The following is a 57,671-nucleotide window of genomic DNA, read 5'->3' on the forward strand; positions in this document are numbered from 1 at the left end:
TGCACGCCACCGGGGGTGGGTCCGACCACGCGGATCTCGGTCGCGGGTGCTTGCTGATCGTCGTATACCGGATGGGGAGCCACGCTGGCGTGGGCGGCAGCCATTTGCGCGGCGCAGATCGTACCGATTCGCTTTACCGCCGCGCCGTCGACGAACGAGTCGATCGTGTCGAGCGTGACCGGATGTCCGGCGACGAGCGCAGCCGCGAGGGAAACCGCGCCGGTCGGTTCCACGCCGACAACTCGGACGTTCGCGTCAGACTGTCGCAGATAGGCCGTAGTCCCGGTCAGACACCCACCCCCGCCGACCGGACTGATCATCAGGTCGGGCACTTTGCCGAGCTGTTCGACAATTTCGACGGCGATGGTTCCCTGACCGGCGATGGTGCGTCGGTCGTCGAAGGCGTGGATCCAGGTTGCGCCGGTTGCCAGAACGTCGGCCTGAGCCGCCGCCGCGGCCGCATCGAAAGTCTCCCCTACTCGGATCAGTTCGACGAATTCGCCGCCGTGCCAACGGATTCGGTCGCATTTTTGCTTGGGGGTGGTAGTCGGCACAAAGATCCGGCCGCGGATTCCCATCGCGCGGCACGCGAATGCCACACCTTGCGCATGGTTTCCCGCACTCGCCGCGACCACGCCGTGGCGACGTTCAGCGTCGGTGAGTTGAGCCATCACATTGTATGCGCCACGAATCTTGTAGGAGCGCACCGACTGTAGGTCTTCGCGCTTCAAATACACCTGTGCGCCAACACGTTCGGACAGTCGGGGCGAGAATTCCAGCGGGGTACGCGTGACGGCGTCAGCGATACGGGCGCCGGCGGCGATGATCTCGTCAATCGAGATCGGTTCTCCGGCCTGTCCGCTTGCCTGTTCTGACGTCGTCGTTTGCGCGTGATTCACTCTGTAATCGTCTCATCTGCACCGCTCACGAGTACAAGCGGGCGAACCTGCCGTCCTATGTACATCGCGCACGTTGCAAGCGTAGGGTGACCCAAGTCATGCCACGTCCGCACACTGACCGGCTTTCGGAGGCACCATGCGCGTCACTCGAACACTACGATTACTCACCGCTAGCGCTGCCGCATTGGGCAGCGCACTCGCCCTGACCACGGGGTTCTCCCCGAGTGCGAGTGCTGCCGTGTGCGCCGGAGCCGGACAGCCCGCGCGCTTGGTCGGCGTGGTGCCGGGTGCGGCGCTGGAAGGTTTGACCGTCGATAAAGCCGGTCGCCTCTACACGACGGACCTGTTGTCGGGCAACGTGTTTCGTATTAGCCGTCCAGGAGGGCGGGCTGTCCCAATCGCCCGAGTTCCCGGCGGCTCCGGCGCGGGTGCATTGACCTGGACACCGGACGGCACACTGTTGGTCGGGTACGGTGCCGACGCACGAGTCATCGTCGGCGATTCATTGCGGCACGCCTCGATCGCGCGATTGAATATCCGCACCGGCGCACTACGACCGTGGGTTACCGGGCTGTCCGCAGCCAACGGGATGGCGACCGCCCGCAATGGGATCGTGTACGCCACCAACGACTTCGGCAATCTGATCGGCAAGGTGTATCCGAACGGTGCGGTACGCGGGGCGTGGGGGTCACTGCCGAGTGCGAATGGCGCGGTACTGGGACGCGGCGACCGATTCCTTTACGTGTCAAGGACTTTCGCCAATCCTGGGGTAAGCCGCATTTCGACGAGCAATCCCCGGTTCGTGCAATCGTTGGTCACGTTCGGCGGCGGCGACGCGACGTCGGCACCTGACGGCCTTACTCTCGATTCACGTGATCGGCCCATCGTGCCGCTCAATACCGGTGGACGCATTATCCGAGTCACCTCACCCGGACGTTACTGCACGCTGGCGTCGGGGCTACCGCTGAGCAGCGTCGTGAGCTACGGTCAGGGCAAGCAAGGATTCTCCGCCGGACACCTCTATCGAGCCGGCTTCGACGGTCGGATCTACGAGATTCCCGGTGGCTACGATTCGCGAGCGGTAACCGCGGCGCCGTAGTGCATGCGGGTCGCGACGAAAGCACCGATGCCGACGAGTAAGCCAACCCAGCTGGCGACCTCGCCAGATCCGGTAACGAGAAGCGTCGCAATGATCGCGGCAACTGCCGCGACGACGAGTGCGATCTTGTCATAGGGCCAAGCGACGCCGGCAAGAGAAACCGAAGGGACGCTAACGCGAGTGCGCTGAGACTGGGTCGGAACCAGAGTCACCATCGTCGAACACTCTCCTAAGGCTGTGCGGTGACCACAGTTTAGCAGAGGACCCACTAAAGTTTTCGGCCCCCCGAACTCTCGGCGTGGTGACCCCGAACGAATCGATGGTCGAGTGCCGGCCCACCCCTGATGGTCGAGTGCTGGCCCACCCCGACGGGTCGAGTGCTGGTCCACCCCGAAGGTCGAGTGCCGGCCCACCCCGATGGTCGAGTGCCGGCCGGCGAGCTTGCGAGGCGGCTGGTGTATCGAGACCGCGCAAGACAAAAGCACGAACCCAGCAACCGCGAGTCACCCAGTCTCGATACACCTCGTCGCTAACGGTCCTCGGCACTCGACCAGCAGATGTCACACGCCGACGAAAGATCTATCCACCCATACAAGTGGGGCCCAATAGGGCTTTCAGATCCCCCATCAACGCCGAGCTCGGTGTGACTCGCAGCGATTCGGTCAGCCGCAGCACGGTCGACTTTCGCTCGCTGACCAGGGTCACGTGGACGTCGGCGCTACCGGGGTGCCGTCGCAGGACCTGTTTAAGCGCACCGACCCGGTCGGGGGTACACAGGCGGGCGGACAGGGTGAGGCTGATGGGCTTGTCTTTGCCGACGTGGGCAAGATCAGGGACGGCGAGGTCGTTGGCGCTGATCATCATGGAGTCGTCGCGCATGTTGACGCGCGCCTTCACCAGTACGATGTTATCGGCGACGATATCCATGCCGAAGGCCGAGAAGGAGCGCGGGAAGAAATACACTTCCACGCCACCGACGAGGTCTTCGAGGGTAACGACCGCGTAGGGTTCACCCTTCTTGTTCACCCGCCGGGCGACTGCGGAAATAATGCCGCCGATGGTGATCTGCGCCCCGTCAGCGACGTCGCCCTCAAGCAGTGAGGTGATTGACGTGTCCGTCTGAGCCGCAATCGCCTGCTCAAGACCGCCGAGCGGATGGCCGGAAACGTAGAGGCCCAACATCTCTCGTTCGAGCGCCAGTTTGTGTTTGGAATCCCATTCCTCGTCGGGAATCTTCACCGCGAACACATCGGCAAGCGAGTCATCCGCACCGCCGCCGATGTCACCGAATAGATCGAATTGCCCGATCGCCTCCGCCTTCTTGGTGCCCAGAACCGATTCGACCGATTCGGCATGGACGAGGAATAGGCCCTTGCGGGGATGCGACAGTGAGTCGAACGCACCGGCTTTGATCAGCGACTCGGTGACCTTCTTGTTGCAGGCGGTGACATCGATTTTGCCCAGGTAGTCGGAGAAGTTGGTGAACTTCCCCTTTTCCTCTCGGGCGGCGATGATCGACGACACCACACCCGTGCCGACGTTGCGCACCGCGGCGAGGCCGAAGCGAATATCGCTGCCGACGGCGGCGAAGTTGTTCTGCGACTCGTTGACGTCGGGCGGTAGGACGGTAATCCCCATCTTGCGGCAGTCGGCCAGGTAGATCGCGGCTTTGTCCTTGTCGTCGCCGACCGAGGTCAACAGGCCGGCCATATACTCGGCCGGGTAGTTCGCCTTGAGGTAGGCGGTCCAATAAGACACGAGACCGTACGCGGCGGCGTGAGACTTGTTGAACGCATAGCCGGCGAACGGGAGAATGGTGTCCCATAGCGCGGTAATCGCGGCCTGCGAGTAGCCGTTGTCGAGCATTCCCTTCTGGAAACCCTCGTACGCGTCATCGAGGATTTCTTTCTTCTTCTTACCCATCGCGCGACGCAGCAAGTCGGCTTGGCCGAGCGAGTAGCCGGCGACCTTCTGCGCGATCTGCATGATCTGCTCTTGGTAGACGATCAAACCGAATGTGTCACCGAGGATTTCGCGAAGCGGCTCTTCGAGTTCGGGGTGAATCGGCTTGACTTGCTGACGGTTGTTCTTCCGGTCGGCGTAATCGTTATGCGCGTTCATGCCCATCGGGCCGGGCCGGTACAGCGCACCGACGGCGACGATGTCCTCGAATTTGGTCGGTTGCATACGCTTGAGCAGTTCGCGCATCGGCCCGCCGTCGAGCTGGAAGACGCCGAGGGTCTGACCGCGGGCCAGCATCTCGTAGGTCGTCTCGTCATCGATGGGCAGCGCGTCCATGTCGATTTCGAGGCCGCGGTTGAGCCGAATATTCTCCAGCGCGTCATTGATGACGGTGAGGTTGCGCAGCCCCAGGAAGTCCATCTTCAGCAGGCCGATGGCCTCGCAGGACGGGTAATCCCAGCCGGTGATGATGGCGCCGTCCTGGGCACGTTTCCACACGGGGATGGCATCGGTCAGCGGCTCGCTCGACATGATGACCGCACACGCGTGGACACCGGCGTTGCGGATCAGCCCCTCCAGGCCGAGCGCGGTGTCGTAGATGCGCTTGACGTCGGGATCGGTCTCGATCAGCGTGCGTACTTCGGCGGCTTCGCCGTAGCGCTCATGGCTGGTATCGGTGATACCCGACACGGAGATGTCCTTGGCCATGATCGGCGGCGGCAGTGCCTTGGTGATCCGGTCGGCAATCGCGAAACCCGGCTGACCGAACTGAACTCGGGCCGAATCCTTCAGTGCCGCTTTGGTTTTAATAGTTCCGAAGGTGATGACCTGCGCGACCTTGTCGCTACCCCATTTGTCGCTGGCGTAACGGACCATCTCGCCGCGACGGCGATCATCGAAGTCGATATCGATATCGGGCATCGATACGCGCTCGGGATTGAGGAATCGCTCGAACAGCAGTCCGTGCGGAATCGGGTCGATGTTGGTGATGCCGAGTGACCAGGCGACGAGGGATCCCGCTGCCGAACCACGTCCGGGGCCGACTCGGATGCCGACGTCGTGCGCGTGGCGGATGAGGTCGGCGACAACGAGGAAGTACGCCGGGAAGCCCATCTGAATGATGACGTCGAGTTCGTAATTCGCGCGTGCCGAGTACTCCTCGGGAACCGGTTCGGGTGCGAATCGATCGGCTAGTCCAGCCAGGACCTCCTTGCGCAGGAAGGTCTGCTGCGTCTCCGGTTCGGGGACCGGGAAGACCGGCATCCGGTCGCGGTGGGTGAAAACCTCTTCGTAGGACTCGACACGCTCACCAATTTCCAACGTGTTGTCGCACGCACCGGGCACCTCGCGGTCCCACAGTTCGCGCATCTCGACCGCTGATTTGAGGTAGTAACCGTCGCCGTCGAATTTGAAACGTGTTGGGTCAGAAAGGGTTTTGCCGGTTTGCACACACAGCAGCGCTTCGTGGCTGGAGGCGTGTTCGCGGGTGACGTAGTGGCAGTCGTTGGTGACGAGTGGCTTGATGCCGAGTTTGCGGCCGATCTCCAGCAGGCCCTGGCGGACCCGGGACTCGATCTCGAGGCCATGCTCCATCAGTTCGAGATAGAAGTTGTCCTTGCCGAAGATGTCCTGCCATTTGGCAGCCGCGGCGAGGGCTTCTTCCTCGTGCCCGAGCCGTAGGCGGGTCTGCACTTCGCCGGACGGGCAGCCCGTCGTCGCGATGATGCCTTCGGCGTGCTGAGCGATGATCTCGGCGTCCATGCGGGACCATTTGCCGAGTTGACCTTCTATCGATGCCAGTGACGACAGTTTGAAAAGGTTGCGTAGCCCGGTCGCATTTTCGGCGACCATCGTCATATGCGTATACGCACCGCTACCGGAGACGTCGTCGGACTTCTGGTCGCGATTACCCCAGAGCACGCGCTTGGTGTTGAAGCGCGACTCCGGCGCGATATACGCCTCGATGCCGATGATGGGTTTGATGTCGTGTTTGCGGGCGACGTTGTAGAACTCGCTGGCGCCAAACATGTTGCCGTGGTCGGTCATACCGATCGACGTCATGCCGAGTCGCTTGGCCTCGGCGAACAGTGGTGCGACCTTGGCCGCGCCGTCCAGCATCGAATACTCAGTGTGGTTGTGCAGGTGTACGAATGCTCCGGTATCAGACGAGTCAGACACTGGTTAACCTCTCACCGATTTCACACCCTGCACTAGCTACACCACTCTAGAGGGGACGTACGACACTTCCGTCCACAGCGCGCCGAGGGGTGACCAATGAGACAGGTGTGGTTACCGTCCCTCAGTTGAAAATCGTCCGAATAGTGGGTCACCGAGGGCAATATGCCCTCGGTGACCCACTATTCGGACGATTTTCCCGGGACGCGGCACGTGGGATGGGGCTCAACCGTCGCGGAGCAGATCCAGCGCGTGTTGCAGGTCGGCCGGATATTCGCTGGTGTAGGTCACCTCGCGGCCATCGGCGGGATGCGCGAACGACAGCGCGCGCGCATGCAACCACTGCCGGTCGAGTCCCAGCCGGGCAGCCAGAACCGGGTCCGCGCCGTAAGTCGGGTCACCGCAGCACGGGTGGTGCAGGGCGGAGAAATGGACGCGGATCTGGTGGGTCCGGCCGGTCTCCAGATGTACGTCGAGCAGCGATGCTGACGCGAACATCTCAAGCGTGTCGTAGTGGGTGACGCTGGGTTTACCGTTCGCGGTGACCGCGAATCGCCAGTCATTGCCCGGATGTCGGCCGATGGCCGCGTCGATCGTGCCGCTCGGCGGATCGAGATGCCCCTGCACCAGCGCGTGGTACCGCTTGTCGACGGTGCGCTGTTTAAACGCCCGTTTAAGCAATGTGTACGCCCGCTCCGACGCCGCGACGACCATCACCCCCGACGTTCCGGCATCGAGTCGGTGCACAATTCCCTGCCGCTCATGCGCCCCCGACGTCGAGATCCGAAAACCGGCGGCGGCCAAGGCGCCGATAACCGTCGGACCGGTCCAGCCAACCGACGGATGGGCCGCGACGCCGACCGGCTTGTCGACGACGACGATGTCGGAGTCGTGGTAGATGACTTCCAGATCGTCCACCGGCGTCGGCTCGATACGCAGGGGCTCATCGGGTTCGGGCAGCACGACGTCGAGCCACGACCCGGCGATGAGTTTGTGCGACTTGCCGACGGTCACCCCGTCGACGGTGATGTCGCCCGCCTCAGCGAGCGCCGCGGTCACGGTGCGCGACAGTCCCAGAATCCGGGCAGCACCGGCGTCGACCCGCATCCCCGCGACGCCGTCGGGCACCGGCATGGCCCGCGAGTCACGCATCCTTGGACTCCCGATCCGCGTCGTCGAGCCCAGCGGGCGCAGACCCATCTGACTCGACGGAATCTTCGAGTTCATCAGTGGCGCTTGGCTTTTCTGGATCTGAAGTAGGCTGAGGTTCGACTTCGTCGTCGGATCGACCAGCATCGCGCGCCGCCCAGCCCGTGCGGGTGCCGTCGAATTCGATGCCGATGATGGTTAACACCACCAGCAGGACCGCGCCGCAGACGACGGCCGAATCGGCCACGTTGAATACCGGCCACCAGCCGACCGACACAAAGTCGACGACGTAGCCGCGCAATGGTCCGGGTGAACGGAAAATCCGGTCGACCAGATTGCCCAGCGCACCACCCAGGACCAAACCGAGCCCCAGCATCCACCACCCCGACCGCAGTCGGGCGGAGAATCTGACGATCACGACGACCACCACGAGCGCGATAATCGTCAGCACCCAGGTGTACCCGGTCGCCATCGAGAATGCGGCGCCACTGTTGCGCAACAGCGTCAAAGTGACCGTGTCCCCGATGATCGAAATCGGGTCGGCCGGGTCAATGTGGGCCACGGCTAGGGATTTCGTGGCGATATCCACCGCGAGTACCACCACCGCGATCAGTAGCAACGTGAGGGTGACCCGCGCCCGCCGTTGCGACGACGGCTGCGCGGAGTCTGTCGAGGGAATGTCTGGCACCCCTCTATCATCCACGCTTACCGCCGGGCGTCTGCGGGCTGCCCCGCGCCGGCGCGGACGGCGAACAAAAATGTACGACGCACAGGGAATTGTCAGGGTGCCCTCGATAGGCTGTCGGGCGTGTCGTCTCCTCACTCCGGTGCACGCACCGCCGTACGCGGAATGTGTTGTGCCCTTGCCCTGACCACCGCGTTGAGCGCATGCGGCAGCAAAGATTCCGAACCCGCGCCCGCACTGGTTTCGAATACGGGTCCCTGTGCGACCGAATCGACGTCGGGTGCCAAGGGCGTGAACCTGCTGCCGATTACACCGGCATCGGTCGGGGTCAGCAACCTTGGGGGCCAGCCGCGTGAACTTCTCGCCGCGTCACCGAATACCACTGCCGCACAACAGGTTACGATCACCACCACCTCGACCGAAGAACGTGCCAGCGGCCGGACCGAACAGACGGTGACCATGCCGATCACCGCGCGTATCGGCTGCGACGATCCCACCAACGTGGAGATGACGCTCGGCGAAGTGACCTCACCCGACGTTGTGCTCGCCGACGACCTCAAAGCCGAACGCAATTCCCTGGCCGGGATGAGTATCGGGCCGGGTAGCGCACCGATCTCGTTACGGATCGCGCCACCCGACGCCGCGTCGTCGCAGGCCCGCTCCGCCGTCGAACAGGCACTGGTTCAGGCGTTGCAGCATTCGATCCGACTGGCACAGGTTCCGGTCGGCGTAGGCGCAGTGTGGAAATCGACGCGGACGATCACCGGGGCGGCGACCACCACCCAGACCATCGAGGCGACGTTGCGCTCCCGCAAAGATGACGTGGTCGTGTTGGACGTAACCGTCGACGAAACGCCGGTCAACGACGTATTCGCGGTGCCCGGCACCAACCAGACATTGCGCATCAAGCGCTACACGATGACCGGGAAAGGCACGATCACGATGGATCTGCATCGCGCCCTTCCGTCGTCGGGATCGATCACGATGACGGGCGCACGCGAACTCGTCGGCAACGGTGCTCCACTGCTGCAAGGAATGGGTTTCACCGTGACCTACCGCAGCCCATAGACCGCAAAAACCCCCTAACGTTGGCAGGCGCCATATAGGCGTCCCGCCTCGTTAGGGGGCATTTTTTTTGCGGCGTAACTAGGACACTGCGATCACTTGCTCGGCTTGGCCGCGGTCGGGCACATGGCCGACTTCACGTTATTGGCCGACAGCAGTGGGCAGACAGTGCTGTTAGCTAGCTTCCAGCGACCGTCGTCGAAGACGATGCTCGCCTCAAGCTTGGTAGGCACCTCCCCCGGCAGTTTGACCTGCACCTTGACGTTGGCCTTCTTCGGGCCGGCAGGGATAACCGGGGGGAAGATCTTGTAGGTGACACCCGGGTTGTCCTTGAGTGCCTTGTCCAGCTTGGTGAAGACCTGCGGGTCCTTCTCCGAGCCCTGCACCAGAAGCGTCTTCTCGCTGGCCGGGGCATCGGCGTCGAGCGCCTTATCAAGCATCTTGTTGAGCACCGCGACGGTCGGGCGTTTGTTGGGGTCCGTGACTCCGGTAATGCCGTCGGCGCTGGCCGTCGACGACTCGGCGGCCGACGACGAGCTAGGCGCGGTCGGAACGATCGGCGCTTCATCATCAGTGCCACATGCTGTCAGCGTGGCAGCCGCACCAAGGACCGCCGCTGCGGCGACAAACTTCGCAAACCTCAAGGTCATTCCCTAACTGTCGTATCGAAGGTGGCATTTCGCACTTCTTACCGTGCGGACACGAGCTACCACTATGCCAAATGTTCCTGAGAGCACCAACGCTTGACGTTAAGCATTGCGCCCCGCCACGCTGTTGCGCATGCCTTCGACAGACCGTGCCGAACACCTCGTCGTGATTACCACCGGGGGCACCGTCGCGACCCGACAGACTTCGAAGGGCGCGGTACCCCGGCTCGGCGGCGCCGAATTGATGACTCGAGCAGCAGGTAATGGCGACCTGCCACTACGTGTGGTCGACCTAATGTCTAAGGATTCGTCGGCGATGAGCGTCGATGATCAATTCCGCATCGCCGAGGCCGTACTGACCGCGTTAACCGACGAATCAGTACGAGGAGTCGTCGTCACGCACGGGACCGACACGATGGAGGAAATCACCTTTCTCGTCGACCTATATCTCGCTGGCCTGGACTCCCCTAGCCCGGTGATCTTCACCGGAGCGCAGTTCACCGACGACGCGCCAGAACCTGACGGTCCGGCCAATCTGTCCGCCGCATTGTCTTGTGCGGCAGATCCTTCCGCGCGGGGACGCGGCGTATTGGTCGCGATGGGCGGCACGGTGTGGCCCGCGCGTGGGCTATTCAAAATAAGTACGACGGATGTGCGCGCATTCGATGTCGTGCATCCAGGACTGGGCAGGCCGTCGGTTCCCCGCCCAGCTTCGGGCGCAGCCTCCCGGGTTGACCTGTTGTCGTTATACCCAGGAGTGAGTCCGGCACTTGTCGCCGGGGCGCTCGGGTCGGGCGTCGCCGGAATTGTGTTGTCCGCCAACGGTTCCGGCAACACTCATCCCGACATCACCGCGCAGGTGGCGCAGGCAACCGCGGCTGGCCTCGCCGTGGTCGTTAGCACCAGAGTCCCCTACGGCGAAGTGACCGCGACTTACGGCGGAGGCGGTGGTGCGGTAGACCTGGTCGATGCCGGCGCACTTGTGTCGAGCTGGCTGCGTGCGCCCCAGGCCCGAATGGCGTTGGTGGCGTTGCTATCCGCCGGTGCCGACCATGCCGAGATCGCCACGTTCTTCGCCGCTTCGGGTCCGACGGACTAGCCGGTCACCAGTCCAGACAATCCAACGGATCTGCCCGGCGCAGTTCGTCGATGGGCAGCCGGAACGTTACCGCTCGGCCAGGACCGCTCGACCGAGTTTCGAAGCGAACGGTCACCACGCCGTGCCCGCTGCCCTGCACCCAACCATGTCCGTAGTCATCATGGACAACGTCGAGACCGGTGGGCCACAGTTCTTGTGACGCAACACGTTCGGCGTCAGCTGTCGCTTCGTCTACCGAGTCGGCATGTTCTGACGCCACCTGTTCGATGGTTGCGGTGCCACCATCGGCCTCTGACACACCGTTCGCCGTGTCGAAATCAAGCGAGAACTGTTCCACCGCGGTAAGTCCGGAGTATCCGACGCCGACTAGTCGAATCGGACCGATTTCCATCGGATCGAGCGCCAACCGCTGTGCGGCAGCGGTCAGCACTCCGACATCAATCGATGAACCAGGCAGCGTCGCCGACCGCGTGAGAATCGACATGTCGGACTTCTTCAGTTTGAGAACGATGGTCCGCGCGCCGCGACCGTCGGAGATCAGCCGCCGATGGGCATCGCCGGCAATTTTCGTGATCTCCCGGCGGAGCGTGGGTAGGTCGATAATGTCTTGCGCCAGTGTGGTTTCCGAACTTATCTGTTTGGCCGACGCACGTTCGGCGACCGGGCGGTCGTCGATTCCCTGCGCAAGCCGGTGCAATGCGGGTCCGATGGTCCCACCGAGTACCGACGACACCTCCACCGGCGACATCGCGGCAAGGTCACCGATGGTATCGATTCCCAACCGCGCCAACCGATCCCCGGACACCGGACCAATGCCCCATAACTTGCGTACCGGCAACGCGTGCAGAAAGTCCAGTTCTCGTGACGGCGGAATCGCCATCACCCCATCGGGTTTGGCCATTCCGGAGGCGATCTTGGCGATCTGTTTGCCACTACCGATGCCGACCGACGCGGTCAGCCCGACATCGGCGGTGATCCGCGCCCGCAGCCTCTCGGCGAATGCGACGACATCGGCGGCGGGGGCGTTGATCAACGACTCGGGTTCGCCGAACGCCTCGTCGAACGACAGCATCTCGATCGTCGGAATCTCTTGGCGCACAATACTGAAGACGCGTTCGCTGACCACGCGATAGACCGAGCCGCGCGGCGGCAAGACAACCGCCGACGACCCAACGAGTCGACGGGCTTGGTGCATCGGCATCGCCGACCGGGCGCCGAATTTCCGCGCCGCATAACTCGCACCTGCCACTACCCCACGGCCACCGAGCCCGCCGACCAGAACCGGCCGCCCAGCCAGTGTCGGACGAGTCAGCTCCTCGACCGAAGCGAAGAACGCGTCCATATCCAGATGCACAACCCAGCGAGGACTGCGCTGCGCCAGGTCGGAATTCACCATCCCATAATAGGTTCCGACCGTTCGCTCAAGAGGCGCTGGCGCCATTCACTTCGAATACCGGCAAGGCGTCGAGATTCGCGCGTAGCACCGATTCCTCCGACGTCGGCGTGAGGCCGGCGGGCAGGAAGCGCCCTACTTCCCAGCCCCAGCGGCGCAGATAGTCGGCGATGACCGCTGTCTTGACGTCGGCGTCGAGGGTCTCCACCAAGGTGACGGCGCGCTGTCGACGGCCACGTCGTAGAACCGCACCGGGATTTACCCGCGCGTTGCGCGACCACTGGGTGTTCCCGCGCGGCGAAACCAGATATTCGCGTCCGCCGTGCGAAATCGGGTTAACCGGGATGCGCTGCGCATTGCCGCTGACTCTCCCGTAGACGGTCAGACTCTGCGCTCCGGCCAGATTAATGCCACGGTCGGCGAGCCAACGAACCGTCGAATTGAATAGCCGCTCAACAGGATTGGTATCGGAGTGGTAGTGGGTGATGGTCATTGCGTTCCTCTCGGTGTCTTTCACTGATAAATGTGAGCACTGCTCTCGTATTGAGTATGCACGCCACCTCGCAGCAAAGCAAGAGCACCGCTCTCTTTTGTGGCAGAATGCTGCGAATGAGTAGTCGCGTCGCGAAACGGCAGGCCATCGAAGCCCAGATTCTCGATCTCGGGCGTACCCAATTGGCAACGGTTGGTGCGGCGGCATTGTCGCTGCGTGCCATCGCGCGCGAGTTGGGGATGGTGTCGTCGGCGATCTATCGATATGTCGAGAGTCGCGATGAGCTGCTGACTCGACTCGTCGTCGAGGCGTATGGCGAGTTGGGCGACGCGGTTGACGCTGCCGTGTCGAAGACGACAGATGTTCCGCGCGAACGGGTTTACGTTTTGGCCAACGCGTTTCGCGATTGGTCGATCGCGAACACCGCACAGTTCGCATTGCTCTACGGCTCACCGGTGCCGGGGTATCACGCCCCGGCCGAACGCACCGTCGAGCCGGGTACGCGGGTGATGCGCACGTTAATCGGCACGTTGGCCCAAGCCGCCGTAGTCGGCGAGCTCGCGGTGTCCGGCGACGTCGACGCCGAACTGACCCACGATCTGGCAGCGGTGCGCGCCGAGGTCGGCGTCGAACTCGACGACGCGGGGCTGGTCTTCGCGGTGTCGCTCTGGACGTGGCTGATCGGCGCGGTCAGCCAAGAGATCTTTGGCGGATTCGGCTCCGATACCTTCAGCGCGCCAGCGCTGCTCTTTGACGCACAGTTGCGTCAGCGGCTTGACGGGACGTCAGGATAGATGGTTGGCCGTCAGCGCCTCCGGCTTACGCCGCAACGTCGGCTCACGGCGTCTCGATACACCAGCTCGCACGCTCACTTCGGCACTCGACGATCCGAGATAGGCACCCCACAAACAAACCGACTGATCGCCCCGACCACCGTCGATCGTCGAGTGCCGCGACGAGCCTGCGAGACGCGGTGTATCGAGACGTGGCAAGACGACCTCACCAACCCAACCACCACCGGTCACGTCAACAACGTCGACTCACGGCGTCTCGATACACCAAAGCTCGCAAGCTCACTTCGGCACTCGACGATCCGAGATGATCTATACCTTGCTCACGTCCGCACTTACGCCGTCGCCCAGTTCTACCGATCCCGGCGCACCGGTCGCCACGTCAAAGGTGGTTGCCAGCACCTCGCCCGCGATCAGCTGTGCGTGCGCCCGAGCCCAGTCAACGCGCTCGGCGGGAACGACCAATCGCACCGCGATCCGATCGGACACCTCCAAGCCCAGGTTCCGGCGTGCGTCCTGAAGTTCGCGGACGCGATCTTTGGCCCACCCTTCGGCTTCCAACTCCGGTGTAACCGCTGTGTCGAGGACCACGAGGCCGCCGCCACCTGGCAACTCCGCGGTCGAATCCGGCTCGGCAGCAACAAGTTTGCGCGTGTACTCACCGTCGACGAGATCGATGCCGCCAGCGGTAACCACTTCGGTTCCGTCATCGCTGGTCGAGACTGACCAGTCGCCAGCCTTGACCGCCTTGATCACCTTCTGGACATCCTTGCCCAACCGCGGCCCGGCCGCCCGTGCGTTTACCGACAATTCGACGCGACCGAATGCGTCCGCGTCGTCACTCAGTGTCACCGATTTCACGTTCATCTCGTCGGCGATCAAGTCGGTGTACGAGCGAAGACGATCTGCCGTCGGCGACGCGATTGTCAAGCCCGGCAACGGAAGTCGCACGCGCAACTTGTTGGCCTTACGAACGCTCGACGTCGTCGAACACACCGCCTGCACCTCGTCCATCGCGGCAACCAAATCCGCGTCCGCGGGCAGATCGTCAGAAGACGGCCAATCGGTGAGATGTACCGAACGCTCGCCGGTCAAGCCACGCCACATCGCTTCGGTGGCAAGAGGCAGCAGCGGAGCGGCCAACCGTGCCGCCACTTCCAATACGGTGTACAGCGTGTCGAAAGCATCTGGGTCGGCATCCTGTCCGCCCCAGAACCGCGAACGCGACCGTCGCACATACCAATTCGTCAACGACTCACAGAATTGCCGGAACGACTCACATGCCCCGGCGATGTCGTAGACGTCAAGTGCCTCGGTCATCTCGTCGCGGGTGACGGCGAGCTTCGCGAGGATGTACCGATCGAGCACATTCGTCGAGTCGGTACGCCATACCGCGGGCCGCTCAGCGTAGAGCTGAAGGAAGCTATAGGCGTTCCACAGCGGCAACAGCGCTTGCCGCACCCCCTCGCGGATGCCACGTTCGGTCACGACCAAGTTTCCGCCACGCAGGATCGGTGACGCCATCAGGAACCAGCGCATCGCGTCGGACCCGTCCCGGTCGAACACCTCGTTGACGTCGGGATAGTTACGCTTGGACTTGGACATCTTCTGTCCGTCATCACCCAACACAATTCCGTGTGCCGCAACGTTTTTGAACGCCGGACGATCGAACAGCGCAGTCGAGAGCACGTGCAGGTTGTAGAACCAGCCACGCGTCTGCCCGTTGTATTCGACGATGAAATCACCCGGGTTGTGCGCGATTTCACCAGCCGCACCGCCGTCGAACCAGTCCCGGTTCTCGAACGGGTAATGCACCTGAGCGAATGGCATCGAGCCAGATTCGAACCAGCAGTCGAGGACCTCCGGCACCCGCCGCATAGTCGAATTACCGCTCGGATCATCGGGATTCGGCCGCACCAAATCATCGATATACGGCCGGTGCAAGTTCGTCGGCCGCACGCCGAAGTCACGTTCGAGTTCGTCGAGCGACCCATACACGTCGATCCGCGGATAGTCGGGATCATCCGATACCCACACCGGGATCGGCGCACCCCAGTAGCGGTTACGGCTGATATTCCAATCTCTCGCGCCCTCAAGCCATTTGCCGAACTGTCCGTCGCGGATATGCGATGGCACCCAATTGATCTGCTTGTTGAGTTCGAGCATCCGATCCTTGATCGGCGCCACCGCGACAAACCAGGACGGCACCGCCATATAGATGAGCGGCTGTCCCGACCGCCACGAATGCGGGTAGGAATGCTCGATAGTCTCGTGGCGCAGAATACGGCCAGATGCCTTGAGATCCTTGATGATCACCGGGTTGGCATCGAACACCATCAGGCCCTCGTACGGCGGCACCTGCGAGGTGAACCTGCCGCCCGGGTCCAGTGGCTGCACTACGTCGATGGCGTTGGCGGTGGCCAGATCCATATCCTCTTCACCGAATGCGGGCGCGAGGTGAACGACACCGGTGCCACTGTCGGTGGTTACATAATCGGCCAACAGAATCCGGTGCGAATTCGGGTGTCCGACAAAGAAATCGAATGGCGGCAGATAGTGCACGTCGGCAAGCTGATCGCCCTGGTAGGTGCTGATGATCTCGACCTCGCCCAGTTCTCGCGCGTACGCGCCGAGCAACGCCTTCGCCAACAGGTATTCCTGACCGTCGCTGCCACGTACGTGTGCATACTCGACGTCGGGATTCACCGCGATCGCCAAGTTCGACGGCAGCGTCCACGGGGTGGTGGTCCAGATGAGCGCGTTCACACCGTTTAGCGCCGCGAGATTCGAATCAGGACCGATCACCAGCGGCATTCGGACCGTCACCGCCGGGTCCTGGCGCATCCGGTAGGCGTCGTCGAGCTTAGATTCTTGGTTGCTTAGCGGCGTCTGCTCATACCAGCTATATGGCAGCACGCGGTAGCCCTGATAGATCAAGCCTTTGTTGTGCAGTTCCTTGAAAGCCCACATCACCGACTCCATGAAGTCGAGATCGAGGGTCTTATAGTCATTGTCGAAATCGACCCAACGTGCCTGGCGCGTCACATAATTGCGCCATTCCCCGGTGTAGCGCAGCACCGAGTCGCGGCAGAAGTCATTGAACTTCTCCACGCCCATCGTCTCGATCTCCGACTTATCGGTGATCCCCAACTGGCGCTCAGCCTCTAGCTCAGCGGGCAAACCATGTGTGTCCCAACCGAATCGGCGCTCCACACGTTTGCCGCGCATCGTCTGGAAACGCGGCACGAGATCTTTGACATAGCCGGTGAGCAGGTGGCCGTAATGCGGCAGGCCATTGGCGAACGGCGGACCGTCGTAGAAGACGAACTCCTCGGCTGGCTCAGTTGTATCACTCGGCCCGCTCGCTACGCTCCCGGCGCCTGTATCACTCGGCCCGCTCGCTACGCGATTCTGGATAGAGGCCGCGAAGGTCTGATCGTCATCCCAATAGTCAAGAACGATCTTCTCGACGTCGGGGAAACGTGGCGCACCTCGACCGGTTCCGCCGGTCATATCGACGATCGGATATACGTGACCGACACCGGCTTCGACCGACTGCGACGGGTCGCCCTGGGATGTGCTGGGTTCGCTACTCATGTTTCCTCCGTGCCGAAATCATCTCTGGCACGGGGACGCCGATCCCTCCGGATCAGCGCGGTACCACCCCGCTTGCATCGTGTCGATGCCTCTCTGCGATGCCGGCGCAACCGCCGAAATCGAGTGGCTATAACGGGCCACGCCCGCTCGGGTCTACTGGTCCGACACCCTACGGCGTCGAATTTTCTTCCGAGTGCTCCCCGGTGATAGCCGGATCAACGCGCATGAAACTCTGCTACAAGTGTGCCACTACTCCGGCGGCGGATGCCAATTGGGATCGAGTGGGTCGAACTTCGGCTTATTCGATGCGACTGCGGCATTCGAGTCGTCACTGGCGTCCCGGTGCCGTGAGCGTGTCACCGACGGACGCGGGTGCATCGTCGAGCCGTCAGGATGCTGATCGGACCGCTGGCCGGTTGACCCAGTCCCCGGAACCGACGTCGACCAATTCGACGACGCTGAGTCCAACCGCACGTGCTCGTCATACCGAGGCCGGGCCGGCGTGATCGAGGACTCCCAACGAACTCCCGACCCCCCGAAACCCGGTGCGGATTCCACCCGGGGCACCGGACCGGTGTCGGCGTCATCGGCCCGCGGCTGTGGTGCTGCCGGTTGTGATGTGGTGGACGGCGACTCGAATTTGCCGCTGGTGGCGGCCACGTAGTCGGTAAACGTTCCTTCGGCAGCCGGGGCGCTCGTCTGAGCAGCGAGCTGCGCGGCCTGCGAACTGGGTTGCGGTATCCCGGAGATCGGTGCGGCGTCACCCTCGGGTATCGGCGGTTGAGCCCGTCGCACGACGCTGGGAGTTGAGGCCGGAACATCGGCAATCGGCTCATCGGCCGACAGAGCGGCTACCTTGGGACCATCACGTCGGACGATCGGGTTCTGATTCGTCGACTCCCGGTCCGGTTGCGAGTCGCCCTTCGCCGGGACATCCGTTGCCGACTTGTCCGATGCCAGGCCAGCCTTGGCAGCTCGGCCTGAGCGAAGCACGTCGGCTACCAAAAGACCGACACCGATCAGGCAGACGACGATACAAGCGATCGCCAAAGCTACCTGACCGGTGATCAGACCCACTACCAGAAGCGCGAACCCGATAAGGGTCGTCCCAATGGCTAGTGACAGCACGAGAAGAGAACCTTAGTTCTTGGTGAAGTTCTGGTAGCCGCCGCCGTTGTTGTTGCCAGCGTCCGAGCCGTACGACTCGTTGCGAGTACCTTCCACCGGGGCCGCGCTGCCGCGCTGCTGCAACTCTTCGAGCTGCGACTCCAGATACGTCTTCAGACGTGTCCGGTACTCGCGCTCATAAGTCTTGAGCTGTTCGATCCTGCCCTCCAGCACACCGCGCTGCTGGTTGATGGTGCCCATGATCTCACTGTGCTTACGCTCAGCGTCGGACTGCAGAGCTTCCGAGCGCTCCTGCGCCTGGCGCAACTGAGCTTCCGAACGGGTCTGTGCGTCGGCGAGGATCGCCTCCGAACGCTGACGAGCGTCAGCCAAGAGCGCATCGGCCTTGGTCTGCGCGTCGCCGACCATCGCATCGGCACGGGTCCGAGCGTCGGCCAGCAAGGTATCGGCCTCGGTCCGGGCGTTCGACGTCACGCGATCCGCGGTGTCCTGAGCCAGCGCGAGGACGCGCGCGGCACGCACATTGGTCTCATCCCCGACGGGAGCCTGCTGCTGCGGTGGTGCAGCGGCGAACTGTGGCTCGGGAGCTGGCGCCGGGGCAGCGAATACCTGCGTGCGTTCTTCGGCTGCCGGTGCTGCCGGAGCTGCGGCTGGTGCTCCAGAACGCGCTGCCGCGAGGTCACCCTCGAGTTCGTCGACGCGCGCTTTGAGATCGGTGTTCTCTTCGATTAGACGCGCGAGTTCCGCCTCGACGAAGTCGAGGAACTGATCGACCTCATCTTCGTTGTAACCGCGCTTGCCGATCGGCGGTTTACTGAACGCGACGTTGTGCACATCAGCTGGTGTCAGCCGCATGGTCGGTTCCCCTTAATCTTTGGTTCGAGCGTTTCTACTTGTGGGTCGAGCACTGAACTCTGCACATTGGCTCGAGACTGTTGCCTACACGTGACCTTCACTCTGTCACATGTCTGATCGAGGCTCGTCGCCGCAGTCACTTTGAGTTCAAATCCGTAACTAGCGTCCTATCCTGTCACATCAATACCGTTGGTCGCACCCGGTCGATGCGCTCTCGCAACTTAATATTCGCCAAACAATGACAATCAACGTTACGTCAGTGAGATGGCGGCGACTAGTTAAGGATCGGTGTGATCGATTGATCAGCCACCCAAAAATCTGGTTTCACCTGCAGATATGCCAAAGATTTCGAAGAATGACAATAAAGTAATTCAACAAAATGCCACTAATGTGATTATCGACGCAAAGAACTTTTTACATAATTTGGTTTTTTGCGAGTTGGTAACCCACAATCGCCACGATCATCACCAGCATCAGCGACAGATCGAGGCGCACCGGCCCGAGTGGCAACGGCGGGATGAGTCGACGGAGCAACTTGATCGGCGGGTCGGTAACGGTGAAGACCGCTTCGATGAAAATCACCGCGACGCCCTTGGGACGCCAGTCCCGGGCGAATGAGCGCACCAACTCCACGACCAGACGGCCCAACAGGAGCAGCCAGTACACGAAGAATGCGTAAGCGAGAATTGTCCAGAATATCGTCACTACACCACTGTGCCCGATAGTCGCGCACTACCGCTCGCCGGGTGCGGAACGACTATCTCCGGCACCTCGGCTCGCGTGGTCAGTTGTGGTTGTAGAAGCCGGTTTCGGCAATCTTGCGGCGATCCTCGGGCGAGACATCGACGTCGGCCGGTGAGAGGAGGAACACCTTGGTGGCCACCTTGTCGAATGAACCACGCAATGCGAACGCCAGTCCGGCGGCGAAGTCGACCAGCCGCTTGGCGTCGTCGTTACTCATATCGACCAGGTCCATGATTACCGGATTACCGTCGCGGAACCGTTCACCGATGGTGCGCGCCTCACCGTAATCCGACGGGCGCAACGTGGTGATCTTCTGCAGTGGACCGTCGGCGAAGATTCGATCGAGTTCACGCTGATCGTTGACAGCGACCGAACGGGATACACCGGCGGCGCGCATGCCTGCGGCCGAACGGGGCAGCGGTTCGAGGCGCGAGACGCCCGAACGCTCGCGGTCGGCACGCATCGGGCCGGCGTAGGCGTATTCACCACCTGCTACTCGACGTTCGGTTTCGAACCGCTCATCGGCGTAACGATCCTCGGCGAACCGCTCGTCGGCGTAGCGATCCTCGAACCGGTCCGCTTCGAACCGATCCGCGTAGCGGCCGTCCCGATAGGCACCTTGTCCGTAGTAGTCATCGCGGTAGGCACGCTCCCGCGATGCCGAGCGAGCCGGCATCACGTTCGAGTCCTCGAGGTAGTCGTCCTCGTAGTCACTCGGAGGCACCATGCCGAAATATGCCTTGAATTTCTGCATCGTGGTCATCTCGGGCCTCTCTTGGTGGCGATCGGTGTTGCAATTGTGATTGTAGTGAAACCTGTGAATCCTGGTACTTCTGTGACCGATGTGATTACGGTATCGGCCGATCCCCCAAGATTGCAGTTCCGACACGCACACATGTGGATCCGAATTTCACTGCGACGTCGAGATCACCGGACATGCCCGCCGACAGGGTCGTCGCCGCCGGATACTCAGCGACGACGTCGGCGTGTGCGCGTGCCAATTTCGCCAGCCACCTCTCCCGCTCACCGTGCTGAGGTGCGATAGCCATCAAGCCGCCCAACCGGAGCGCATCGGCCGACTCCACCTGCTCGGCCAGCTGGGCCAAGCCGTCCACCGGCACACCACCGCGCAGCGGATCGTCGTCGAGGCTGACCTGCAGTAGGACGTTCAACGCACTGTCCCGCTCTCCGGCGTCCAACGCGGCGGTCACCCCCCGTCCGAGGGCGTCGATCAATGGCGCACTGTCGACCGAGTGAACGGTACGCGCCCACCGCGCCACCGACCGCGCCTTCTTGCGTTGGACACTGCCGATCATGTCGAACTTCGGGCGCGGTGCCGAATCATCCAGTGCCGCAACCACTTCAGCAACTTTGCGGCCGGCTTCAGGCTCGCGCGACTCGCCGAATTCCGCACAGCCGAGGTCGATCAAGCGCAGAACATCATCGGCGGGAAAGAACTTGGTGACGACGAGCAACGTCACCTCGCCTGATGCACGTCCGGCGTCGGCGACAGCGGCTTCCAGTCGTGCCGACACCGCGGCCAGATTGGCGGCCAGCTCAGCGCGCCGACGCTCGTCTCCGGCGTCGGCCATCCGCGCCGACATACGTCACCGCCCGGACTCGCGCCAGATCACCGATGCAAGGCGTCCGGTCGGCGCTTGTCGTCGATGACTGAACAGCGAATCGTCAGCGATCGTGTCCCGTGGGTCGACCGCAACCGCGGCAACCCCGGCTTCGAGCAGCTGTCGACGCAGACCCGCCCGCAGGTCAAGTCCGGTGGTGCCCTTGCTCGTACGGCTGGCACTACCCGGCAGATGCGTTTCGACGTCGCGCTGCATCTCCGGCGGCACCTCGTAATTGTCGCCGGATGCCGCAGGTCCCAGGAATGCGCCGATCCGCTCGATGCGAGCGCCGAGTTCGACCATCACCTTCAGTGTCTCCGGGATGATGCCGATCCGCGCTCCAACGCGCCCGGCATGCACACCCGCGATCACGCCGGCCGCATCGTCGGACAGCAGCACCGGAACGCAGTCGGCGGAGAGTACCGCGAGCGCAAGGTCGGGGGTCGTGGTCACCAGAGCGTCGGTCGCGGGCACGACGTCGGCGCTCGGCCCCTCGACCACAGTGACAGTGCGACTGTGAATCTGCTCCATCCAGATAACTTGCTCATCGGTCAGCCCGATCTGCTGCGCGAGCCGAGTTCGATTGGCCGAGACCGCGATTGGATCGTCGCCAACGTGATCGCCCAGGTTGAAACTGTCGTAGGGGGCAGCCGACACGCCCCCGGCGCGGGTGGTGACCACCCGGCGCACCGTCGAGCCCATGCCCTATCGCCGCATGAAGTCCGGCACGTCGACGTCATCATCGTCGAGTCGGACGGTATTGCGACGCGGCTCCTCGGTGCGCGCGAACGGATCTGACGCACCGGCCGGCGCCGAGCCGAATAGCGGGTCATTCTTCGCCGCCGCACCGGTGGTTCCGGCCTGTCCTTGCTCCACGCCAGTGCGTCCGGCGGATTTGGTCACCGGTGATTCGACCTTCTTATGCGGCGCACCACCGTCGAATCCGGCTGCGATCACCGTGATTCGCACCTCGTCGCCGAGGTTGTCGTCGATGACCGTGCCGAAGATGATGTTGGCGTCCTCGTGTGCCGCTTCCTGCACGAGAGTCGCGGCGTTGTGGATCTCGAACAGACCCAGGTCGCTGCCACCGGCGATGGAGATCAGGACGCCGCGAGCGCCTTCCATCGAGGCTTCGAGAAGCGGCGAGTTGATCGCCGACTCCGCTGCCTTGCGGGCCCGCTCCTCGCCGCGCGCCGAACCGATACCCATCAACGCACTACCCGCGTCGCTCATCACACCCTTGACGTCGGCAAAGTCGACGTTGATCAGGCCGGGCGTGGTGATCAGGTCGGTGATGCCCTGCACACCGTTGAGCAGCACCTCGTCGGCGCTGCGGAACGCGTCCATCAGCGCTACCTCGGCATCGCCGAGCTGCAGGAGCCGGTCGTTCGGGATGACGATGAGCGTGTCGCAGGACTCGCGTAGCGCGGCGATGCCAGCTTCGGCCTGTCCGCCACGACGCTTGCCCTCGAAGCTGAATGGTCGAGTCACGACGCCGACGGTCAGCGCGCCGAGTTTGCGGGCGATTTGCGCGACGACAGGTGCACCGCCGGTTCCGGTGCCGCCCCCCTCACCCGCGGTGACGAAGACCATGTCGGCACCCTTGAGCAATTCCTCGATCTCGTCGCGGGCATCCTCGGCGGCCCGACGGCCGACCTCCGGATCAGCGCCGGCGCCGAGTCCGCGAGTGGAGTCCCGCCCGACGTCGAGTTTGACGTCGGCGTCGGAGAGCAGCAGCGCCTGAGCGTCGGTGTTGATCGCGATGAACTCGACACCCTTGAGGCCCTGCTCGATCATTCGGTTGACAGCGTTGACGCCACCACCGCCGATACCGACGACTTTGATGACGGCCAGGTAGTTGTGCGGTGGCGTCATGCCTCGCCCTCCTCGTGAGAAAAACCCTAAACCTAAACCATAGATATAGAGTTATGTCAAGTACTTGTTACTGCTGATGACGGTATGCATCGGGTGGACTCCAAGCCAGCTTGTGCGCGGCGTGTCGGCAAAGTTCTGCAATATTGCGGTGCGGCTCACGGTAAGTCGGCAAATAGCGGCGTCTAATCCGGCTCAAAACTGCGCGCTCAGAGCACGCGAGGGAACATCTCCCCCAGGCCGAGCCACATCGCAGGTTCCAGCCGCCCTGCTACCGGTAGGCCGGATACTCCGGGCTCGACACGTTATAGTTCGACCCTTTTCGGGTCATGATCAGCCGCAGCGCCTCAGCCTTATCCGCGGTCCGCGTGCTATCGCCCCACACCACGGTCTTATTGCCGCGCAACACAAATTCGATGTCGACCGGCGACGACGCGTTCACCTCGAGTAACTGCCCGGCAATGAACGGCGGCAGATCGGCGATCACCGGCAGCACGGCCTTCGTCGTCGGGTCGGCCGGTCCCGGGTTGGGTGTGGAAAACACCGGAAGTTTGGATAACTCCGGCGGCAACGTAATGGATTTGTCGTAGTGCCGGTAGGCCACGCCGGTCTTGTCGAGAACGTGAATCTGGGTATCGGTGGCTACTTTGACCACCGGACGCCGTTCGACGACGGTGATAACAATCTTCGACGGATACGACCGTTGGATGCGCACCTGCGCCACATCCGGAATCGCCGCTACCCGCTGCGCGGCCGGAGCCGTATTCACCTGCAGTAGCGGGCGACCTTTCGCAATCGCGGCAGCGGACAGGATCTGATCTTGAGATACCTCATTCGTGCCGGTGATCTCGATCGACCGTACCGACATCAACGGCGTGAAGTACGCGATCGTCGCTAAAGCCCCCGCGACAATAACTACCCCGAGCGCCCACCATATGCTGCGCGACGATCGCATCGACGACACTGTGGCTCACTCCCCTGGCGTGGTCGACGCGGCACCGATCGCAGCGAGTATCTCCGGCCCCTGCATGGTGATGTCACCAGCGCCGAGAGTGAGCACGATGTCTTTTCCAGTCACAAGTCCCGCGACGACGCGGGGAAGATTCGACAGACTCGGCGCGAATACCGCTGGCACCGTTACCAACTCACTAATGCTGCGCCCGCTAACCCCGGGCAACGGCTCTTCCCGCGCACCATAGACATCGGCCACGACTACCTGATCGGCAGCGGATAGCGCACGCGCGAACTCCGTCGCGAATTCCCTTGTACGCGAATACAAATGGGGTTGGAAGACCGCGATGACTCGGCCCTCACCTGCCACCGACCGCGCCGCGGCAAGTACCGCGGCCACTTCCGTCGGGTGGTGGGCGTAGTCGTCGAACAACCGGACTCCACGGGCTGTTCCGCGAAATTCGAACCGTCGATGCACGCCGCTGAACGCCTCGATACCGGCGATCACCGCATCCAATTCCCCACCGGCACGGACACATCCGAGGATCGCACCGAGCGCGTTGAGCGCCATATGCTCACCGGGAACGGTGACGATAAACGTCCGCTCTGTAATATTTCCCGTCGCTTCGCTCGCCCCGGTGACATTCCCCGTCGCTTCGCTCGCCCCGGTGACATTCCCCGTCGCTTCGCTCGCCCCGGTGACATTCCCCGTCGCTTCGCTCGCCCCGGTGATTTCGGATAGATCGAACCGAACCCGCACACGGCCGCCGTCGCTCGTCGGCTCCCAGGAAAGCAGTTGTGCCGCAGTCCCATTGCGGCCATAGGTGAGAACAGCTACGTCACGTTCGGCCAACGCACTCGACATCCGTTGCGCTAACGCCGCCGAACCTGGATCGTCGGCGCATACGACGACGGTGCCACCCGACGCCACCCGATCACAGAATTGATCGAACACATCGACATACGCCTGTTCGCTGCCGAAGAAATCCAGATGGTCGGCTTCGATATTGGTGACGACGATGACATCGGGGCGGTATTCAAGCAGCGAGCCATCGCTCTCGTCGGCCTCCGCGACAAAGATACCGCCGGTACCGTGATGGGCATTGGTCCCCGACTCGTTCAACTCGCCGCCGACCGCGAATGACGGATCTAGACCGCAATTCTGCAGCGCCACAACGGCCATCGACGTCGTCGACGTTTTGCCATGGGTACCCGCGACGAGCAGCGTCGAGTAACCCTCCATCAACGTCGCGAGCACAGCGGGCCGCAACAAGATCGGGATACCCCGCTCGCGCGCCGCGACCAGCTCCGGATTGGTCTTCGGAATCGCCGCATGTGTCGTCACCACCACCGTCGGCCCACCGGGCAACTGATCCAACGCCGCTGGGTTGTGGCCGATCGCGATCTGCGCGCCCCGCGTACGCAACGCGAGAATACCGCGGCCGTCTTTGGCGTCCGATCCCGAAACCTGCCCGCCCCGAGCCAACAGAATCCGCGCCAGCCCAGACATACCCGCACCGCCGATACCGACCATGTGCACGCGGGCCAGTGATTCCGGAAGTGTTCGACGAGAAGGTGTTTCGGTGTGCTGAGCCATCGTCACTCCCGCTCGCCCGCGAAATCTGCCGCCAGGTCCAACGCGGTCCGCGCGACGACGCTCGCCGCATCCCGGTGCCCGCCGGCCGATGCCGCGGCGGACATCGCGGCCAGCCGCTGCGGGTCGCCAAGTAGCGCGGGTACCTCACGCTCAACCCACTGGGTAGTCATCTCCGCGTCCTCGACCAGTAGTCCACCGCCCGCGTCGACGACGGGTAACGCATTGAGTCGCTGCTCGCCGTTCCCGTGCGGCAATGGTACGTAGACCGCGGGCAGACCGGTCGCCGATACCTCGGCAACGGTCATCGCACCCGACCGACAGATCACCAAATCGGCTGCGGCATAAGCCAAATCCATCCGATTGAGATAGGCGACGCCAATATAGGGCGGTGTATCGGATGAGTGAGCCGGGTCGATAGTGTTCTTCGGTCCGTACGCGTGGAGTACGCCGATCCCGGCTGCGCCGAGGGTTCCCGCGGCACCCGCGACCGCGTCGTTCAGCCGGGCAGCTCCCTGCGAGCCGCCGAAGACGAGCAGCGTCGGCGCCTGCGGGTCGAGCCCGAAGTAATGACGAGCCTTGTCGCGCAGAGCTTTTCGATCAAGTCCGGCCAACGAACCGCGGACCGGCATTCCGACCACGTCGGCATTGGGCAGCCCAGACGCGTCCACCGCGGCGAGGACTTTGTTGGCGTAGCGCGCACCCACCTTGTTGGCGATGCCGGCGCTCGCGTTCGCCTCGTGAATCACCACCGGGATCCGGCGGGATCGCCGAAAATGTCCCCGAGCGGCGAAATAGGCGGGCAATGCCACGTAGCCGCCGAACCCAATCAGCACGTCGGCGTCGACGTCGGCTAGCACCCTACGTGCGGCCAGCACGGCACGCGTTAACCGGAACGGCACCTTGAATAGATCACCATTTACCTTGCGCGGCAACGGAACCGGCGGAATCAATTCCAGCGAGTATCCCCGCTCGGGAACCAGCCGCGTTTCCAGACCCCGCGTAGTACCCAATGCCGTGATCCGCGCCCCCGGTGCGATCGCCGCAACCGCATCGGCGACAGCCAGCGCGGGCTCGATATGCCCAGCTGTGCCGCCGCCGGCAACCACCACCGATAGCCGCGCGCCATCATCTGGCACCGTCACGTACGCCACCACCGTTCCTGTTGCGGATTCGCCACCCGCCGAGCATCGGCGCGTCGGGAACGATTGTCCACCGTTGCCCGACGGCCCGCGCGCCGACCTCCGGTTGTGTCGCTCACATCGCCGCGCCGACCACCGGAGACGGCACGTCGCGCGCCGGAAGTCAGCAGGTCATAGGAAGACCGGTGCCCCGGTAGGCGGGCGCTCTGTCCACGCTCGGACTTGTCGCGTGGCCGACGCCCGCTGGCGCGGCCCTCGTCGGCGCGGCGATCTCGCGGTCTCCGGTCGAGTCGTTCGCGCAGCCGATCGGCGCGCGAAGGATGATATGGAACCGGCGTGGGCAGGCGGAGCAGGCGGCTGACCCGGGCCGGGCCGCTCGCGGTCAGCGCGGCGACCGCGTCGGGTTCGTGTCGTGCGGCATTCGCGAGGAGCCCAAGCATCGCCAGAATCGTCAACGTCGACGTGCCACCGGCGGACAACAGCGGCAGCTGGATACCCGTCACCGGCAGCAGCCCGATGACGTAGCCAATGTTGATGAACGCCTGCGCGGTGATCAATACGGTGATCGTCGCGGTCATCAACTTCAGGAACGGGTCGACCGACCGCGCGGCGATGCGCAGGCCGAGGAAGGCAAGCAACGCGAACAGGCCAACGACCAGCAATCCACCGATCAGACCGAGTTCTTCCCCAATGATCGCGAAGATGAAGTCGTTGTGGGCGTTGGGAAGATAGTTCCACTTGGCGCGACTCTGCCCCAGCCCGACACCGAAAATGCCACCGTTCGCCAGCGCATATACCGCCTGTCGTGCCTGATAGCCCGCACCCTGCGGGTCATCGATGGCGCCGAAGAAGCTGCGCACACGTTCGGAGCGATAGCCCTCGGCAAGTGCGAGCACGATCGCGATCGCGATGCCGGTGATGACGAAACCACCGAAGACTCGAAGGGGCAGGCCGGCGAACCACAGCAACGCTCCGACGATGATCGCGACGGTGATCGTCGTCGACAGGTTGGGCTCCAGGATGATCAGCAAACAGATCAACGCCGCGACCGGCAAGAGCGGAATGAGTAGTTCCCGCAGCGATGCGTTGTCCCGACGTCGGGAAGCCAGCAGATGCGCGCCCCAGACACACAGCGCGACCTTGACCAGCTCCGACGGCTGAACCGACAGACCACCGATGACGAACCAGCGTCGGGCACCCTGTGACAAGGTGCCGATACCGGGCACCAGAACCAACGCCAGCAGCAGCGTGGTGATCACGATCATCGGCGCCGCGGCGCGACGAATCAGCCGAATCGGCAGTCGCAGCATGATGTAGAAGACGACGAGACCCAACACCGCGAAAGTCACCTGCGTGGTGAACAGGCCGTAGGCCGATCCCTCTTTCGAGTAGCCCTCGACCGATGACGCTGAGAGCACCATGACCAGACCGAATACGGTCAGGAAGAAGGCCATCGCGAGAACGAGATGAAACGATGCCAGCGGTCGCCCGAGGATGTTGCGGACGGCGCCGACGATGGCGGCCGGCCAGCTCGTCTGCTCGTCGCGCTCGGTTACGCCCGCGGTCATCGGGACGCCTGGGCCGAATCCACCACACTGCGGGCCGCGGCGGTGAACGCGTCACCGCGGATGCCATAGCCGGCGAACATGTCCAACGACGCGGCGGCGGGCGCGAGAAGCACCGCCGAGACCGGTCGCGTCGACTCGCGGGCAAGCTGCCACGCCTGCTCGACGGCAACATTCATCACCGCGTGCGACGGCGGCAGATCGACGGTTTGGCTTACTCGCGTATCCGACGGCGATACGGCGTGCGCTGGCCGGGCAGATCCTTCGACGACACTCACTTGCCCATCGTCCCCTGTGAATACTGTGACTGTTGGGACTTCTGGGGCGTGTCGCGCAATCGCATCGACGATTATTTGCCGATCGCGGCCAATGGCAACGACACCCGCCAGCCGCGACGCATTAGTAATGACCAACTCGTCGACCGAAGCGCCTTTGAGCAGGCCGCCGGCGATCAAGACAACCCGGTCATACCCGGCGAGTGCCGCCGTCGCGGCGTGGGGATTGGTCGCTTTGGAGTCGTCGACGAACCGCACCGACATGCCGTTGCACTCTGCCGTCGCCACTACCTCGCCCCGATGGGCTGCCGGCGAAAACGCGCGCAGTCCGGCGGCAACCTGCTCGGGACTCACCCCGACCGCCCGCGCCAACGCCGCCGCGGCCAGCGCATCGGCAATACCCGACGGCCCGGTCGGGCGGATGACATCGGCAGCGACGAGTTCGACACCGGCCGCATCGCCAAAGACCCGGTCAATGAGCATGCCGTTACGCACACCGAATTGTCCCGGTTGCGGCTCGGCCCCGGTGAATCCGATGCGCCGGCTCGTCGACCCGATCGGCAGCGTCGCGGCGATGGCGTCGTCATCGCCGACTACGGCGACCGCCGCCTGCAGTGCGAGTGCCTTCGCCGCCGCGTACGCGGCAAACGACCCGTGCCAGTCCAGATGGTCTTCGGCGACGTTGAGCACGACGGCCGCGTCGGCGTGAACCGAAGGCGCCCAATGCAATTGGAAGCTCGACAATTCGGCGCACAAGACGTCGGCGCGCTCGGGGCCGACCATTGCGTCGAGCACCGTGAGCCCGTAGTTCCCGCAGGCCACGGCATCGCGGCCGGCGGCGAGCATAATCGCCTCGATCATTCCGGTTGTCGTGGTCTTACCGTTGGTTCCCGTGACGACCAGCCAGGTGCGCGGCTCGCCGAGTGCCCCAGCCCGGTCGAGTTGCCACGCGAGTTCCACCTCGCCCCAGACCGGCACCCCGGCCGCCGCCGCCGCGACCGGCAACGGGTGCGTCGGGGCAAATCCTGGCGAGACTACGAGCAGATCTACCTCGGATAGATCGCCGGCCAGCGTCGCGGAGATCGATTCGCCCGGGACCGTTACCCCAGCCAGCAGCTCGGTAGCCGACGTCGAATAGCGATCGTCGACGAGGCGAACTCGCGCACCGACGCCTACCAGATACGACGCAGCGGACCGGCCGGCTGCACCGGCACCGGCGATGAGCACCGTCGCGCCGGGGAGTTCGGCCACCAGATTCGACGCCACCGGGCTAGCCACTGGCAGTGAGGAATTCGCTGTAGAACAGCGAGAGGCCGAGCGCACAGGCGATTGCGGTGAGCAACCAGAATCTGATGATCACCGTGGTTTCCGCCCAGCCACCCAGTTCGAAGTGGTGGTGGAACGGAGCCATTCGAAACACCCGACGTCCCGTCGTCCGGAAGAACGCGATCTGAATGACGACCGAGACGATCTCGGCGACGAACAGTGCACCGAGCACGATGGCCAGCAGTTCGGTGCGGGTCGTGATCGACAGGCCGGCGAGCAAACCACCGAGTGCCAACGATCCTGTGTCACCCATGAAGATCTTGGCCGGCGCCGCATTCCACCAGAGGAAGCCCAAACATGCACCGCCACCCGCGACGGCGAGAAGTGCGAGGTCTTGCGGGTCCCGCACGTGATAGCAGCCCGGATTTCCGACGGCGGCGGGATTGACGCACGCGTTCGCGTTCTGCCACAACGCGACCAGCACATACGAACCGAGCACCATTGCCATCGATCCAGCGGCGAGACCATCGAGGCCGTCGGTGAAATTCACCGCATTCGACCAGGCTGCCACCACCAGCCAGCAAAAGACGACAAAGCCGACCGATCCCAACGAGATGGCGACAATGTCGCGTACGTAGGACAGGTTGGTGCTCGCCGGCTGATCCCCGGCGCCATTGCGGAACTGAATCACCAAGACACCGAACAGGATCGCGGCGACGAATTGGCCGACCGACTTCGCGGTCTTGTTCAGGCCGAGGTTTCGATGTTTACGAATCTTGATGAAGTCGTCGAGGAACCCGACGATCCCGAGCGCGACGGCCAAGCCCAGCACCAGCAGTCCTGACGCCCGCGGACCTGAGCCGTCGGCTATGAAGCCGGCGAGGTGCGCACCGAAATACCCGGCGATAAGTGCGGCGATAATCGCGACACCACCCATCGACGGGGTGCCGCGCTTAGTCTGGTGACTCTGCGGTCCTTCAACGCGGATTTCCTGGCCGAAGCCCTGCCGCGAAAATACCTTGATCAGAATCGGGGTCAACAGAATCGCGACCGCCAGCGAGATGGCTCCCGCAATCAGGATCTGCCACACAAGTAGGTCCCTTACCGTTTGTTCCGATGGATACTTCGGATGTTCTCAGCCTTCTATCAAACCTTGTGCTCAGGCGGTCAAGACCACCAGCCCCGCAACTGACAACTCCTCGGTGAGTTCGCGCACCGATGCGGGCCCGGCTATCGCGACCATGTCGCCGGCCACCGGCTGCCAGTCCGGGTCCGAACGCAGCAGTTCACGAGCCGCAAACACGGTCTGCGCCAATACCGCCTCGGCACCCCAGGAGCCTTCCATGACCGCCCCCTGATGCAGAGCGCGCACCGCGCGCGACGCTCCGACCGCGAGAATCTTGTCCACCGCGAGGCGTACCGCCAGCCTGCCGAGTCGGTCGTGATCGACGACGGTCTGCTGTTCGTCGGCCCCGTGTTCTCCGTTCGCACTGTCGGGCGCCAATTCACCCAGAATCAGCCAGGTGCGCGCACCACGATCACGATGTGCGCTGCCAACGCCGGCATCGGCGGCTTGCTCAACGAGACGACGAATGAGTGCACTCGCGTCGGACACCGTCGCTGCCGGGGCCGACACGCCCGCGACCTTCGCCCGTAACGCGGCTGCCAACACCACTCGATCGTCGAAGGGATGTTTGACTCCGTTGATCTCCTGCCCGGCCTCGTGACCCTTGCCCGCGATCAGCACGACGTCGCCGGGTGACGCCCACTCGACAGCGGCCGCGATTGCCGCGGCGCGGTCCCCGACGTCGCGGATCGGCTCGGACGACGATGGCCGATCGTTCGCGTCGATGCCGACGGCGCCGGCGAATACCTCGGCACGGATCGCGGCTGGTTCTTCGGTACGCGGATTGTCATCGGTGATCACCACGAACTCGGCACCACGCGCGGCGGCGGCACCCATCTGAGCACGTTTGCCAGTGTCTCGATCACCACCGGCTCCGATGACAACGCCGATGCGGCCGTCAGTTTGTTCGCGCAATGTCGCAATGACCGCCTCCACCGCTGCGGGTTTATGGGCGTAATCAACGACAGCCAGGAACTCCTGCCCTTCGCTGATGCGCTGCAGCCGGCCAGGCACCGACACCGCCGCTAATCCGGCCGAAATGGGAGCGAACTCCACTCCGACGGATCTGGTAATGGCCAGTGCCACAAGCGCATTGGCGACGTTGAATCGGCCAGGCAACGGCAGTGCGAGGTCCAACTCGGCGACGTCGGGACCTGATACGCGCACCCGTTGGGTACCGTCGACCGCGATGGACGACTCCCCCGCGGTCCACTGCGCGGGCACCTGACCGGTCGACACGGTTACCGGCGACGGGGCGATCCGCGCCATCGCGCGTCCCCACTCATCGTCGACGCAGACGACGCTGCGGTCGGCACGCAGTGTCGAATCTTCTTTGAAGAGAATAGCTTTCGCGTCGAAGTAGTCATCCATCGTGGGATGGAAATCAAGGTGGTCCTGGGAGAGGTTGGTAAAGGCGCCAACATCGAAATGCGACCCGGCGACGCGTCCGAGTGAGAGCGCATGACTCGATACCTCCATAACCACCGTGTCGACCCCCTGCTCGACCATCGCGGCAAAGAGCGCCTGAAGGTCGGGCGCTTCCGGGGTGGTCAGCGAACTTGGTTGTGCCACACCGTTAATGCGGGTCTGCACAGTTCCCAGCAACCCCACCGAGCGACCGTCGGCGAGCAGGATCGACTCGACCATGAACGCCGTCGTCGTCTTACCCGAGGTGCCGGTTATTCCGATGAGAGTCAGCGACTGACTGGGATCGCCGTAGATCAGCGAACTCAACTCACCGAGAACCGAACGCGGATCTGGGTGCACGATGACTGAGAGGCCGGCGTCGGACAGTTCGGTTTCGATTAGTTCTCGGCCGGCCGGATCAGTGAAAATCGCGGCCGCACCAGCTCGTACCGCGTCCGCCGCGAATCGCGCGCCATGCACGCGACTTCCAGGTAGAGCCGCGAACAGGTCGCCGGGAGAGATCGACTGGGCGCGCAAGCTGACTCCGGTAATCGAGACATCGGCTGACCCGAACACGCGGCCACCGATTGCCGTCGCCAGCTCGCCAATCGACGTCGGCGAGACCCGCTGGGGACGGATCGGCCCGGACTGTTGCGACTGCGACACGCTCGATCGCCTCCTTAACTTTCTCGCCTGCGGGGGCTGCACCGCCCAAACAACATACCGTTCACCGGACCGACACCCACCATTACCGGCGGCGCATCGATTCGTCAGTCGGTGGTCAGCGTTAGCTTCGGCGTCTGGGTGGGCGAGAGCGGCACGCGATCACGCTGCAACAGCCACGACGCAATGGTGCCGAACAGCGGTGCGGCGGACTGTCCGCCGGAACCGTCGGAGCTGCGCGGCGGGTTGTCCATCATGATGCCGACGACGTACCGCGGATTATCCGCGGGCGCGATGCCGGCGAAGGTGATGTTGTAACTCGAATTCGAGTACCTACCCGTGGCCGGGTCGACCTGCTGCGCCGTGCCCGTCTTGCCGGAGATCTGATAGCCGGGTACGGCTGCCTTGGAGCCGGTGCCCTGCTGAACCCCGGTGGGATCGTTCTGGATCACCGCGCGAAACATATCGCGAACCGTCTTGGCGGTCTGCGCGCTGACCACCCGTACCGGCGACGGCGCTTCCGGAGCGCTGGCGTCGTGTCCACTTCGCTTCTCCGACTTGAAGATTCGCGGTGGTATCCGCATGCCGTCGTTGGCGATGGTCTGGTAGATGCCGGTCATTTGCAGCAAGGTCATCAGTAGACCCTGGCCGATCGGGAGGTTGGCGAAGGTCGACCCCGACCACTGACTGAGCGCCGGTACGTCACCTGACGATTCAGCCGGCAATTCGACGCCAGTCCGCTCCCCCAGGCCGAAGCGAGCGAGCAGATCTGCGTACCGCTTGTCGCCAATCTTCTTGGCGAGCATCAGGGTGCCGACGTTCGACGATTTGCCGAAGATGCCGGTAGTGGTGAAATGCTGCGGCCCATGCGGCCAGGCATCCCGGACCGTTACGCCGCCCATGTTGATGGCCCCGGGGACCAGCAGCACCGAATTGGGTGTGGTGACGCCGTATTCGATGGCCCCCGAGGCCGCGATCACCTTGTTGACCGAGCCCGGTTCGAAGGGTGAGGTCACCGACGGGTTCCCCAGCTCGACGCCCTTCTGCTCGGCCAGCGGTTTGGAAGCGTTGAACGTACCGTCATTTGCCATCGCCAGTACTTCGCCGGTATGCGAATCGAGGACCACCGCCGACACACTCTTGGCACCCGACGCCGCCTTGGCCGCCGCGACCTGACTCTGCACAAACCACTGGATGTCGGAGTCGAGGGTCAGCTGCACGGTGGCGCCGTCGATAGCCGGGTGAACGTTGCGGGTGCTGCCGGGAATGATCGCGCCGTCAGATCCACGGTCGTAGGTGGTTGAGCCGCTAGTACCGGCGAGGATCGAATCCATCGACGATTCCAGGCCAATCAGGCCGTTGCCGTCGTAGTTGACATCGCCTACAACGTTCGCGGCGAGTGACCCACCGGGATAGAGCCGGATATTCTGCGGGTCGGCACCGACCTCGGGGAAATCTTGAACGATCTTCTTCGCGACATCGGTACTGACCGAACGCGCGAGGTAGACGAATTTGTCGGTGCTGGTCAGTTTTGCGAGCAAATCGGTCGGACTGATCGATCCACCCAGCGCACTCGAGACGCCCTTGGCGATCTCGTCTAGCCGAGTCTTGGCATCGGGTAACGACGGATCCTTCTGATGGGCCTCATCAATCGACTTTCGGACCGCCTGCGGCAGGAAGGTCAGTGCCCGCGCCTCGTCCGTATAGGCCAGCGGCCGACCGTTACGGTCGACGATCGCGCCGCGTTTAGCCGTCAGCACTTGGGTGTACTCGCGCTGCTCGGCAGCCTGCTCGGACAAAGTGCGCGAATCGATCGCGTGCACGAAGACCATCTTCGCGGCGACGACTACTACGGCGAGAATCACCAACACCCCGGCCATGCGGCCGCGGAAGACGAATTTCTCGCCTTGCCGAGGAGGACGTCCGCCGCCAATCCTCACACCGGAGCCCGCCGAACGAACTGTTGACGGGCGTTTCGCCCGACCCGTCCGATCTGGGCGCGGCGGGAACAAACTGGCACGCGTCATGATGTCTGATTGTCCCCCGCGCTACCGGTTGCGCCCGGAATTTGGAGTGGTCGGCGTGCCGCCGCCGGGCAGGACATTCGGTGTCGGCGCCCCGTCAGTGGGAGCAGGCACGGACGTCGTCGCAGGCGCGGGTCCCGTGGCACCGGTTGGGGATGTCGTCGGCGCTGGGGCGGGCGCCGACGTTGTCGGGCTCGCCGCTCCCGTGCTGCCGGGCAGTCCTCGCGAATCTTCTACCTTCGACACATCGATCTTGGCAGTCGGGTCGTCATTCTGTTTCGGGTTGATCGACTTGGGCGCACGCCCCGAGACCGGCTCGGGCGTTCCGTAGACTCGCGGCTTTCCGTTCGCGCCCACCACCATTCGGGCGGGGTTACGCGCGGGTACCAATCCGAGCTGCGCTGCCTTATCGGAAAGATCAGGCGCGGCGTCGGCCGACTCGAAGGTCTTCTTCAGTGCGTCGCGCTGGTCGGTCAGCGACTGGTTCTCCGCGCGCGCGACGCTCAATTCGTAGGAATCTTGGGCCGACCTGGTGGACAACCAGAGCGTGAGCACCATGCCGGCGGCGATAAGCGCGACGACGGGAACCACGAAGGGCACACCCGCGACGCGTTCGCGCAAGGTCGGTCGAGGTGCGACCGGCGCTGGCGCCGGTTGAGCATCGTCGACCTTGCGGCGCCGGGCCCATGACTGCGGTGTCGAGCCAGATTGGCCGGCCCGTTTGGCCCGACGGTCGATCGCCTTCTGGGCCGCTTTCGACCGCGTCGGTCGCGAGGTGTCCGCGCCACGGGTCTGCGCACGCTTACGATTTTCGAGCAGCGTCATAGCGGTGCCTCCTCAGCGATTCGTTCGATTGCGCGCACACGCACCGGTGCCGAGCGCGGGTTGCGATCCAACTCGGCATCGTCGGGACGTTCGGCGCCCCGGGTGACAAGCGAGAACCTGGCTGCGGCCCCGGGTAACTCGACTGGCAGTCCGGGCGGGGTCCGCGACGTAACACGTTGTGCGAATTCCTTTTTCACGATCTTGTCTTCGAGCGACTGATAACTCATCACCACAACTCGCCCACCAACCCGCAGCCCGGCGAGCGCCGCGGGTAAGGCATGTCGAAGGGAGTCGAGTTCGTGATTCACCTCGATGCGCAGGGCTTGAAAGGTTCGCTTAGCCGGGTGACCACCGGTCCGACGAGTCGCCGCGGGAATTGACGCGTAGAGAAGTTCGACTAGACGGCCGCTCGTGGTGAACGGTTCACGCTCACGTTCCCGCAACACGGCCGAAGCGATCTTCCCGGCAAAGCGTTCGTCGCCGTATTCGCTCAGCACTCTGGCTAGCTCACCGTGTCCGTAGGTGTTCAGAATATCGGCGGCGGTCAGTTCGTCCTGCGAGTTCATCCGCATATCCAGCGGCGCGTCTACCGAGTACGCGAATCCGCGGTCGGCCTGGTCCAGTTGCATCGACGACACGCCGAGATCGAAGAGGGCACCATCGATCCGCGCGCCGGGCGCACCGGCGCTAGCGAGGATGCCAGGCAGTTCGTCGTATCGCGCGCGGTGAAAACCGATGCGGTCACCGAATCGCGAAAGTCGTTGCCCGGCAATAGCAATCGCATTCTCATCGCGGTCGATAGCGATTACCCGCAGTCCGGGGAAAGTGTCGAGCAGAAGTTCACTGTGCCCACCGGCGCCGAGTGTTGCGTCCACCACGACAGCGTCGGTGCCATCGGGATCGGCCCGGGTGAGCGCGGGCGTCAGCAGTTCGACGATGCGTTGCGCCATCACCGGCACATGTCCGAACTCACCGGAGCGTCGTGGCTGCGAAGGTTGGGGATCGTCGTGGTTTGTCATCGCGTCTACCCCCTCACCAAGGTCGAGAACCGGTATCGGACTGACTGAATGTCGAATCGCGTGTCGCATTTATGCGCCGGATGTCGGGTGGGACTCAGGTCCCGGCCCGATCCGCACCTGGCGTTGGGGAAGTACGTCAGGGTCGGTTCGGGCCGGGGCCTCAGCTCACCCGCCGGGGCCATCGGGTCACGTCTGCTAGAGCACCGAATCCAGCGCGGCCGAACCAGCCGCGGAGAAATCGTCCTCGTGCTCGTCCTGGTATGCGCGCCATGCCTGCGCATCCCAGATTTCTAGGTGGGTAAAGCTGCCGATCACCACGCACTCTTTCGAGAGCCCGGCATACCTGCGGTGATCCGCGGACAAGGTGATCCGTCCCTGTCCGTCTGGACGCTGCTCATCGGTGCCGGCGAAGAAGTACCGCTGGTAGGCGCGCGCATCTGGGTCGTTGCGCGAAGCCGCCATGGTCTTCTCAGCGATGGCATCGAATTCGTCGAGCTGGTACACCGCCAGGCTGCGGTCCTGGTTTCTAGTCACCATCACGCCTCCTGCCAGTGCATCGCGAAATTTCGCGGGCAACGTCAGTCGCCCCTTGTCGTCCAATTTGGGCGTGTAGGTGCCGACAAATCGCATCGACATGTCGAACACCTCCTGCCCCATGGGCTTGGGCACGGTTCCGGATTCCGCGTCCCTCGCCCAGTGCTGCCACAGTACCCCACTTCGCACCACTTTCCACCACATAATCCCCCTCGGCGTGTCCCATCATCACAAAGTTGCAGTTCAGCACCGATAAAACCAGTGGGGAAGATTTTCGAAATGTACTGACCCAAGCAGGTTGCCAAAGTGGCAGAAGTGGCAAAACAACACTGATGTTGCTGTTCAAATCACTTCACTGGTGAGCAGTGGAGGAAAGTGGGGACTGGGGGGCGAGTCGTGGGTCTCTGAGCACGAGGACACAAAAAAGCCGCACATCGTCGATGTGCGGCTTTTACTTCAGACAGCGATACGGGTTAGTCCGGCATCACGTTATTGATCCTGATCGAAGCGGCGGTTGAACCGTTCTTCCATGCGCTCGGACAGTTTGCGACGCGACCCACCAGAATTTCGCGATGCCGTCGGCGAACCCTTCGATCCACCAGAACCGCTCGCCGAACCGCCGCCACCCCACAGCGCCATCAGGCACGCGCCGAACATCACTAAGAAACCGATGAGGCTGATTATCGGAAAGCCACCGAGTTTGACATCGACGGCGATGCCGCCGACCAACAGCACAAGGCCGACAACGAATATCGCAGCGGCTTGTAGACGCCGCCGCCCACCGCCGGGACCGATGCGACGACGCTTGACGCTCGACGCAAACTTGGGGTCTTCGGCGTACAGAGCACTTTCGATCTGTTCGAGCATCCGCTGCTCGTGCTCCGAGAGTGGCACCGACCCTCCTTACAACCGCGTGTTGGCCCGATGAACCGCAACCGGAACATCATCGGACACGCAGGGCGCGCGTGTCCCGCTTCTCATGATACGAGGTGAAGCTCCGGGCGACCACCATTGGCCAACTTCCCTTGCTCATAAGCGACAACCATCGCGTCGGCATCATCGAGGAGCGCGACTACATATCGACGCAGGGTGGCGGCCAACGCGGCATCCACGGCACGGATCTGACCGGACTCGATCTTCATTCGAACATCCGATACCGACATGAGGTACTCAGCGGCCGCATCCCACTCGGGGACCGCGGCGGTGAGTCGAGCCCAGGCATTTCGACTCCCCCGACGTCGTGCGGTGGGGGCCGGTGGTTCGAGCACGGCGAGAATACTGCCCGCACCGCGCAGAGCAGCGAGGTAATACTGGCGGAACCGCTCAGCAGAATCACTAACACCATCAGCGTTGGCAAGCAGATTGTCGCCGCGCTCAAGAAGGTCGCGGGCGCGGCGAACGACGATTGGATCAACCACGGTCACATTGGCTGCGGTACGTTTCACGGCTTGGCTTCCCTTCTACTCGAAACGCGTGTCCCCCACTTTGTACAACGACCCAGTGACAAGAACGCTTCCCTCGTCACTCGCCACCGGGCGTTGCACGGTCTTACGAGTAATCTGACGCAGCTTGCGGAGGCTGGGTACTCGAACACTCGTTCGACATATTCAATATAGCTTGTGCACCGTCGACGTTCAAGGCCAAAAGCGGCCATCTCGAGCTCCGCGACTGCGAGCCGCCGATGACCGTGCGCGTGGTTCGCTTGACCGGGCATGACGCCTATCTCTGGCTCGATCCTGCCCTCAACATCTACGTCACCGCCATGGGCTACCCACGCGGTACCGAGGCGCATCGAGCACCACTGTGGCGCGAGCACATCGCGCGCCCCGGTTGGCGGGCCTTCGGGGCAATCGCACAGGTCAGTGACCTGCCAACAGAAAGTCGTGGCGCATTCGCAGGACGGTTGAACCGCGGCAGCACATCGCTCTCGCGGCGACGACTACGCGCACCCCTGGCAATCACCGACGACGAAGTTCTCGTCGGCATCGCATATGGCTATCGCGGCGCGCCGGATCAGTGGTGGAACCAGCAACTACGCGCCGGCCTGCGCCGCTCGGGACTATCGCCGGTAGCGGTGAACGACATCGCCAACGACTATTTCGAACTCACCGAACTTCACGTTCACCCGTCCGTGCAAGGCTACGGTCTTGGACAGTGGCTGCTGACTCGCCTCGTCGCCGAATGCACCGAGAGTCGGGTCCTGCTATCGACCCCCGAAGTAACCGGCGAAGAGAATCGCGCCTGGTCGCTGTACCGACGCCTCGGCTTCACCGACGTATTACGCCATTTCACGTTCGCCGGCGATCCCCGACCGTTCGCCTTTCTCGGGCGTCCGCTGCCGCTCCCGGTCGCCCCGCCCTCGATCGGACCGAACCACAATTAGGAGAACGGGCAATGAGCACCGCCGACATTGATGACGTCGTAGTGATCGGCGGCGGACATAACGGGCTGGTGGCCGCCGCCTATGTGGCGCAGGCCGGACTGCGGGTACGCGTCATCGAACGCGACACGGTACTCGGCGGTGCCGTCTCGACGGTGGAACGCTTCCCTGGCTACCGCGTCGACCGCGGTTCGTCGGCGCACTTGATGATCCGACATACCCCGATCCTCGACGAGTTGGACCTGTCGAGGTTCGGATTGCGGTACATCGACTGCGATCCGTGGGCCTTCGCGCCCGACCCCGACGGCGGCGATGCCCTGGTCTTCTTCGCCGATCTCGACCGAACCTGCACAAATATCGAACGCGTCTGCGGCCCCGACGACGCAGCTGCCTATCGCGAGTTCATCAGGGTGTGGACCCCACGGGCACAAGCGGTGATGCGGGCCTTCATCACCCCGGCCACCCTCGACCGCTTCGGTCGCGCGTTCGGCGGCCTTTATCGCACCGCCACCACGGCGCGACGGGGAATCATCGGCGCGCGCGCAGGCGCGATGAGTTCGATGGCTCAGGACATGATGCTCTCCGGCGACGCTCTGCTCGACCGCTGGTTCGATTCCCCCAGACTGAAAGCGGCGCTGTCCTGGTTCGGTGCGCAGTCGGGCCCACCGATGACCGCTCCGGGCACCGCACCGATGGTCGGTTTCGCGGCACTCATGCACAAGATTCCCCCGGGACGCGCCGTCGGCGGCAGTGGCGCACTCACCACCGCGTTGCTCAACCGCCTCGACGCCGACGGCGCGATAGTCGAATCAGGCTGTGCGGCAAGCCTTTTGCAGCGCGACCCGGCCGGCTGGCGGATAACGCTCGCCGACGGAAGCCGCCGTCGGGCGCGTCGGGTGATCGCCGCCTGCCATATCAACGCCACGCTCGACCTACTCGGCGATGTCGCACCGCGCGACGTCGCGCGGTGGCGACGGCAGATCGTCGTTGGGAACGGCATCGGCATGGCAGTTCGGTTGGGCACCACCGCACTCCCTGACTACCCCGGCCTCCCCGCCGACCTTCCACCCCACGGAGTGCATAGCGGCCTTGGCCTACTTGTCACCGACCGAGCACATCTGAACGCCGCTCATGCCGACGCGATCGCTGGCTTGCTGCCGCGCCGACCCGCACTCGTCGCGATGTCCTTTTCTGCCCTTGATCCGACGCTGGCGCCGGTCAACCGGCAGCAAATCAACCTGTGGGCGCAGTGGCATCCGTATCGGCTCTCCGAACAACTGCGCGCGGCGGGGCAGTCCTGGAGGACCCTTGCCGAGACAGCAGCAGACGGCATCCTGACCGAATTCGACCGGCACGCACCGGGTATCGCATCCGCCGTCGAGCATCGCTACATCCAGACGCCGGCTGACTTGGAGTCTGAGCTGGCGTTGCCGGCCGGCAACATCATGCATGTGGAGATGAGCATCGATCAGATGTTCATGTGGCGACCCCACCCTGATCTGGCCGGACACCGTATTCCCGGCGTCGCCGATCTGTTCCTGGCCGGCGCGTCCACACATCCCGGCGGCGGTGTCACCGGCGCCAGCGGCCGGATAGCCGCGCACGCGGCGCTCACACGCGTACGCGGTACACGACACCGGCTACGCGGGCATTGACCTAATCGGCCGCGCTGGTCTGGCACGATAGTCACCGTGTCCCGAAGAGTTCATCGCAAAACCGCCCTGCCAGTTGCCGCACTCGTCGCTCTGCTGGCGCTGTCCGGTCTGCTGTCGGGATGTATGACGCGATCAACTACGGTCGGCGACCGGTTCGCTGGCGAGATTATCGTCGCGACATCGCCGGATAATCCACGCGGAGCACCGAACCTCGACATCCCCCAGTCGATGGCAAGTCATATCACCGTCGCCGAGTACAAGGAAACCGATAAGTCGGGCGATCAGACCTTGCGTATCGGCACCCGCGCCTACTACTCGGACCTCACCTCCGGACAGTTCAGCCAGCTCGCCGACATCATCGCGGGCGCCTACGACAACTCCAATATGAGTATGGAGATCAGCGGCAAACGCAGCGGCGACATCGTCCGTATGCGCGGTACCGCCGATCTGTCCGATCTGGTGGCTCAGCGTGACCAGATTCGCCTCATCGTCACCTTCAACGGCCCGGTGATCGCCAGCAACGGTGAACAGACCGGCTCGCAAACGGTCGCGTGGAATCTTCCGATCGGCAAGTCGGGCACCCTCAACGCCGACGCCCAGTACCCCGACCCCGCGACTGCCGCGATTAGCAGTTGGGCGTGGTTCCTCGGCATCGTCTGTGTGATCGCCGTCGGCCTCATCGGGTATATCGCCTTCCGCAATCGCGACGCGGCCCCCAGGCCGGGCGCACCGGCCCGCGCCGGTAAGAAGCCGGAGACCGACTCGACGAACTCCGGCCCGGTTTCCGCCGGTAAGAAGTGACATCAAACCCCATCAGCGCATATCGAGGCCGGTTGGCTAGCCTGGTCAGGTGAGTATCAACGCCGCCGTTCCGACCCCGATCGAGGCCGTACCAGCGGTGGTGAAGGCTCGGTTGATCGAATTTTTCGACGCCACTACACCGACGGTCGCGGCCATCTCGCCGGTAGTCACCGCAGGTGCCGAGCACCTACGCGGGTTCGTACTCAACGGCGGAAAGCGAGTCCGACCCACCTTCGCGTGGGCCGGTTGGCAATGCGCGATTCAGGCCGGCGACACCGTCGACTCAGAATCGGCCCTCGCTGATTCCGCGGATGTCGTTACACTCGGCGCCGCACTGGAATTGGTACAGGCATGTGCCTTGCTGCACGACGACATCATCGACAGATCCGACACGCGCCGCGGCCGGCCAACTGTTCATCGCTTGTATCGGGCCGAACATATCGAGGCCGGTTGGTCGGGTGAAGCAACGCATTTCGGCGAGTCGGCGGCGATACTCATCGGCGACCTCGCCCTCGCGTGGGCCGACGACCTGGCCGCCGCCCTCCCCCGTCATATCGCACCGATCTGGTCGGCGATGCGTACCGAAGTCCTCGGTGGTCAATTACTCGACATCGTCAACGAGGCGTCAGCAGACGAATCCGTCGATGCTGCCCTGTCAGTGATGCGATTCAAAACCGCTGCCTATACCGTCGCACGGCCGCTGGAACTCGGTGCGGCACTTGGCAACGCGTCGCCCCAACTCATTTCCGCACTGGCCGGCATTGGGCACGATCTGGGGCTTGCGTTCCAACTGCGCGACGACTTACTCGGCGTCTTCGGCGACCCCGAGACGACCGGGAAACCGTCCGGTGACGATCTCATATCAGGCAAGCGGACAGTACTCATCGCGGACGGCCTGGCGCGCGCGAGAAAATCCAATCCCGCTGCCGCACAAGCACTTCGATCCGCATTAGGCACCACCCTCACCGACGCGGAGCTAGCCGACGCACGAGGAATTCTGCGCGATGTCGGAGCCGTCACCGCGATCGAGGACCGCATCACCGAACACCTGCGGTCCGCGCTGAACGCCATCGACAGCTTGCCGACGAGCGCTGGCGCCCGCACCGACCTAGCGTCGGTCGCCAACGCGATTGCGTACCGAAACGCATGAGTGCACAACAGATTCCGGGACCAACCGATCAAGTCGTCATTGTTGGCGCGGGTCTGTCGGGACTGACCGCCGGGTTGTATCTGCGTTCCGCCGGACATCGGGTGACGATCATCGAGCGCAACGCCCACGCGGGCGGCCTCGTGCGAACCGAACGATTGTCCGCCACCGACGGTGTCGAGCACCATTTCGACACTGGCGCAACCATTCTCACCATGCCAGAGTTGGTAGTCGGCGCGCTTGGCGCGGTTGGCGTCAGCTCCGACGAGGCCGCGCGACGTCTTGGTCTGCGTACCGTCGATCCGAGTTACGCGATGCGGTTCGCCGACGGCAGTGGACTCGATGTTCGGCATGATCGCGCAGCGCTGATCAACGAGGTCGACACTCGATTCGGCGCGAAGCAGGCGCGCGGCGTGGCCAACCTGTGTGACTGGCTGGACCGGCTCTACGACGTGGAATTCGATGCGTTCATCGATCGCAATTTCGACGGCATCGGCGATTTCGTCGATCCACAATTGCGTGGGCCGGCACTACAATTGGCGCGTCTGGGCGCCATTCGCGGCTTGACCGGCGCGATCGCACGTCACGTGAGCGATGAACGTCTGCAACGCGCCTTCACCTTCCAGGCCCTCTACGCGGGCGTACCTCCGCACCGCGCCGCGGCTATCTACGCGATCATCGCGCAAATGGATATCGGCCGAGGCGTCTACTATCCCGCCGGCGGTATGGGCACGGTTGGACGCGTACTCGCCGACGCTTTCGTCGATGCGGGCGGAGTTCTCGAGTTCGCCACTCGTGCAACGTCGTTCCATCGGTCCGCTTCGGGTCGTATCGACGTCGTCGAGGCGATCGGGCCCAACGAAACACCGACAGATTTCCCGGCCGACGCCGTGATCGCCGCGGTCGGCGTGCCGGTGATCGATTCGCTGCTGACCCCCGCGAACAGAGAAATTCGCGCCATTCGTTACTCCCCCAGTGCGGTTGTGGCACATGGCATTATGCCTACGTCGAGCACCCGATCGTGGCCAGGCGACCATCACACGATCGACTTCGGCGCGGCCTGGAAATCGACCTTCGCGCAAATCTCCCCCGGTCGTCGACGTCGGGGCCAGCTAATGAGCGATCCGTCGCTACTGCTCACCAGACCGGCTATTAGCGACCCGGATACATTTCGCCGCAACGGGTTCGAGTCGGTGTCACTCCTCGCACCATGCCCCAACCTGGACGCGGCACCTCTCGAGTGGAGTGCATTGGCACGGCCGTACGTCACCGAATGCCTCGGCGTGCTGGAGCGGCGTGGCTACCGAGGCATCGCACAAATGGAGATCTTGCGTATCGACGATCCGAGTAGTTGGGCCGATGCCGGTTACGGTGCCGGAACTCCGTTCAGTGCGGCCCACACCGTTAGGCAGACCGGGCCTTTCCGAACTCCCAACAGGTGGCCGGGCGTGGAAAATCTCGTAGTCGCCGGCGCGGCGACCACACCGGGCGTCGGCATTCCTCCGGTACTCATCTCCGGGCGATTGGCCGCGGACCGAATCACCAGCACACGCCAGGACGGAGTGGCGCGGTGAGTGATACCGCGCGCGTACCGCGCGAATTATGTTGGGGCGTGGTCGGTTCGATCCTGGTGGCGGTTGGAGCGTTCGGTGTCGCGGACATCCCGAGGAACAGCCACCCGGCGCAACGATGGTTCCTCGATGTACTGACCTATGGCCACGGCAAGACCCTGTCGGCACTCGTTTTCTGGACCGGTGTCGCCACGTTGGTGTTCTGCTGGATGCGGGTCGGGCGTCGGCTACTGTCTCGCGACGACGTTGTCGGCACGACGCCCACCGTGCGTCAGATGCGTTGGGCCGCATTGGGTTGGGCCGCGCCGTTACTGGTCACCGTGCCGATTTACAGCCGTGACGTCTACGCCTACTTGGCCCAAGCCGCGGTGTTCCGCGAAGGATTCAATCCCTACACCGACGGCCCGGTGCACTATCCGGGCCCACTTCTCGACAGTATGGCGCAGGTCTGGGCGGCCACTACCGCTCCCTACGGCCCGGCGTTCGTCGCGTTGATGCGCGGTGTCGTCGGGGTTACCGGCGACCACGTGATCCTCGGTGTGCTCGCGGTCCGCCTGGTACTACTCCCCGGATTGTTGTTGGCTCTGTGGGCGATTCCCCGTCTCGCGAGACATTTCGGGGCATCCGCGCAGACTGGCTTGTGGCTGGCACTCCTCAATCCACTGATCCTCATCCACGTTGTCGGCGGGCCACACGTGGAGTTGCTGATGATGGGCCTGCTGGTCGCAGGCGTGACACTCGTCGTCGAACGTCGTCATCTGTGGGGGCTGGTTGTCCTGGGCCTGGCGGTGTCGATCAAAATCACTGCCGGCGTGGCCATTCCATTCGTCCTGTGGATCTGGCTCGCCCACATCCGTCACGCGCGCGCACAGTCCCATCCCGAGACCGACGCCCAGGTCGCGCAGATTCCGTTGTGGCGCTTGGGCTGGCGCACCGTCCTAGGCGTCTTTGCGGCGACCGTGGCGATTCCGGTTGCGGTCTTCGCGTTCTGGACCACCGTCACCGGCCTCGGCATGGGCTGGTTGTCGGGCCTCGGCTGGGCTGACCGAATCATCAACTGGCTCACCGTGCCAACCCTGGTTGGGCATATCGTCACCTGGATCGCCGCGCCATTCACCGCGCTGAACCTACAGCCGGTTCTCGTGGTGACCAGACTCATTGGTGCGGTTGCGCTCGCTGGAATTCTGGTGTGGATGTGGTGGCGCGCTCGCGCTGGTGAGCGTGTGGCGATGACCTCGATGCTGTGGGCGATGTTCGCCGTTCTCCTACTCGAGCCTTCCACGCTGCCGTGGTACTACACCTGGGTCTTGTGTCTGGCCGCCGCTGTCACGCTGCCAAATGCGGTGCGCGCGTGGATCATCGGAGCTTCTGTTGTCGGACTCATCATCTTCCAGCCCGATGACTCGATCGTTCTCTACAAGCCGATCGAATTGATGGTGGCTCTAGCGCTCGGGCTGCTCGCCGGTTGGTCGCTACAACATAGCGACCCGCTGCGAATCGGCGCCGCGGCACGATGGGCGTGGTTCGGCCGCGCACACCAATCCGACGCCGAAAGCGTTGGCGCAGTGGCTGTTCGAGCGCCATGACGCCGCCGGCCACCGGATCAGCCGAACGAGGGTATCTGCATTCGGCACGATTGATCGCCGCACATGGGCGGACCTATCATCTGGCGACACAACTGCTGCCGGCGGCAAATCGCCGCGGAGTCAACGCGCTTTACGGCTACGCCCGAGTTGTCGACGACATCGTCGACCATGCCGATGATGACGCGCACGCGACACTGGCACATCTCGACGCGGTACTCGATGCACTGGACAGCTCCCTCGCCGATGTCTCGTTCGGCCAAAGCGTTGCGGCACAACGCTTATCCGCCGTTGAGGCCGACGTCGTCGCCGCCACTGCCGACACCGCACGGCGGTGGGTGATTCCCGCCGAGTATTTCGCGGCCTTCGGACGGTCGATGCGGATGGATGTTCCGGGCGCCGACGGATTCGTCAATCGCTACCGCACTTTCGCCCAATTGCGGGAGTACACCTACGGGTCTGCCGCGGTTATCGGCCTGCAATTACTGCCGTTGCTCGGCGTCGGCGATCCCGACGTGTCGACGTCGACCGCGGCCGCACTACTCGGCGAAGCGTTCCAGTTGACCAACTTCCTACGCGACGTCGGCGAGGACCTCGACCGCGACCGCGTGTACCTGCCAGCCGATGAGTTGCGCGCGTTCGGAGTGGACATCGATCATCTGCGTACGTGCCGGCTGGAGCGCACCAGCAGTCCACAGCTACGTCGGGCGCTAGCCCATCTAATCGCAATCAACCGGGATCTGTATCGCCGGGCGGTTCCGGGAATTTCACTGCTGCCCAAGAAGATCCGTCCCGCCATCACGGCAGCCGCCAGGTCATACGCGGATATTCTGGGCGTGATCGAAGCACCCGGATTTGACGTTATGGCCTCGCGCGCGGTGGTTCCCCGACGCCGACGGCTCGGACATGCGGCGAGCGCGATGGTGGGGAGATAGTTTCGACTCCAGCAGGTCCGAAGTTGGCGTACCCCCGCGATAGGCTGGGAACAAATCGGTGAACGGTTTGGGGGAGGTGAACAATGAGTCGATCAGAGGGGCTGGGATCGAATGATCCGGCGGATTCGGGTGAAGCCCGCCTGTCGGGATTGTCGGTTGCGGAGCTGTACCATCTCGCAGAGGCCGCGATCGACCGCTTGGCACAAATGCCTACTGCTGCCTCCACCTCGAAAGAGGTTGCTGCACTTGCCTATACGCACGAGCGAGTGGCGCGCAAACTTGCTGGCGTCGGGTACCAACGAGTCCTCGATGTCGAAGAACGAGGCGCGTACACCGGCGCCGGGTACACCACCCTGAGCATGTTCCTAGCCACCGGACTACGACTAGGCCGAGGCGCAGCCAACCGATGCCTCGCAGCAACTCGGGCAACCGGCGAACGCCGAGCCATCACCGGTGAAACACTGTCACCAAACCGTCCAACAGCCGCCGAAGCCGTCGAGCAAGGATTGATCTCCGAAGACCACGTCACCGTCATCGAGACAGTTCTCGACAAAGTCCCGTCAACGATCGGTCCGGCGAAAGTCGCCAGCGCCGAGGCTGAGTTGGCAGCCAACGCCCGACTATTCTCCCCGACTGACTTAGCCAAGATCGGCGATCGAATCCTCACTCACCTCGATCCCGACGGAACGCTCACCGACGACAAGGATCGTCAACGCCAACGCGGCCTAACCCTGTCGCCGCAAGATCGCCAGTTAATGTCCACCGTAAAGGCCACCTGACGCCCGCGGTGCGCGCGCAGTTCGAAGCCATCCTGAATGCTTGGGCTGCCCCAGGCATGAACAATCCAGATGACGAGACGCCATTGTTTGGAGCCTCCGATGATTCCGATCTGGACCCGCAGACCCTCACTGATGCCCAAACCCGCGACACTCGTACTCAAGCCCAGCACAACCATGATGCACTCGCCGCGATATGCCGTTTTGTATTGGGCCACAAGGGACTCGGTGAACCACACCGACTGCCCGTCGAAATCGTCATCACCTCCACCCTGTCCGAACTAGCCAATCTGACCGGATTCGCGACCACCGCCACCGGCACCGACCTACCCATCGGCGACCTGATCGAACTCGCCGCCGATGCACACCCCTGGCTCGAAGTATTCAACGACCACACACACGAGGTGCTCTACCTCGGGCGAGCCAACCGATTCGCCTCCAAAGCCCAACGCCTCGCGCTGTTCGGCCGCGATCGCGGTTGCACCGGCCCACTCTGCGACGTGCCGTTTGCGAGAACCGAGGCCCACCACGCCCCCGACTGGGCACTGGGCGGCGCCACTGACATCGACCACCTCGGCGCCGCTTGTCCCCGACACAACCGGGCCGTCGGAAACCAACCCGGCCAATGGGAAACCACCATCCTCACCCACGGCCCACACATCGGACGCATGGGCTGGCGACCCACCGGCACCAACAATGACAGTGCTTGGCAAGTCAACCCCATCCACCACCCCAACCTCGCCGATAAGCGCATCGAGACTGTCAGGCTTCAAACATGAAGAGCCACAACGCGATAGGTGAGCAGCGACGATGAGACGCGCGCAGCACCTACATCGCTTCGGCCTGCGCCCGCCGGATCACTTCGCGAGCCGAGTGGGAATGCAGCGCCTGTGCCGGATGAATCCCGAGGTCATCCTGCACGGTGAATAGCCAGCGCAACGCCTCGTCGCGATCGAATCCGCCGTCGAGTAGCACAGCTACGATGCCGTCGAAATGTTTAGCGATGCCGTTGTCGTCGAAGAACAACGCGGGGATACCCGGCTCGCCATTACGGGACAGCGCGAGCAGGTGGTGATCGCGGATCAGCGTGCGTACCCGTCCGGCCGAGACCCTCAGGCGTCGCGCTGCTTCGTCCACGGTCAACACCTCGACCTCGCCGGGTAGGTCATCGGCGGACAGGGGTAAGGAAGCCACGAACTGACCCTACCCGAGACACACGCACGTCACGCTGTAGCCACCGCGATTGATCAGGCGGGTAAATTCAAGCAGGTGAACAATGCCGTCGACCCGCTACTGGGGGCCGCGCTCGAACGCCGATACCGGCTCGACGCACTTATCGCACGCGGCGGGATGAGTGCGGTCTACCTCGGCCACGATTTCCGGTTGGGCCGCTCAGTCGCTGTCAAGGTAATGGACGCCGCCTACAGCCACGATCCAGTCTTCTTGAAACGCTTCGATTTTGAAGCCCGGGCGGTGGCCGGACTCAAGCATGCCGGGCTCGTCGCCGTATACGACCAGGGTATCGACGCCGATACGGCCTTCCTCGTCATGGAATTGGTTGAGGGCGGGAGCCTGCGTGAATTGCTGCGCGAGCGCGGTCCCATGCCGCCGCATGCGGTCGTCGCGGCACTGGACCCGGTTCTCGGTGCACTAGGCACCGCGCATCGCGCCGGACTGGTGCATCGCGACGTGAAGCCGGAAAACATCCTCATCTCCGACGACGGCGAGGTGAAGATCGCCGACTTCGGTTTGGTTCGCGCGGTAGCTGAAGCCGGGGTCACTTCGGCCAGCGTCATCCTCGGCACGGCCGCGTACCTCTCCCCTGAACAGGTGGAGTCAACACACGCCGACGCGCGGTCGGACGTCTACTCGACCGGCATAGTGATGTTCGAATTACTCACCGGCCGAACACCTTTCCGCGGCGACACCCCGCTCGGCCTTGCGTATCAACGCCTCACTTACGACGTTCCCGCACCGAGCGCCGTCGTGCCCGGGATCCCACCGGAGATCGATGAATTGGTGTTGCGCGCAACCGAACGCGACCCGCGCGATCGCTATCTCGACGGGTTTGATCTACGTAGAGCATTGCTCGACGCCGCGGACGAACTTGATCTTCCCCCGTTCACGGTGCCAGCGCCGGTTCGCTCGGCGGAGCGAGAGTCAGTGTCCGCCTTTCGATCCCGCGGAGTCCCAGGCCACGGGCTGCCACCGACGCCCAGTGTGATCGACACCGTTCCGCCGAGCCGGACCAGAACCGTCACCGACCCGAATCGCCCGGCGTCGTCGTCAGATGACGACCGGTATTACGATCGCGACAACCACGACGATCACACCGTCGATCTCCCGGACCGGTTCGACGACGATTTTGACGACGTCGACGACAATGTCGAGCTGTCGACGCGAGCGGGTTTGGCGGCGTTCTGGATCTTCCTGGTCCTATTGTCCGCGGCCTGCCTAGCCAGCGTCGGCTGGTGGCTAGGCAACGGCTTCCTGAGCTGACCGCGTAAACGTTTGGCGGAGAGCTCTTTTGGGACCGGTCGCGCCGTCAACGCTGTCGGTACCTTGGCTGCGATGACGTGCTGGTTGCGGAGTCTCGATACACCCGTCTCGGCTAGCGCCTCGCCGGGCACTCGACCAGCGGTGGCACGGCAATAGTCGGTAGTCGGGAGGCATATCGATGATGCGCACAGTAGCGGTCGGGACGGTATTCGCCGATGATCGAGTGCGCACAGTAAGTTGTCGGGACAATATTCGTCGATGGTCGAGTGCGCTCGACGAGCGCAGCGAGACGCGCGTGTATCGAGACCGGGGTGAGACGACCTCGGGTGGCGACAACTCGGGTCACCGCAGCAAACGTGAACCGATCACAAGAAGCGACAGGGCGGCCACAACGACCGCACCCGAAATGAGATAAAGCGCGAAACCTTACCCTCGGAGCATCTCCGCGACCAGGAACGCCAACTCCAACGACTGCTGAGTATTCAACCGGGGATCGCATGCCGTCTCGTATCGACCGGCCAGATCGATGTCGGAGATTTCCTGCGCGCCACCGAGACATTCGGTGACATCCTCACCGGTCAATTCGATATGCACACCGCCCGGGTGAGTACCCAGTGCGCGATGCACCTCGAAGAAGCCCTGGACTTCGTCGACGATCCGATCGAAATGCCTCGTCTTGAAACCGGTACTGGCCTCGTGGGTGTTGCCGTGCATCGGGTCGCTCTGCCAGATGACCTTGTGCCCAGTCTCCTCCACCGCCGCGACGATCGGCGGCAGGACGTCGCGTACGTTGCCGTTCCCCATCCGAGCGACCAGAGTCAGCCGACCGGGCTGGTTATGCGGATCGAGACGCCGAACGTACTCGGCGGCCTGTTCAGGTGTGGTTGTCGGCCCGATCTTGACGCCGATCGGATTGGTAATCAATTCGGCGAAGGCGATATGCGCACCGTCGAGGTCGCGGGTACGTTCGCCGATCCACAAGAAATGCGCGGAGAGGTCGTACAGGACCTGCTCGTCGACCCCCTTCGGATCGGCGGCCAGACGCAACATCGCTCGCTCATAGTCGAGGACCAACGCCTCGTGGGAGGCGAATATCGCCGCCGACTGGAGACTCGTGTCGCGCACGCCGCAGGCATCCATGAAACGCAGACCGCGATCAATCTCCGCGGCGAGCGCCTCGTAGCGCGCACCAGCCGGTGATATCCGCACGAACTCGCGGTTCCAGTCGTGGACTCGATGAAGATCGGCTTCTGAACTCGTCAACGCCCGAACCAGGTTCATCGCGGCCGAGGCGTTCGCGTAGGCACGAACCAGACGCGACGGATCATGTTCGCGGACAGCGGCTTCGGGCGGAAATCCGTTGATCATGTCACCGCGGTAGGAGGGCAAACCGAGTGCGTCGGTATTCGACGACCGCGGCTTGGCGTACTGACCCGCGATCCGCGCGAGTTTCACGACGGGCATGCTCGCGCCGTAGGTCAGAACGACGGCCATCTGCAGCAGCGTGCGGATATTGCCCTTGATATGCGGTTCGGTGTTGTCGACGAAGGTTTCCGCACAGTCGCCGCCCTGCAAGAGAAACGCCTTGCCGTTCGCCACGTCGGCCAGTTGGTCGGACAATGCCTCCACTTCGGCCGGCATGCAGATCGGCGGCACGCTCTCCAGCACCGTGCGCATTTTGCGGGCCTCGTCCTCGGGCCAGCTCGGCTGTTGCTTGGCTGGTCGCGTGAGCATGGCGTCAAAGCGGTGTTGCAATTGGCCCGGCAGTGGGGGCAGTTCGGGCAGTTCATCGATCGGCACGTCGACAGTCCAGTTCACCACGTGCAATAGCCTAGCGACATCCGTTCACATCGCGTGCACGACCTCGAACTAACGCGCGTGATCCGCGGCCACGATAGCCTCCCACTTACGCAGGTTGTGCCGGGCGTCGGCAAGTGCGTCGTGAGCATCGCGTGGCGCGTTGGGTAGCAACGGTCGACCGGCATCGTCCCAATACTGTTTCAACTCCCTCGTGTATCGGGGTATGTTGCGCGGCAACGCGGTCATCGGACCCCACAGTTGGCACAGTGCCACGTGGTCGTAGGCGCCGACCCAGGCCCACAGTTCGATCTCCGAACCGTCCGCGGTGAGGAACTCCAATAACTCGTCACGGATGGTGCGCCGCGACTTCCAGACCTTCGATGAGGGCGAGGGCAACTTGGGCAGAACATTCGCCCGCACCCAGTCTCCGGCGCGTGACTCGTCGAACTCGGTGGACACCGCGTAGAATTCACGACCGTCTTCGGCGACCACCCCCAACGACACTAAATCGATGGTGTGGCCGTCCTCGATAAACTCCGAGTCGTAGAAGAATCGCATGACCGTAGTATCCCCCGAGCCGCCTCATGCCGGTTCACCGCTGTGCCCAAGTGTCCCCGCCCAGAATGCGCCGCAGATGCCCTTGTTCCCCACCCGAGTCGACGCCTGGCTGTCCAATTGGCGCCCGAGCATCCTCGCGCGCATATCGATAGTCCTCGTTTTCGCCGCGTCGACCTTGATGCAGGTAGTCGGAGTGCCATTCACATCGAGTTTCGGCACCCGCACGCGTATTGACCTCGACGTCTACCGATTGGGCTCGCAGCTCTGGCAGCAGGGTGTCTCTCTCTACGACGTCGGCTCGATGCCGTTCACCGATGACGGCATCTGGTTGCCCTTCACCTATCCACCCTTCGCGGCGTTATCCTTCGTTCCACTTGGCGCGATGCCACTGACAATCGCGGGCTGGTTCGTCGCCCTCACGTCAATCGCCCTGGTCGTGGTGATCGTCAAAATTGTGCTGCGCGTGCTCGATGTGGGCACCGCGGCAAATCGTTGGTGGCTTGCCGCCGCGATTGCCGCTGCCGCGATCTGGCTCAACCCGACGTGGATGACGCTGGGGTTCGGACAGGTGAATATCTACCTGGTGACACTGATTATCGTCGATGTCTTCGTGGTGGGACGGCACAGCCGGGCGCGCGGCGTCCTGATCGGTATCGCGTCCGCGATCAAACTGACTCCGTTGGTCTTCGTCGCCGTATTCGTGGTCGCCCGGCAATGGCGTGCTGCGGCGACCGTCGCGATCACTTTTGCCTGCGCGGCGGCTTTGGCGGCGGTCTGGATGCCGGTCGATTCGTGGCGCTACTGGACTCACACGCTGTTTCACACCACTCGTATCGGTGATCCGGCCGGCCCGATCAATCAAAATCTGAATGCCCTGTGGATTCGACTGGTCGACAGCCAGTCGGCGCAGCAGATGCTGTGGCTCATCAGCTCGGTCGTCGCGACCGCCCTGATGGTGCTCGCGGTGCGTGCGGCCCGACCGGTCGCGGCCTTCGCATCCGACGCCACCGGGCGTCGGGCCGACGCTATGTCGGTCACGATCGCGATCGCCACGTGGGGTCTGCTGATTTCTCCCACCACCTGGGGTCATCACTGGGTGTGGGTGATACCGGCGATTATCTTGTGCGCGGTGGTCGCGGCACGTACCGGCGATCGCCGTACCCGGTGGGTCCATACGACGATCGCTGTGTCAGGGGCCGTGATCTTCGCGATCGGCCCTTATCAACTACTGCCGAAGCGTGTCGGCGACTGGACGTTCTTTGAGCACGTCGTCGGAAATTCCTACACGCTGTGGGGACTGTGCCTACTTATCGCTCTCTGGCTCGCTCCAGCGAAGCTATCCGCCCCCGGCGCGCCCGGTGGCGAATCGGCGGCCGAGGTACCCGCCAGCCAATCCGAAGCGACCCCGACCAGTTGATACCGGCTAGCGCAGAATTGCTACGTCCTCACGCGGCTGGCTTTTCGGCCCCGTCGGTAGGCGCGCTGGACTGCGCTGGCTTGTTCTTCAAGGATGCCGCGTAGACATCGACGTATTGCTGACCAGAGAGCTGCATCAACTCGTACATGATCTCGTCGGTTACCGCACGCTCGATGAAACGGTTACCGGCCATCCCGTCGAAACGAGAGAAATCCAGCGGCTTACCGATTTTCACGGTGATGCGGGCCAGCCGCGGAATCGTCGTGCCAGGCGGGTTGAGGCCGTCGGTGCCGATCATCGCGACCGGGATCACCGGCAGCCCCGTTTCCATCGCGACGCGCGCCAAACCGGTCTTGCCTTTGAATAACCGGCCGTCCGGTGAGCGGGTTCCTTCGGGGTACATGCACATCAGTTCGCCTTGGTCGAGCATGCGACGGGCGGAGAGCAACGCACCCGCCGCGGCGTCGGCGCCGGAGCGATCGATGGGAATCTGGCCCGAAGCGCTGAAGAACCAACGCTGAAATCCACCTTTGAGGCCGGTGCCGGTGAAGTACTCGCTCTTGGCCAGGAAGTAGATACGTCGAGGCACCATCAGCGGCAAGTAGAAACTATCCACCACGGCGAGGTGGTTACTCGCCAGGATCGCTGGGCCTTCGACCGGAATGTTTTCCAGCCCTTCGATTTTCGGCCGCCCGATCAGGCGTAGGAACGGGCCCATCAATATGTACTTGAACAGCCAATACCACATTGTTTACTCCGCACCGCCTCGAATGATTTTCGATCTCTGCCCTGCTTCACAGCAACCAGACCCATTGAGCACAAAGATTACTCTGTGCCTACTCCGGCGCCACGACGGCGGCGTACCGGCCGCACACGCCGGCATCTCACACCGACCCTGCCGACACCGACAACTCTTGACGGGCCACCTCGGCAGCACCGATGACGCTTGCCGATTCGCCCAATTGGGTGCCCCGAATGCGGGCGAGTTGTCGATGCCCTGCTCCGGTGACCAGCGTTGCGTACTGTTCGCGCGCTTCATCGAGATAGAGCCCCGAAGCCCGGCCAACGCCCCCGGCGATCACGATCAAGTCCGGATCGAAGATATCGGCGATCATCGCGAGTCCCTGTGCGAGCGATCGGCTAAAAATTTCGAAGGCGCGCACCGCGACCGGATCGCCGTCACTGGCCGCGGCGGCCACTCGACGTCCGGTGACCGAGCCCGGATCCGCCGCGAGGTCGGCAGCCAACTGACTACGCCCCCAGTCCGCATCGGCAACAAGTTCAACGACCGTGTCAACCAAAGCCGTTCCGCTGCAGTATCTTTCCCAGCAGCCGCGTTTGCCGCACGCGCACGGGCGTCCATTGGGCACGACGGTGATATGCCCCAGTTCCGGTGCGACACCGAAACTTCCACGATAGAGCGCACCGTCGAGCAATAGGCCGGTGCCGATACCGGTGCCGATGGCCACCACCAACGAGTTATGTCCCCTGGCCGCGGCGCCAAATCGGTATTCGGCCACGGCCGCTGCGTTCGCATCATGTTCGGTGAAGACCGGTAGGCCGATTCGCGCTGTCATATCGGCCGCTACGGCTGCCTCCCGCCACGGCAAATGGGGAGCGAAGCGGACGACATCACGTTCTGCCGTGAGAAATCCGGCGATAGCCAAACCGATGCCGGCCACCGACCAGCGAGACGCCAGCTCGCCCACCAATCGATCCAGACAATGTTCGAGAGCGGCGGTAGTAGCCGGCGTCACGGCCCGCAACGTGTCGAGCAACTGTCCCCGGTCGTCGACGACGGCGGCCCGCACACTCGTACCACCGATGTCGATCCCGATTGTCAACCCGCTCATACCCTGACCCTTCTCTGCCGCACCGGGCCTGGTCAATCCGTGGCCACCGACCGGTCTATCCGCACCGCGATCGATTGATACTGCTGCGGCGCACCAGCTCCCACGTTCGCCGATGATCCGCGCAATGCCTTCGCGATGGCTTCCAGAACCGCGATCAGCGTAGCTATCAGTCGGGCGAGCAGCTCACCGATTTCACCAAGCAATGCCGAAATGTCACCTGCTAGGTCATGCCCGGCAACCCCGGCGCCAACAAGGTCGGGTGAGCCAGCGAAGAGTCCGGCAAGATTATCGATCTGGGCGGCCAGGCCCAGCAGTACCTCACGCATCAGGTCCGACGAATCGCCGCTCGTGCCACTACCGCTCTGGTCACGCTCCTGCGTCATGGAGTCTCCCGTCTATCCCGGCCGATCGGCGAGAATCTAATCGTCGCTGCGCCTATTCTTCCGCGCCGGCGCCGACTTCTTTTGCGGCCATACCGCCGGATTCGGGGTGAACCGGATCCTTAGCACGCCTCCGTCCCAAGCCGCATCGGTAACAACACAACGGCGTAGCACAGACGGTAAGCGTACCGGGTACCGAAATCCGCTTATCGTCACCAGCAGATCGTCGTCAGACCTCCCCAAGCCCAATCGATCGGGTTCAGGCAACGGCTGATGCCACGACATCTCGTAAATGGCGTCCAGATCACTGCCGGACACGAGGTCGACCCGAGCCGCCGCCGAACCGGTCGGCCGCCCACCCGGCGCCGGCAACGTGATGTTCAGTTTGCGCAGACGCACGCTACGGTCAAGCGGGCCAACGACTTTCGGGACTGTCACGACGTCGACCGCGTCGCCGGCAACCGCGCTCATTCTTGCCGCGTCATCGACGCTTCCGCTGTTATCGAAAATCGCACGCACCGGCAGGCCCATCAACGCGGCCGACGCCATCTGCGCGGTCAACACCGTGGTGCTACGCGATCCGGCCCCAACCACCAGGTGCGCCGCGGTGGTATGCGGATCGGCGAGCAGCGCCGCGATGTCTCGGCAAT

General features: G+C 63.4%; 49 protein-coding genes and 1 pseudogene (1 of these 50 running past the window's edge). 14 read left to right on the forward strand and 36 right to left on the reverse strand.

What is annotated here, in order from left to right; genetic code table 11:
- The coding region (locus GOEFS_RS14335) for a pyridoxal-phosphate dependent enzyme (RefSeq protein WP_007318647.1) at nucleotides 1-899 on the reverse strand (899 nt) is incomplete at its 3' end.
- Nucleotides 900-1,035: 136 nt separating this feature from the next.
- Here GOEFS_RS14335 and GOEFS_RS14340 point away from each other — a divergent pair.
- A complete protein-coding gene (locus tag GOEFS_RS14340; protein ID WP_007318648.1) occupies nucleotides 1,036-1,998 on the forward strand; it encodes an SMP-30/gluconolactonase/LRE family protein in 963 nt (320 codons plus the stop codon).
- On the opposite strand, the gene GOEFS_RS14345 is transcribed toward GOEFS_RS14340, so the two are convergent.
- The 4 genes from GOEFS_RS14345 to lspA all read right to left on the reverse strand — a co-directional run bounded on the left by GOEFS_RS14345 (nucleotide 1,965) and on the right by lspA (nucleotide 7,963).
- Nucleotides 1,965-2,213 carry a hypothetical protein gene (locus GOEFS_RS14345; protein WP_007318649.1) on the reverse strand — a complete coding sequence of 83 codons (249 nt, stop codon included), beginning with the start codon at nucleotides 2,211-2,213 and terminating at the stop codon, nucleotides 1,965-1,967. The genes GOEFS_RS14340 and GOEFS_RS14345 overlap by 34 nt on opposite strands.
- Nucleotides 2,214-2,577: 364 nt before the next feature.
- Complete coding sequence (gene dnaE / locus GOEFS_RS14350) at nucleotides 2,578-6,138, reverse strand: DNA polymerase III subunit alpha (RefSeq protein WP_007318650.1); 3,561 nt, start codon at nucleotides 6,136-6,138, stop codon at nucleotides 2,578-2,580.
- Between the two features lie 222 nt (nucleotides 6,139-6,360).
- Nucleotides 6,361-7,287 (reverse strand): RluA family pseudouridine synthase, encoded by a 927-nt coding sequence (locus GOEFS_RS14355; RefSeq protein WP_007318651.1) that lies wholly within the window; start codon nucleotides 7,285-7,287, stop codon nucleotides 6,361-6,363.
- Nucleotides 7,280-7,963 carry a signal peptidase II gene (lspA, locus tag GOEFS_RS14360; protein ID WP_245549861.1) on the reverse strand — a complete coding sequence of 228 codons (684 nt, stop codon included), beginning with the start codon at nucleotides 7,961-7,963 and terminating at the stop codon, nucleotides 7,280-7,282. Before lspA ends, GOEFS_RS14355 begins: the two co-directional genes overlap by 8 nt.
- A gap of 129 nt (nucleotides 7,964-8,092) precedes the next feature.
- Between lspA and GOEFS_RS14365 the strand changes: the two genes are divergently transcribed.
- Nucleotides 8,093-9,037 carry a hypothetical protein gene (locus GOEFS_RS14365; RefSeq protein ID WP_007318653.1) on the forward strand — a complete coding sequence of 315 codons (945 nt, stop codon included), beginning with the start codon at nucleotides 8,093-8,095 and terminating at the stop codon, nucleotides 9,035-9,037.
- Between the two features lie 92 nt (nucleotides 9,038-9,129).
- On the opposite strand, the gene GOEFS_RS14370 is transcribed toward GOEFS_RS14365, so the two are convergent.
- A complete protein-coding gene (locus tag GOEFS_RS14370) occupies nucleotides 9,130-9,678 on the reverse strand; it encodes a WKL family lipoprotein (protein WP_040525204.1) in 549 nt (182 codons plus the stop codon).
- 136 nt (nucleotides 9,679-9,814) lie between these two features.
- Here GOEFS_RS14370 and GOEFS_RS14375 point away from each other — a divergent pair, with 136 nt between their 5' ends.
- Nucleotides 9,815-10,780 (forward strand): asparaginase, encoded by a 966-nt coding sequence (locus tag GOEFS_RS14375; RefSeq protein WP_040525194.1) that lies wholly within the window; start codon nucleotides 9,815-9,817, stop codon nucleotides 10,778-10,780.
- Between the two features lie 4 nt (nucleotides 10,781-10,784).
- On the opposite strand, the gene GOEFS_RS14380 is transcribed toward GOEFS_RS14375, so the two are convergent.
- Together GOEFS_RS14380 and GOEFS_RS14385 are read right to left on the reverse strand one after the other, a co-directional pair.
- A complete protein-coding gene (locus GOEFS_RS14380; RefSeq protein WP_007318656.1) occupies nucleotides 10,785-12,176 on the reverse strand; it encodes a DNA polymerase IV in 1,392 nt (463 codons plus the stop codon).
- 25 nt (nucleotides 12,177-12,201) lie between these two features.
- On the reverse strand, nucleotides 12,202-12,666 hold the full coding sequence (locus GOEFS_RS14385; RefSeq protein WP_007318657.1) for a nitroreductase/quinone reductase family protein: 465 nt from the start codon (nucleotides 12,664-12,666) through the stop codon (nucleotides 12,202-12,204).
- A 116-nt stretch (nucleotides 12,667-12,782) separates the two neighbouring features.
- Between GOEFS_RS14385 and GOEFS_RS14390 the strand changes: the two genes are divergently transcribed.
- Nucleotides 12,783-13,460 carry a TetR/AcrR family transcriptional regulator gene (locus GOEFS_RS14390; protein ID WP_007318658.1) on the forward strand — a complete coding sequence of 226 codons (678 nt, stop codon included), beginning with the start codon at nucleotides 12,783-12,785 and terminating at the stop codon, nucleotides 13,458-13,460.
- 309 nt (nucleotides 13,461-13,769) lie between these two features.
- Here the strand turns inward: GOEFS_RS14390 and ileS are convergent, their stop codons facing one another.
- From ileS to GOEFS_RS14500, 21 genes are all read right to left on the reverse strand, one after another.
- Nucleotides 13,770-17,054, reverse strand: a complete 3,285-nt coding sequence (gene ileS / locus GOEFS_RS14400; protein WP_007318659.1) for an isoleucine--tRNA ligase — start codon at nucleotides 17,052-17,054, stop codon at nucleotides 13,770-13,772.
- A 249-nt stretch (nucleotides 17,055-17,303) separates the two neighbouring features.
- A complete protein-coding gene (locus tag GOEFS_RS22540) occupies nucleotides 17,304-18,182 on the reverse strand; it encodes a hypothetical protein (RefSeq protein WP_007318660.1) in 879 nt (292 codons plus the stop codon).
- A 12-nt stretch (nucleotides 18,183-18,194) separates the two neighbouring features.
- Nucleotides 18,195-19,037, reverse strand: coding sequence for a DivIVA-like cell division protein Wag31 (wag31, locus tag GOEFS_RS14410; RefSeq protein WP_007318661.1), 843 nt, complete (start codon nucleotides 19,035-19,037; stop codon nucleotides 18,195-18,197).
- 414 nt (nucleotides 19,038-19,451) lie between these two features.
- Nucleotides 19,452-19,742 carry a YggT family protein gene (locus GOEFS_RS14415; RefSeq protein WP_007318662.1) on the reverse strand — a complete coding sequence of 97 codons (291 nt, stop codon included), beginning with the start codon at nucleotides 19,740-19,742 and terminating at the stop codon, nucleotides 19,452-19,454.
- A 79-nt stretch (nucleotides 19,743-19,821) separates the two neighbouring features.
- The gene (locus GOEFS_RS14420) at nucleotides 19,822-20,544 is read right to left on the reverse strand and encodes a cell division protein SepF (protein WP_007318663.1); all 723 of its coding nucleotides are present in this window, start codon (nucleotides 20,542-20,544) and stop codon (nucleotides 19,822-19,824) included.
- An 85-nt stretch (nucleotides 20,545-20,629) separates the two neighbouring features.
- Nucleotides 20,630-21,385, reverse strand: a complete 756-nt coding sequence (locus tag GOEFS_RS14425) for a YggS family pyridoxal phosphate-dependent enzyme (RefSeq protein ID WP_007318664.1) — start codon at nucleotides 21,383-21,385, stop codon at nucleotides 20,630-20,632.
- 3 nt (nucleotides 21,386-21,388) lie between these two features.
- Nucleotides 21,389-22,105, reverse strand: coding sequence for a peptidoglycan editing factor PgeF (pgeF, locus tag GOEFS_RS14430; RefSeq protein ID WP_007318665.1), 717 nt, complete (start codon nucleotides 22,103-22,105; stop codon nucleotides 21,389-21,391).
- 3 nt (nucleotides 22,106-22,108) lie between these two features.
- Complete coding sequence (gene ftsZ / locus GOEFS_RS14435; protein WP_007318666.1) at nucleotides 22,109-23,278, reverse strand: cell division protein FtsZ; 1,170 nt, start codon at nucleotides 23,276-23,278, stop codon at nucleotides 22,109-22,111.
- A 268-nt stretch (nucleotides 23,279-23,546) separates the two neighbouring features.
- Entirely contained in the window at nucleotides 23,547-24,230 is a 684-nt protein-coding gene (locus GOEFS_RS14440) for a cell division protein FtsQ/DivIB (protein ID WP_040525207.1), read from the reverse strand.
- A 15-nt stretch (nucleotides 24,231-24,245) separates the two neighbouring features.
- Nucleotides 24,246-25,823, reverse strand: a complete 1,578-nt coding sequence (locus GOEFS_RS14445) for a UDP-N-acetylmuramate--L-alanine ligase (RefSeq protein ID WP_007318668.1) — start codon at nucleotides 25,821-25,823, stop codon at nucleotides 24,246-24,248.
- Nucleotides 25,824-25,825: 2 nt separating this feature from the next.
- Nucleotides 25,826-26,974: an undecaprenyldiphospho-muramoylpentapeptide beta-N-acetylglucosaminyltransferase gene (murG, locus tag GOEFS_RS14450; RefSeq protein ID WP_007318669.1), complete on the reverse strand. Its 1,149-nt coding sequence runs from the start codon at nucleotides 26,972-26,974 to the stop codon at nucleotides 25,826-25,828.
- Nucleotides 26,962-28,530 carry a putative lipid II flippase FtsW gene (ftsW, locus tag GOEFS_RS14455; RefSeq protein WP_007318670.1) on the reverse strand — a complete coding sequence of 523 codons (1,569 nt, stop codon included), beginning with the start codon at nucleotides 28,528-28,530 and terminating at the stop codon, nucleotides 26,962-26,964. Before ftsW ends, murG begins: the two co-directional genes overlap by 13 nt.
- The gene (murD, locus tag GOEFS_RS14460) at nucleotides 28,527-30,080 is read right to left on the reverse strand and encodes a UDP-N-acetylmuramoyl-L-alanine--D-glutamate ligase (protein ID WP_007318671.1); all 1,554 of its coding nucleotides are present in this window, start codon (nucleotides 30,078-30,080) and stop codon (nucleotides 28,527-28,529) included. Before murD ends, ftsW begins: the two co-directional genes overlap by 4 nt.
- Nucleotides 30,073-31,158: a phospho-N-acetylmuramoyl-pentapeptide-transferase gene (gene mraY, locus GOEFS_RS14465; RefSeq protein WP_007318672.1), complete on the reverse strand. Its 1,086-nt coding sequence runs from the start codon at nucleotides 31,156-31,158 to the stop codon at nucleotides 30,073-30,075. Before mraY ends, murD begins: the two co-directional genes overlap by 8 nt.
- Before the next feature lie 69 nt (nucleotides 31,159-31,227).
- Nucleotides 31,228-33,267: a UDP-N-acetylmuramoyl-L-alanyl-D-glutamate--2,6-diaminopimelate ligase gene (locus GOEFS_RS14470; protein ID WP_007318673.1), complete on the reverse strand. Its 2,040-nt coding sequence runs from the start codon at nucleotides 33,265-33,267 to the stop codon at nucleotides 31,228-31,230.
- A 104-nt stretch (nucleotides 33,268-33,371) separates the two neighbouring features.
- Nucleotides 33,372-35,291, reverse strand: a complete 1,920-nt coding sequence (locus tag GOEFS_RS14475) for a peptidoglycan D,D-transpeptidase FtsI family protein (protein ID WP_040525197.1) — start codon at nucleotides 35,289-35,291, stop codon at nucleotides 33,372-33,374.
- Nucleotides 35,292-35,312: 21 nt separating this feature from the next.
- Nucleotides 35,313-36,113, reverse strand: a complete 801-nt coding sequence (gene ftsL / locus GOEFS_RS14480; RefSeq protein WP_007318675.1) for a cell division protein FtsL — start codon at nucleotides 36,111-36,113, stop codon at nucleotides 35,313-35,315.
- Nucleotides 36,110-37,132 (reverse strand): 16S rRNA (cytosine(1402)-N(4))-methyltransferase RsmH, encoded by a 1,023-nt coding sequence (rsmH, locus tag GOEFS_RS14485; protein ID WP_040525210.1) that lies wholly within the window; start codon nucleotides 37,130-37,132, stop codon nucleotides 36,110-36,112. Before rsmH ends, ftsL begins: the two co-directional genes overlap by 4 nt.
- Before the next feature lie 195 nt (nucleotides 37,133-37,327).
- Nucleotides 37,328-37,768, reverse strand: coding sequence for a division/cell wall cluster transcriptional repressor MraZ (gene mraZ, locus GOEFS_RS14490; protein ID WP_040525211.1), 441 nt, complete (start codon nucleotides 37,766-37,768; stop codon nucleotides 37,328-37,330).
- A 387-nt stretch (nucleotides 37,769-38,155) separates the two neighbouring features.
- Nucleotides 38,156-38,560, reverse strand: a complete 405-nt coding sequence (locus GOEFS_RS14495; RefSeq protein WP_007318678.1) for an SCO2097 family morphological protein — start codon at nucleotides 38,558-38,560, stop codon at nucleotides 38,156-38,158.
- A gap of 83 nt (nucleotides 38,561-38,643) precedes the next feature.
- The gene (locus GOEFS_RS14500; protein ID WP_007318679.1) at nucleotides 38,644-39,111 is read right to left on the reverse strand and encodes an SAV_6107 family HEPN domain-containing protein; all 468 of its coding nucleotides are present in this window, start codon (nucleotides 39,109-39,111) and stop codon (nucleotides 38,644-38,646) included.
- A 236-nt stretch (nucleotides 39,112-39,347) separates the two neighbouring features.
- Between GOEFS_RS14500 and GOEFS_RS14505 the strand changes: the two genes are divergently transcribed.
- The 8 genes and pseudogenes from GOEFS_RS14505 (at nucleotide 39,348) to GOEFS_RS22925 (ending at nucleotide 49,293) form a co-directional block, all read left to right on the forward strand.
- Nucleotides 39,348-40,049 (forward strand): GNAT family N-acetyltransferase, encoded by a 702-nt coding sequence (locus tag GOEFS_RS14505; RefSeq protein ID WP_007318680.1) that lies wholly within the window; start codon nucleotides 39,348-39,350, stop codon nucleotides 40,047-40,049.
- An 11-nt stretch (nucleotides 40,050-40,060) separates the two neighbouring features.
- On the forward strand, nucleotides 40,061-41,701 hold the full coding sequence (locus GOEFS_RS14510) for a phytoene desaturase family protein (protein ID WP_007318681.1): 1,641 nt from the start codon (nucleotides 40,061-40,063) through the stop codon (nucleotides 41,699-41,701).
- A 36-nt stretch (nucleotides 41,702-41,737) separates the two neighbouring features.
- The gene (locus tag GOEFS_RS14515; protein WP_007318682.1) at nucleotides 41,738-42,502 is read left to right on the forward strand and encodes an LppM family (lipo)protein; all 765 of its coding nucleotides are present in this window, start codon (nucleotides 41,738-41,740) and stop codon (nucleotides 42,500-42,502) included.
- A gap of 55 nt (nucleotides 42,503-42,557) precedes the next feature.
- Nucleotides 42,558-43,652: a polyprenyl synthetase family protein gene (locus GOEFS_RS14520; protein WP_040525212.1), complete on the forward strand. Its 1,095-nt coding sequence runs from the start codon at nucleotides 42,558-42,560 to the stop codon at nucleotides 43,650-43,652.
- Nucleotides 43,649-45,223, forward strand: coding sequence for a phytoene desaturase family protein (gene crtI / locus GOEFS_RS14525; RefSeq protein ID WP_007318684.1), 1,575 nt, complete (start codon nucleotides 43,649-43,651; stop codon nucleotides 45,221-45,223). The genes GOEFS_RS14520 and crtI overlap by 4 nt, the downstream gene beginning before the upstream one ends.
- The gene (gene mptB, locus GOEFS_RS14530; RefSeq protein ID WP_007318685.1) at nucleotides 45,220-46,806 is read left to right on the forward strand and encodes a polyprenol phosphomannose-dependent alpha 1,6 mannosyltransferase MptB; all 1,587 of its coding nucleotides are present in this window, start codon (nucleotides 45,220-45,222) and stop codon (nucleotides 46,804-46,806) included. Before crtI ends, mptB begins: the two co-directional genes overlap by 4 nt.
- Complete coding sequence (locus GOEFS_RS14535; RefSeq protein ID WP_007318686.1) at nucleotides 46,803-47,738, forward strand: phytoene/squalene synthase family protein; 936 nt, start codon at nucleotides 46,803-46,805, stop codon at nucleotides 47,736-47,738. The genes mptB and GOEFS_RS14535 overlap by 4 nt, the downstream gene beginning before the upstream one ends.
- Before the next feature lie 206 nt (nucleotides 47,739-47,944).
- A pseudogene (locus tag GOEFS_RS22925) lies at nucleotides 47,945-49,293 on the forward strand (HNH endonuclease signature motif containing protein).
- Between the two features lie 49 nt (nucleotides 49,294-49,342).
- Here GOEFS_RS22925 and GOEFS_RS14545 read toward each other — a convergent pair.
- Complete coding sequence (locus tag GOEFS_RS14545; protein WP_007318689.1) at nucleotides 49,343-49,708, reverse strand: Rv2175c family DNA-binding protein; 366 nt, start codon at nucleotides 49,706-49,708, stop codon at nucleotides 49,343-49,345.
- A gap of 75 nt (nucleotides 49,709-49,783) precedes the next feature.
- Here GOEFS_RS14545 and GOEFS_RS14550 point away from each other — a divergent pair, with 75 nt between their 5' ends.
- Complete coding sequence (locus GOEFS_RS14550) at nucleotides 49,784-51,013, forward strand: protein kinase domain-containing protein (RefSeq protein WP_007318690.1); 1,230 nt, start codon at nucleotides 49,784-49,786, stop codon at nucleotides 51,011-51,013.
- Between the two features lie 426 nt (nucleotides 51,014-51,439).
- Here the strand turns inward: GOEFS_RS14550 and GOEFS_RS14560 are convergent, their stop codons facing one another.
- Nucleotides 51,440-52,834 (reverse strand): class II 3-deoxy-7-phosphoheptulonate synthase, encoded by a 1,395-nt coding sequence (locus tag GOEFS_RS14560; protein WP_040525199.1) that lies wholly within the window; start codon nucleotides 52,832-52,834, stop codon nucleotides 51,440-51,442.
- 48 nt (nucleotides 52,835-52,882) lie between these two features.
- Complete coding sequence (locus tag GOEFS_RS14565; RefSeq protein WP_007318692.1) at nucleotides 52,883-53,371, reverse strand: polyadenylate-specific 3'-exoribonuclease AS; 489 nt, start codon at nucleotides 53,369-53,371, stop codon at nucleotides 52,883-52,885.
- A gap of 76 nt (nucleotides 53,372-53,447) precedes the next feature.
- On the opposite strand from GOEFS_RS14565, the gene GOEFS_RS14570 reads away from it, so the two are divergent.
- Nucleotides 53,448-54,788 (forward strand): glycosyltransferase 87 family protein, encoded by a 1,341-nt coding sequence (locus tag GOEFS_RS14570; protein ID WP_040525200.1) that lies wholly within the window; start codon nucleotides 53,448-53,450, stop codon nucleotides 54,786-54,788.
- 28 nt (nucleotides 54,789-54,816) lie between these two features.
- Here the strand turns inward: GOEFS_RS14570 and GOEFS_RS14575 are convergent, their stop codons facing one another.
- The 4 genes from GOEFS_RS14575 to GOEFS_RS14590 form a co-directional block, all read right to left on the reverse strand.
- Nucleotides 54,817-55,536: a lysophospholipid acyltransferase family protein gene (locus GOEFS_RS14575; RefSeq protein WP_040525201.1), complete on the reverse strand. Its 720-nt coding sequence runs from the start codon at nucleotides 55,534-55,536 to the stop codon at nucleotides 54,817-54,819.
- 136 nt (nucleotides 55,537-55,672) lie between these two features.
- A complete protein-coding gene (locus GOEFS_RS14580) occupies nucleotides 55,673-56,641 on the reverse strand; it encodes an ROK family protein (protein WP_007318696.1) in 969 nt (322 codons plus the stop codon).
- Nucleotides 56,642-56,673: 32 nt separating this feature from the next.
- Complete coding sequence (locus GOEFS_RS14585; protein WP_007318697.1) at nucleotides 56,674-57,024, reverse strand: hypothetical protein; 351 nt, start codon at nucleotides 57,022-57,024, stop codon at nucleotides 56,674-56,676.
- 36 nt (nucleotides 57,025-57,060) lie between these two features.
- On the reverse strand, nucleotides 57,061-57,671 hold the 3' portion of the coding sequence (locus GOEFS_RS14590) for an ArsA family ATPase (protein WP_040525202.1). 577 nt of this gene lie beyond the right edge of the window; 611 of the gene's 1,188 nt are visible here — the last part of the coding sequence; its start codon lies off the right edge, out of view — the gene reads right to left on this strand; its stop codon occupies nucleotides 57,061-57,063.

This window comes from Gordonia effusa NBRC 100432 (assembly GCF_000241305.1).
Classification (GTDB): Bacteria; Actinomycetota; Actinomycetes; order Mycobacteriales; family Mycobacteriaceae; genus Gordonia; species Gordonia effusa.

Coding starts and splice junctions, on each gene's coding strand:
- ftsW (WP_007318670.1), bottom strand. CDS start 28,530: ATGACCGCGGGCGTAACCGAGCGCGACGAGCAGACGAGCTGGCCGGCC.
- ileS (WP_007318659.1), bottom strand. CDS start 17,054: ATGAGTAGCGAACCCAGCACATCCCAGGGCGACCCGTCGCAGTCGGTC.
- mraZ (WP_040525211.1), bottom strand. CDS start 37,768: ATGTCGATGCGATTTGTCGGCACCTACACGCCCAAATTGGACGACAAG.
- GOEFS_RS14580 (WP_007318696.1), bottom strand. CDS start 56,641: ATGAGCGGGTTGACAATCGGGATCGACATCGGTGGTACGAGTGTGCGG.
- pgeF (WP_007318665.1), bottom strand. CDS start 22,105: ATGGGCTCGACGGTGCGCCGGGTGGTCACCACCCGCGCCGGGGGCGTG.
- GOEFS_RS14570 (WP_040525200.1), top strand. CDS start 53,448: ATGCCCTTGTTCCCCACCCGAGTCGACGCCTGGCTGTCCAATTGGCGC.
- GOEFS_RS14345 (WP_007318649.1), bottom strand. CDS start 2,213: ATGGTGACTCTGGTTCCGACCCAGTCTCAGCGCACTCGCGTTAGCGTC.
- GOEFS_RS14375 (WP_040525194.1), top strand. CDS start 9,815: ATGCCTTCGACAGACCGTGCCGAACACCTCGTCGTGATTACCACCGGG.
- GOEFS_RS14440 (WP_040525207.1), bottom strand. CDS start 24,230: ATGCGATCGTCGCGCAGCATATGGTGGGCGCTCGGGGTAGTTATTGTC.
- GOEFS_RS14565 (WP_007318692.1), bottom strand. CDS start 53,371: ATGCGATTCTTCTACGACTCGGAGTTTATCGAGGACGGCCACACCATC.
- GOEFS_RS14575 (WP_040525201.1), bottom strand. CDS start 55,536: ATGTGGTATTGGCTGTTCAAGTACATATTGATGGGCCCGTTCCTACGC.
- GOEFS_RS14585 (WP_007318697.1), bottom strand. CDS start 57,024: ATGACGCAGGAGCGTGACCAGAGCGGTAGTGGCACGAGCGGCGATTCG.
- GOEFS_RS14385 (WP_007318657.1), bottom strand. CDS start 12,666: ATGACCATCACCCACTACCACTCCGATACCAATCCTGTTGAGCGGCTA.
- ftsL (WP_007318675.1), bottom strand. CDS start 36,113: ATGACGCTGCTCGAAAATCGTAAGCGTGCGCAGACCCGTGGCGCGGAC.
- GOEFS_RS14390 (WP_007318658.1), top strand. CDS start 12,783: ATGAGTAGTCGCGTCGCGAAACGGCAGGCCATCGAAGCCCAGATTCTC.
- GOEFS_RS14355 (WP_007318651.1), bottom strand. CDS start 7,287: ATGCGTGACTCGCGGGCCATGCCGGTGCCCGACGGCGTCGCGGGGATG.
- GOEFS_RS14535 (WP_007318686.1), top strand. CDS start 46,803: ATGACGCCGCCGGCCACCGGATCAGCCGAACGAGGGTATCTGCATTCG.
- GOEFS_RS14380 (WP_007318656.1), bottom strand. CDS start 12,176: ATGGTGAATTCCGACCTGGCGCAGCGCAGTCCTCGCTGGGTTGTGCAT.
- ftsZ (WP_007318666.1), bottom strand. CDS start 23,278: ATGACGCCACCGCACAACTACCTGGCCGTCATCAAAGTCGTCGGTATC.
- GOEFS_RS14445 (WP_007318668.1), bottom strand. CDS start 25,823: ATGGCTCAGCACACCGAAACACCTTCTCGTCGAACACTTCCGGAATCA.
- wag31 (WP_007318661.1), bottom strand. CDS start 19,037: ATGCGGCTGACACCAGCTGATGTGCACAACGTCGCGTTCAGTAAACCG.
- GOEFS_RS14340 (WP_007318648.1), top strand. CDS start 1,036: ATGCGCGTCACTCGAACACTACGATTACTCACCGCTAGCGCTGCCGCA.
- GOEFS_RS14425 (WP_007318664.1), bottom strand. CDS start 21,385: ATGTCGGCGCGGATGGCCGACGCCGGAGACGAGCGTCGGCGCGCTGAG.
- GOEFS_RS14475 (WP_040525197.1), bottom strand. CDS start 35,291: ATGACGCGTGCCAGTTTGTTCCCGCCGCGCCCAGATCGGACGGGTCGG.
- GOEFS_RS14505 (WP_007318680.1), top strand. CDS start 39,348: ATGACCGTGCGCGTGGTTCGCTTGACCGGGCATGACGCCTATCTCTGG.
- crtI (WP_007318684.1), top strand. CDS start 43,649: ATGAGTGCACAACAGATTCCGGGACCAACCGATCAAGTCGTCATTGTT.
- GOEFS_RS14510 (WP_007318681.1), top strand. CDS start 40,061: ATGAGCACCGCCGACATTGATGACGTCGTAGTGATCGGCGGCGGACAT.
- rsmH (WP_040525210.1), bottom strand. CDS start 37,132: ATGACAAACCACGACGATCCCCAACCTTCGCAGCCACGACGCTCCGGT.
- GOEFS_RS14420 (WP_007318663.1), bottom strand. CDS start 20,544: ATGACCACGATGCAGAAATTCAAGGCATATTTCGGCATGGTGCCTCCG.